The organism is Microbacterium sp. MMO-10 (assembly GCF_037148715.1).
GTDB lineage: Bacteria > Actinomycetota > Actinomycetes > Actinomycetales > Microbacteriaceae > Microbacterium.
Genome location: NZ_JBBCSV010000002.1, coordinates 739,809 through 795,497, shown reverse-complemented (window position 1 = coordinate 795,497; position 55,689 = coordinate 739,809). Strand labels below are relative to the sequence as shown.

The 55,689-nt window shown below is 70.6% G+C and carries 58 protein-coding genes (2 of these 58 running past the window's edge); 5 read left to right on the top strand and 53 right to left on the bottom strand.

The genetic code is table 11. The features are described 5' to 3' along the window. The 36 genes from hisF to WFJ17_RS07970 form a co-directional block, all read right to left on the bottom strand. Window positions 1–176, bottom strand: the beginning of a protein-coding gene (gene hisF / locus WFJ17_RS08145) for an imidazole glycerol phosphate synthase subunit HisF (protein ID WP_251439745.1). It extends 586 nt beyond the left edge of the window; only the first 176 of its 762 coding nucleotides appear in the window; the start codon lies at window positions 174–176; its stop codon lies off the left edge, out of view. Continuing rightward, window positions 176–1,018 (bottom strand): ATP phosphoribosyltransferase, encoded by an 843-nt coding sequence (gene hisG, locus WFJ17_RS08140; protein ID WP_251439744.1) that lies wholly within the window; start codon window positions 1,016–1,018, stop codon window positions 176–178. The genes hisF and hisG overlap by 1 nt, the downstream gene beginning before the upstream one ends. A 40-nt stretch (window positions 1,019–1,058) precedes the next feature. Then, window positions 1,059–1,322, bottom strand: coding sequence for a phosphoribosyl-ATP diphosphatase (locus tag WFJ17_RS08135; protein WP_045252002.1), 264 nt, complete (start codon window positions 1,320–1,322; stop codon window positions 1,059–1,061). Further along, a complete protein-coding gene (gene rpe / locus WFJ17_RS08130; protein ID WP_251439743.1) occupies window positions 1,319–2,014 on the bottom strand; it encodes a ribulose-phosphate 3-epimerase in 696 nt (231 codons plus the stop codon). The genes WFJ17_RS08135 and rpe overlap by 4 nt, the downstream gene beginning before the upstream one ends. A gap of 61 nt (window positions 2,015–2,075) precedes the next feature. Continuing rightward, window positions 2,076–3,431 carry an RsmB/NOP family class I SAM-dependent RNA methyltransferase gene (locus tag WFJ17_RS08125; RefSeq protein WP_336648192.1) on the bottom strand — a complete coding sequence of 452 codons (1,356 nt, stop codon included), beginning with the start codon at window positions 3,429–3,431 and terminating at the stop codon, window positions 2,076–2,078. Between the two features lie 92 nt (window positions 3,432–3,523). Beyond that, window positions 3,524–4,474 carry a methionyl-tRNA formyltransferase gene (fmt, locus tag WFJ17_RS08120; protein WP_292887140.1) on the bottom strand — a complete coding sequence of 317 codons (951 nt, stop codon included), beginning with the start codon at window positions 4,472–4,474 and terminating at the stop codon, window positions 3,524–3,526. 55 nt (window positions 4,475–4,529) lie between these two features. Beyond that, window positions 4,530–6,545, bottom strand: a complete 2,016-nt coding sequence (locus WFJ17_RS08115; protein ID WP_251439739.1) for a primosomal protein N' — start codon at window positions 6,543–6,545, stop codon at window positions 4,530–4,532. 29 nt (window positions 6,546–6,574) lie between these two features. Beyond that, the gene (gene metK / locus WFJ17_RS08110; RefSeq protein ID WP_251439737.1) at window positions 6,575–7,768 is read right to left on the bottom strand and encodes a methionine adenosyltransferase; all 1,194 of its coding nucleotides are present in this window, start codon (window positions 7,766–7,768) and stop codon (window positions 6,575–6,577) included. A gap of 145 nt (window positions 7,769–7,913) precedes the next feature. Beyond that, window positions 7,914–8,168, bottom strand: a complete 255-nt coding sequence (gene rpoZ / locus WFJ17_RS08105; protein ID WP_251439735.1) for a DNA-directed RNA polymerase subunit omega — start codon at window positions 8,166–8,168, stop codon at window positions 7,914–7,916. A gap of 94 nt (window positions 8,169–8,262) precedes the next feature. Continuing rightward, window positions 8,263–9,177, bottom strand: a complete 915-nt coding sequence (gene gmk / locus WFJ17_RS08100) for a guanylate kinase (protein WP_251439733.1) — start codon at window positions 9,175–9,177, stop codon at window positions 8,263–8,265. After that, window positions 9,170–10,012 (bottom strand): orotidine-5'-phosphate decarboxylase, encoded by an 843-nt coding sequence (gene pyrF, locus WFJ17_RS08095; protein ID WP_336648126.1) that lies wholly within the window; start codon window positions 10,010–10,012, stop codon window positions 9,170–9,172. The genes gmk and pyrF overlap by 8 nt, the downstream gene beginning before the upstream one ends. Beyond that, window positions 10,009–13,296: a carbamoyl-phosphate synthase large subunit gene (gene carB, locus WFJ17_RS08090; RefSeq protein WP_336648125.1), complete on the bottom strand. Its 3,288-nt coding sequence runs from the start codon at window positions 13,294–13,296 to the stop codon at window positions 10,009–10,011. The genes pyrF and carB overlap by 4 nt, the downstream gene beginning before the upstream one ends. Continuing rightward, window positions 13,296–14,447: a glutamine-hydrolyzing carbamoyl-phosphate synthase small subunit gene (gene carA / locus WFJ17_RS08085; RefSeq protein ID WP_336648124.1), complete on the bottom strand. Its 1,152-nt coding sequence runs from the start codon at window positions 14,445–14,447 to the stop codon at window positions 13,296–13,298. Before carA ends, carB begins: the two co-directional genes overlap by 1 nt. Next, window positions 14,444–14,983, bottom strand: coding sequence for a PH-like domain-containing protein (locus WFJ17_RS08080; protein ID WP_251439720.1), 540 nt, complete (start codon window positions 14,981–14,983; stop codon window positions 14,444–14,446). Before WFJ17_RS08080 ends, carA begins: the two co-directional genes overlap by 4 nt. Beyond that, a complete protein-coding gene (locus WFJ17_RS08075; protein ID WP_336648123.1) occupies window positions 14,980–16,281 on the bottom strand; it encodes a dihydroorotase in 1,302 nt (433 codons plus the stop codon). Before WFJ17_RS08075 ends, WFJ17_RS08080 begins: the two co-directional genes overlap by 4 nt. Beyond that, the gene (locus WFJ17_RS08070) at window positions 16,278–17,282 is read right to left on the bottom strand and encodes an aspartate carbamoyltransferase catalytic subunit (protein WP_251439716.1); all 1,005 of its coding nucleotides are present in this window, start codon (window positions 17,280–17,282) and stop codon (window positions 16,278–16,280) included. Before WFJ17_RS08070 ends, WFJ17_RS08075 begins: the two co-directional genes overlap by 4 nt. Next, a complete protein-coding gene (gene pyrR / locus WFJ17_RS08065) occupies window positions 17,279–17,818 on the bottom strand; it encodes a bifunctional pyr operon transcriptional regulator/uracil phosphoribosyltransferase PyrR (protein WP_295033009.1) in 540 nt (179 codons plus the stop codon). Before pyrR ends, WFJ17_RS08070 begins: the two co-directional genes overlap by 4 nt. Window positions 17,819–17,896: 78 nt before the next feature. Further along, on the bottom strand, window positions 17,897–18,277 hold the full coding sequence (locus WFJ17_RS08060; RefSeq protein WP_292887197.1) for a type II toxin-antitoxin system VapC family toxin: 381 nt from the start codon (window positions 18,275–18,277) through the stop codon (window positions 17,897–17,899). Next, on the bottom strand, window positions 18,274–18,531 hold the full coding sequence (locus WFJ17_RS08055; RefSeq protein WP_251439708.1) for a hypothetical protein: 258 nt from the start codon (window positions 18,529–18,531) through the stop codon (window positions 18,274–18,276). Before WFJ17_RS08055 ends, WFJ17_RS08060 begins: the two co-directional genes overlap by 4 nt. 48 nt (window positions 18,532–18,579) lie before the next feature. Beyond that, window positions 18,580–20,160, bottom strand: coding sequence for a Rieske 2Fe-2S domain-containing protein (locus tag WFJ17_RS08050; RefSeq protein ID WP_336648122.1), 1,581 nt, complete (start codon window positions 20,158–20,160; stop codon window positions 18,580–18,582). A gap of 99 nt (window positions 20,161–20,259) precedes the next feature. Further along, window positions 20,260–23,217, bottom strand: a complete 2,958-nt coding sequence (locus WFJ17_RS08045) for a DEAD/DEAH box helicase (RefSeq protein ID WP_336648121.1) — start codon at window positions 23,215–23,217, stop codon at window positions 20,260–20,262. A 148-nt stretch (window positions 23,218–23,365) separates the two neighbouring features. After that, the gene (nusB, locus tag WFJ17_RS08040; protein WP_233309511.1) at window positions 23,366–23,776 is read right to left on the bottom strand and encodes a transcription antitermination factor NusB; all 411 of its coding nucleotides are present in this window, start codon (window positions 23,774–23,776) and stop codon (window positions 23,366–23,368) included. Window positions 23,777–23,779: 3 nt separating this feature from the next. Continuing rightward, window positions 23,780–24,343 (bottom strand): elongation factor P, encoded by a 564-nt coding sequence (efp, locus tag WFJ17_RS08035; protein WP_251439705.1) that lies wholly within the window; start codon window positions 24,341–24,343, stop codon window positions 23,780–23,782. A 107-nt stretch (window positions 24,344–24,450) separates the two neighbouring features. Further along, a complete protein-coding gene (gene aroQ / locus WFJ17_RS08030) occupies window positions 24,451–24,909 on the bottom strand; it encodes a type II 3-dehydroquinate dehydratase (protein WP_251439703.1) in 459 nt (152 codons plus the stop codon). A gap of 12 nt (window positions 24,910–24,921) precedes the next feature. Next, window positions 24,922–25,437 (bottom strand): GNAT family N-acetyltransferase, encoded by a 516-nt coding sequence (locus WFJ17_RS08025; RefSeq protein WP_251439701.1) that lies wholly within the window; start codon window positions 25,435–25,437, stop codon window positions 24,922–24,924. Next, window positions 25,434–26,552 carry a 3-dehydroquinate synthase gene (aroB, locus tag WFJ17_RS08020; protein ID WP_336648120.1) on the bottom strand — a complete coding sequence of 373 codons (1,119 nt, stop codon included), beginning with the start codon at window positions 26,550–26,552 and terminating at the stop codon, window positions 25,434–25,436. The genes WFJ17_RS08025 and aroB overlap by 4 nt, the downstream gene beginning before the upstream one ends. Then, complete coding sequence (locus WFJ17_RS08015) at window positions 26,549–27,076, bottom strand: shikimate kinase (RefSeq protein ID WP_336648119.1); 528 nt, start codon at window positions 27,074–27,076, stop codon at window positions 26,549–26,551. Before WFJ17_RS08015 ends, aroB begins: the two co-directional genes overlap by 4 nt. Beyond that, window positions 27,063–28,292, bottom strand: a complete 1,230-nt coding sequence (gene aroC / locus WFJ17_RS08010) for a chorismate synthase (RefSeq protein WP_336648118.1) — start codon at window positions 28,290–28,292, stop codon at window positions 27,063–27,065. Before aroC ends, WFJ17_RS08015 begins: the two co-directional genes overlap by 14 nt. 45 nt (window positions 28,293–28,337) lie before the next feature. Beyond that, a complete protein-coding gene (locus WFJ17_RS08005) occupies window positions 28,338–29,159 on the bottom strand; it encodes a shikimate dehydrogenase (RefSeq protein ID WP_251439694.1) in 822 nt (273 codons plus the stop codon). 1 nt (window position 29,160) lies between these two features. Further along, window positions 29,161–30,516: an endolytic transglycosylase MltG gene (gene mltG, locus WFJ17_RS08000; protein WP_336648117.1), complete on the bottom strand. Its 1,356-nt coding sequence runs from the start codon at window positions 30,514–30,516 to the stop codon at window positions 29,161–29,163. Window position 30,517: 1 nt separating this feature from the next. Then, window positions 30,518–30,991 carry a Holliday junction resolvase RuvX gene (gene ruvX / locus WFJ17_RS07995; RefSeq protein WP_251439691.1) on the bottom strand — a complete coding sequence of 158 codons (474 nt, stop codon included), beginning with the start codon at window positions 30,989–30,991 and terminating at the stop codon, window positions 30,518–30,520. After that, the gene (alaS, locus tag WFJ17_RS07990; protein WP_336648116.1) at window positions 30,988–33,648 is read right to left on the bottom strand and encodes an alanine--tRNA ligase; all 2,661 of its coding nucleotides are present in this window, start codon (window positions 33,646–33,648) and stop codon (window positions 30,988–30,990) included. Before alaS ends, ruvX begins: the two co-directional genes overlap by 4 nt. A gap of 67 nt (window positions 33,649–33,715) precedes the next feature. After that, window positions 33,716–33,907, bottom strand: coding sequence for a hypothetical protein (locus WFJ17_RS07985; RefSeq protein ID WP_091734964.1), 192 nt, complete (start codon window positions 33,905–33,907; stop codon window positions 33,716–33,718). A gap of 140 nt (window positions 33,908–34,047) precedes the next feature. Continuing rightward, window positions 34,048–34,677 (bottom strand): 30S ribosomal protein S4, encoded by a 630-nt coding sequence (gene rpsD / locus WFJ17_RS07980; RefSeq protein ID WP_251439687.1) that lies wholly within the window; start codon window positions 34,675–34,677, stop codon window positions 34,048–34,050. 153 nt (window positions 34,678–34,830) lie between these two features. Beyond that, window positions 34,831–36,174, bottom strand: coding sequence for an acyltransferase family protein (locus tag WFJ17_RS07975; protein WP_336648115.1), 1,344 nt, complete (start codon window positions 36,172–36,174; stop codon window positions 34,831–34,833). Between the two features lie 5 nt (window positions 36,175–36,179). Further along, window positions 36,180–37,517: a replication-associated recombination protein A gene (locus WFJ17_RS07970; RefSeq protein ID WP_295032539.1), complete on the bottom strand. Its 1,338-nt coding sequence runs from the start codon at window positions 37,515–37,517 to the stop codon at window positions 36,180–36,182. 128 nt (window positions 37,518–37,645) lie between these two features. Here WFJ17_RS07970 and WFJ17_RS07965 point away from each other — a divergent pair, with 128 nt between their 5' ends. The 3 genes from WFJ17_RS07965 to WFJ17_RS07955 all read left to right on the top strand — a co-directional run bounded on the left by WFJ17_RS07965 (window position 37,646) and on the right by WFJ17_RS07955 (window position 40,302). Next, window positions 37,646–37,957: a hypothetical protein gene (locus tag WFJ17_RS07965; RefSeq protein WP_292887241.1), complete on the top strand. Its 312-nt coding sequence runs from the start codon at window positions 37,646–37,648 to the stop codon at window positions 37,955–37,957. An 87-nt stretch (window positions 37,958–38,044) separates the two neighbouring features. Next, a complete protein-coding gene (locus tag WFJ17_RS07960) occupies window positions 38,045–39,664 on the top strand; it encodes a DUF349 domain-containing protein (protein ID WP_336648114.1) in 1,620 nt (539 codons plus the stop codon). 83 nt (window positions 39,665–39,747) lie between these two features. Beyond that, window positions 39,748–40,302 (top strand): type IV toxin-antitoxin system AbiEi family antitoxin, encoded by a 555-nt coding sequence (locus WFJ17_RS07955; protein WP_336648113.1) that lies wholly within the window; start codon window positions 39,748–39,750, stop codon window positions 40,300–40,302. 31 nt (window positions 40,303–40,333) lie between these two features. Here the strand turns inward: WFJ17_RS07955 and WFJ17_RS07950 are convergent, their stop codons facing one another. From WFJ17_RS07950 to WFJ17_RS07895, 12 genes are all read right to left on the bottom strand, one after another. Beyond that, window positions 40,334–42,595 carry a RelA/SpoT family protein gene (locus tag WFJ17_RS07950; protein WP_336648112.1) on the bottom strand — a complete coding sequence of 754 codons (2,262 nt, stop codon included), beginning with the start codon at window positions 42,593–42,595 and terminating at the stop codon, window positions 40,334–40,336. Between the two features lie 90 nt (window positions 42,596–42,685). Continuing rightward, window positions 42,686–43,687 carry a protein translocase subunit SecF gene (gene secF / locus WFJ17_RS07945; RefSeq protein WP_251439676.1) on the bottom strand — a complete coding sequence of 334 codons (1,002 nt, stop codon included), beginning with the start codon at window positions 43,685–43,687 and terminating at the stop codon, window positions 42,686–42,688. Then, on the bottom strand, window positions 43,687–45,414 hold the full coding sequence (secD, locus tag WFJ17_RS07940) for a protein translocase subunit SecD (protein WP_251439673.1): 1,728 nt from the start codon (window positions 45,412–45,414) through the stop codon (window positions 43,687–43,689). Before secD ends, secF begins: the two co-directional genes overlap by 1 nt. 69 nt (window positions 45,415–45,483) lie before the next feature. Then, window positions 45,484–45,933 (bottom strand): preprotein translocase subunit YajC, encoded by a 450-nt coding sequence (locus WFJ17_RS07935; protein ID WP_251439671.1) that lies wholly within the window; start codon window positions 45,931–45,933, stop codon window positions 45,484–45,486. 72 nt (window positions 45,934–46,005) lie between these two features. Continuing rightward, a complete protein-coding gene (gene ruvB / locus WFJ17_RS07930) occupies window positions 46,006–47,034 on the bottom strand; it encodes a Holliday junction branch migration DNA helicase RuvB (RefSeq protein WP_336628294.1) in 1,029 nt (342 codons plus the stop codon). Beyond that, a complete protein-coding gene (gene ruvA / locus WFJ17_RS07925; RefSeq protein ID WP_292887254.1) occupies window positions 47,027–47,644 on the bottom strand; it encodes a Holliday junction branch migration protein RuvA in 618 nt (205 codons plus the stop codon). The genes ruvB and ruvA overlap by 8 nt, the downstream gene beginning before the upstream one ends. 9 nt (window positions 47,645–47,653) lie before the next feature. Next, complete coding sequence (gene ruvC / locus WFJ17_RS07920) at window positions 47,654–48,241, bottom strand: crossover junction endodeoxyribonuclease RuvC (RefSeq protein ID WP_336628293.1); 588 nt, start codon at window positions 48,239–48,241, stop codon at window positions 47,654–47,656. Then, window positions 48,238–48,867 (bottom strand): GrpB family protein, encoded by a 630-nt coding sequence (locus tag WFJ17_RS07915; protein ID WP_336648111.1) that lies wholly within the window; start codon window positions 48,865–48,867, stop codon window positions 48,238–48,240. The genes ruvC and WFJ17_RS07915 overlap by 4 nt, the downstream gene beginning before the upstream one ends. Before the next feature lie 16 nt (window positions 48,868–48,883). Next, complete coding sequence (locus tag WFJ17_RS07910) at window positions 48,884–49,642, bottom strand: YebC/PmpR family DNA-binding transcriptional regulator (RefSeq protein WP_336648110.1); 759 nt, start codon at window positions 49,640–49,642, stop codon at window positions 48,884–48,886. A 104-nt stretch (window positions 49,643–49,746) separates the two neighbouring features. Continuing rightward, on the bottom strand, window positions 49,747–50,400 hold the full coding sequence (gene pdxT, locus WFJ17_RS07905) for a pyridoxal 5'-phosphate synthase glutaminase subunit PdxT (RefSeq protein ID WP_336648109.1): 654 nt from the start codon (window positions 50,398–50,400) through the stop codon (window positions 49,747–49,749). 25 nt (window positions 50,401–50,425) lie between these two features. Then, window positions 50,426–50,596: a hypothetical protein gene (locus WFJ17_RS07900; RefSeq protein ID WP_251439658.1), complete on the bottom strand. Its 171-nt coding sequence runs from the start codon at window positions 50,594–50,596 to the stop codon at window positions 50,426–50,428. Window positions 50,597–50,717: 121 nt separating this feature from the next. Further along, entirely contained in the window at window positions 50,718–50,894 is a 177-nt protein-coding gene (locus tag WFJ17_RS07895; protein WP_336648108.1) for a hypothetical protein, read from the bottom strand. A gap of 230 nt (window positions 50,895–51,124) precedes the next feature. Here WFJ17_RS07895 and WFJ17_RS07890 point away from each other — a divergent pair, with 230 nt between their 5' ends. Further along, window positions 51,125–51,610, top strand: coding sequence for a DUF6328 family protein (locus WFJ17_RS07890; RefSeq protein ID WP_251439655.1), 486 nt, complete (start codon window positions 51,125–51,127; stop codon window positions 51,608–51,610). Between the two features lie 38 nt (window positions 51,611–51,648). Here the strand turns inward: WFJ17_RS07890 and WFJ17_RS07885 are convergent, their stop codons facing one another. The 4 genes from WFJ17_RS07885 to WFJ17_RS07870 are packed head-to-tail and all read right to left on the bottom strand — an operon-like array spanning window position 51,649 to window position 54,362. Then, on the bottom strand, window positions 51,649–52,707 hold the full coding sequence (locus WFJ17_RS07885) for a carboxylate-amine ligase (protein WP_336648107.1): 1,059 nt from the start codon (window positions 52,705–52,707) through the stop codon (window positions 51,649–51,651). Next, complete coding sequence (locus WFJ17_RS07880) at window positions 52,708–52,905, bottom strand: CDGSH iron-sulfur domain-containing protein (protein WP_251439651.1); 198 nt, start codon at window positions 52,903–52,905, stop codon at window positions 52,708–52,710. Continuing rightward, window positions 52,902–53,978 (bottom strand): iron-containing redox enzyme family protein, encoded by a 1,077-nt coding sequence (locus tag WFJ17_RS07875; RefSeq protein ID WP_442927973.1) that lies wholly within the window; start codon window positions 53,976–53,978, stop codon window positions 52,902–52,904. Before WFJ17_RS07875 ends, WFJ17_RS07880 begins: the two co-directional genes overlap by 4 nt. 21 nt (window positions 53,979–53,999) lie before the next feature. Then, on the bottom strand, window positions 54,000–54,362 hold the full coding sequence (locus tag WFJ17_RS07870; protein WP_251439649.1) for a hypothetical protein: 363 nt from the start codon (window positions 54,360–54,362) through the stop codon (window positions 54,000–54,002). A gap of 459 nt (window positions 54,363–54,821) precedes the next feature. Between WFJ17_RS07870 and WFJ17_RS07865 the strand changes: the two genes are divergently transcribed. Then, window positions 54,822–54,989, top strand: a complete 168-nt coding sequence (locus WFJ17_RS07865; protein WP_336648106.1) for an SRPBCC family protein — start codon at window positions 54,822–54,824, stop codon at window positions 54,987–54,989. Between the two features lie 328 nt (window positions 54,990–55,317). Here the strand turns inward: WFJ17_RS07865 and WFJ17_RS07860 are convergent, their stop codons facing one another. Beyond that, window positions 55,318–55,689, bottom strand: the 3' portion of a protein-coding gene (locus tag WFJ17_RS07860; RefSeq protein WP_336648105.1) for a dihydrofolate reductase family protein. The gene runs 204 nt beyond the window's last position; only the last 372 of its 576 coding nucleotides appear in the window; its start codon lies off the right edge, out of view; its stop codon occupies window positions 55,318–55,320.

Sequence of the window (55,689 nt, the reverse complement as noted above, 5' to 3'; positions counted from 1 at the left end):
TCGTCGACGGTGGCGGTCACATCGAGGAAGGTGATCTCATCGGCGCCCTGCGCGGCGTAGTGCCGTGCGAGCTCGACCGGATCCCCCATGTCCCGCAGGTTCTCGAAGTTCACGCCCTTGACGACGCGGCCCGCGGCCACGTCGAGACACGGGATGACGCGCGCAGTGAGCGACATCAGAGCCTCGCGGCGTGGATCGCGGTGACCAGGATCGCCCGTGCGCCGAGGGCGTAGAGCTGATCCATCACCTGGTTCATGCCCCGACGCGGGATCATGACGCGCACCGCGACCCAGGCGGGATCGCGCAGCGGCGACACGGTCGGCGATTCGCGGCCGGGGGCGATCGCCGCAGCCTCTTCGACGAGATCGGCGGGCAGGTCGTAGTCGAGCAGGACGAAGCGGTGCGCGACCATGACGCCCCGCAGGCGCCGCAGCAGCTTCTCGGTGCCCTCGGCATCGCCGGGACGACTGATGAGCACCGCCTCGGACTCGATGATCACCGGACCGAAGATCTCCAGCCCGGCCTGGCGCAGCGTGGTGCCGGTCTCCACGACGTCGGCGATCGCGTCGGCGACCCCCAGGCGCACCGCGGACTCCACCGCGCCGTCGAGCGGGACGAGTTCCGCGGTGACGCCGTGCTCGCGCAGGTAGTCGTCGACGAGGCCGGGATAGGCCGATGCGACGCGCACCCCGTTCAGGTCCTCGAGGGTCGAGAACCGGCCGGGAGGCGCGGCGAAGCGGAAGGTCGACCGCGCGAAGCCGAGCTGCTCGATCTCCCGGGCGTCCGGGCGGCGCACGTCGCGCAGCAGGTCGCGGCCGGTGATGCCGACGTCCAGCGCGCCGGAGGCGACGTAGGTGGCGATGTCACGGGGACGGAGGAAGAAGAACTCGACGTCGTTGTCGGCGTCGATCACGTGCAGGGTCTTGGTGTCGCGGCGGCCGGCGTATCCGGCTTCGGCGAGCATCTCGGCGGCGGTCTCGGACAGCGATCCCTTGTTCGGGACGGCAATGCGCAGCATGGAAGGGTCTTTCGTTCGAAGCGATCCTGGTCGGGGCGCTTCACAGATGTCGGTAGACGTTCTCCAGGGTCAGTCCCTTGGCCAGCATGAGCACCTGCAGGTGGTACAGCAGCTGGGAGATCTCCTCGGCCGCGGCCTCGTCGCTCTCGTACTCGGCGGCCATCCAGACCTCGGCCGCCTCCTCCACGATCTTCTTGCCGATCGTGTGCACTCCGGCGTCGAGCTCGCGCACCGTCCCGGATCCCTCCGGGCGCTCGGCCGCCTTGCGGCTCAGCTCGGCGAACAGTTCGTCGAAGGTCTTCACCCTCCCAGGCTACCGGCTCGCGCGAGGCCCCGGAGCCGCGTGACGGCGGCCTCGACGTCGTGGGCGCCGTAGACGGCGGATCCGGCCACGAAGGTGTCGGCACCGGCGGATGCGGCCTGGGCGATCGTCGCGTCCGAGATCCCCCCGTCCACCTGCAGCCATACGTCGGAACCCCGGCGCTTCGCCTCGTCCGCGAGGGCGCGCAGCTTGGGCATCGTCTCCGGCATGAACCCCTGGCCGCCGAAGCCCGGCTCCACGGTCATCACCAGGATCTGATCGAACTCGTCGAGGATGTCGTAGAGCGGCTCCGCGGCCGTGCCCGGCTTGACCGCGACACCCGCCCTCGCCCCGATGTCGCGCAACCTGCGCGCCAGTCCGACGGGGTCGGTCGCGGCCTCCAGGTGGAAGGTGACGCTCGCGGCACCCAGCTCGGCATACCCCGGCGCCCATCGCTCCGGGTCCGTGATCATGAGGTGCACGTCGAGCGGGATCGGACTCGTCGCCTGGATGCGCTCCACCATCTGCGGGCCGAAAGTGAGGTTCGGCACGAAATGGTTGTCCATGACGTCGACATGTGCGAAGTCGGCCGTCGCGATGCGGGCGAGCTCGGCCTGCATGTTGACGAAGTCGGCGGCGAGGATCGACGGGTTGATCCGCGGAGCGGGGGGCAGGGCGGCGGAAGAGGCGGGCATGCGCCCATTATCCCGGTGCCGACCCGGCCCCGGGATGACGTATGGCGTTCGTGTCGGCCGGCTAGGCCCGCTTGCGCAGGAGCGAGAGGAACATCGCATCGGTCCCGTGCCGGTGCGGCCAGAGCTGCGCGTGCCCTGCCCCGCTCGCGGGGGCCGGCAGGTCGATCGGAGCCTCCGAGACCGACCGGACGACCTCGCGGGCGTCGAGCTCTTCGATGTCGTCGCGGTCGCGCAGCACGGTCCGCACGACCGCCGCGGTCTCGGCGAGATGCGGCGAGCAGGTCACGTAGGCGAGCACTCCCCCGGGCCTCAGGGCACCGAGAGCGCTGGCCAGCAGCTCCTCCTGCAGCGCCGCGAGCTCGGGGACGTCGGCGGCGGTCTTGCGCCAGCGCGCCTCCGGACGTCGGCGGAGCGCCCCGAGCCCCGTGCAGGGCGCATCGAGCAGGATGCGGTCATAGGCGCCGGGGCGCTCGGCGGCGAGGATCCTGCCGTCCTCCTCCGCGACGTCGACGTGCAGCGGCACCGGGGCGACCGCCTTGCGGACCAGGCCCGTCCGCGCCGGCACGACCTCGTTCGCATCCAGCGTCGCCCCCGTCCGCAGCGCCTCCGCGGCGAGCAGCGCGGTCTTGCCTCCGGGACCGGCGCAGAGGTCGAGCCAGCGCTCCCCCGGGGCGACGGGACGGGCGCCGACGAGCGCGAGCGCCACGAGCTGGGAGCCCTCGTCCTGGACGCGCACCCGGCCTTTGTTCGCGGACACGACGGCGCCGGGGTCTCCGCCCGCGGAGCCGAACGCGGTCGGCGCATAAGGCCGCCTCGGCTCCTGCGGCTCCGCCAGCCCGGGCAGGGCGACCAGGGTGACCTCGGGTGCGGCGTTGTCGGCCGCGAGGAGCGCCTCGAGCTCGTCCTCGCGTCCCTCGGCGGCGAGGGCTCGGCGCAGGGCGCGGATGATCCACACCGGGTGGGCGAAGCGCAGCCCCAGGCGCTCGTCGTCGGAGCGCGCGGCGGCCGTGACGACGTCGAGCCATTCGTCCTCCGTGCGTGCGGCGACGGCGCGGAGCACGGCGTTCGCGAAGCCCGACGCGCCGCGACCCGCCTCCCGCGCGACGAGATTGACCGACTCGTTGACGGCGGCGTGCGCCGCCACGCGCGTGGCCAGGATCTGATGCACGCCGAGCCGGAGCGCGTCGAGGACGGGCGGGTCGATGCTGGCGGTGGCCCGGCCCGCGGCCTGGGCGATGATCGCGTCATAGGTGCCGATCCGGCGCAGCGTCCCGTACGCGAGCTCGGTGGCGAGAGCCGCATCCGCACCGCTCAACCCGGCTTCCCGGATCGCCCCGGGCAAGAGCAGGTTGGCGTACGCGTCGGACGTGCTGACGGCGCGGATCACGTCGTAGGCGACGCGGCGCGCGGGCTGCACCTCTCGGGCGCGGGCGTCCCGCGGCGAAGGGCGATGCCCGCTGCCGCCGTCCCGCCGCTGCGGTCCCCGGCGGTCCTGCCGCCCCTGCGCACTCACCGCTGCACGCCCTGTGCATCGCCGGCGCCGAGTCGCACCGCGGCGCCCTCGGCGGTGCGCAGCCCCCGGAACCAGTCGGCGGCGGCCATCGCGGCCTTGCCCGCGGGCTGCACGCGCGTGAGCAGCAGCGGGTGGGTGCCCGTGCCGACGAGCACCCCGTCGCGGACACCGCGCAGCTCGCCCGGGGCCAGTGGATCCGTCTCGCCCGTCCTCGCGAGCTCGCGCACCTTGAGCGGCGTGCCCTCGAACGTGGTGTGCGCGCCCGGCTCGCTGGTGACGCCGCGGTAGCGCGCGTACACCGCGTCCGCCGACGCGGCCCAGTCCAGCAGGCCGTCCTCGAGGGTGAGCTTCGCAGCGTGCGTGGGCTCGCCCTGCTGGGCCGTCGGGCGGGCGGTGCCGTCGGCGATGGCCGCGACGGCGTCGGCCATGAGCGCGGCGCCGTCGGCGGCGAGCGAAGCGAGCGCGTCGTCCGCCGTGGCATCGTCGGCGACCGGGTAGACCCGCATCGCGTGCACGTCGCCGGCGTCCAGCGCCGGCACGAGCTGGAACACGGTCGCCCCCAGCTCGGAGTCGCCCGCGATGAGCGCCCGCTGGACGGGCGCTGCCCCCCGCCACGCCGGGAGGAGGGAAAAGTGCAGGTTGATCCAGCCGTGCTCCGGTGCGCTCAGCAGCGGCTCGCGCACGAGTCCGCCGTAGGCGACGATGACGCCGAGCTCCGGTCGCAGCGCGGCGATCCTCCCGGTCGCCTCCTCGTCCAGTCGGGCGGCCCTGATCACCGGGATCCCGAGCGCGTCCGCCTCCTGGGCGACCGGCGACGGCGTGAGGATCCGTTTGCGTCCCAGGGGCGCGTCGGGGCGGGTCACCACCGCGACGATCTCGTGCTCGGCCGCGAGGCGACGGAGGGTGGGCACGGCGGCCGCCGGGGTTCCGGCGAAGACGAGACGCATGGGGGTCCTTCGAAGGTGCTTCGGATGTGCGGGACGACCGGGTCGTCCGGGTGGTTCAGAGGTCGGGTTCGGTGACGTCGAGCCTCACCGAGAGCGTAGTCCGTGCGGTTCTGCCGCGCCCCCGCCGTCGCCCCATCGCCTCCGCGACCACGGCGGCCCGGAGCGCGGCGGCCACACGAGCGCCCTCCGCGTAGGGGAAGCGCACGAGCGCGCGCTCCCTGCCGTCCTCGTCGCCGTCGATGGGCACGGGGCCGAGCACCGCGTCCGGCGGGAGTTGCAGCGCTGCGAGGTCGTCGAGGGCGCGCCGGACGCCCGTGCCGGTCCCCTCGATCTGAGCGACGCGCACCGAGGGCGGCATGCGCAGCGGCGCGCGCTCGGCGAGCTCGGCGCGCGCGTAGGCGGGCTGGGTCCATGTGGCGAGGGCGCGCGCGACTGCGCCGTCGACGCCGACGAGGTGGATCGGCGCGCCGGGCGCGCCGAGAGCGGCCGCGTTGGACCACCAGCGCAGGCAGGACTCGCCGATGCGCAGTTCCGGCGCCTGCAGCATGCGGGATCCGTCGAGCAGCACCACCGCGCGGTATCCCCCGTCGGCGCGCGGCTCGGCCCCGCGCGTGGCGACGACCAGAGCCGGCTTCGCATCGACGCGCTCGACCGGATGGCTGCCGTCCGCCACGATCACCCGGATGCCGGGGAACGCCCGTCCGAGCTCCTCGGCGGTGCGCTCGCTCCCCGAGGCGGCGAGGCGCACGGTGTCGCCTCCGCACGAACCGCAGGCCCAGAGGCGTGCTGCACGTCCGCACCAGCCGCACACCGGGGTCGCCCCGCGGTGCGCGGCGCCCAGCGGTCCCCCGCAGGCTCGGCAGCGCGCGGGCGTGCGGCACGAGGCGCACACGAGCGTCGGCGAGAACCCGGGCCGGGCGACCTGCAGCAGCACGGGCCCCATCGCGGCGGCCTCCCGCGCGGTGAGGAAGGCCCGGGACGGCAAGCGCTGCCCGCGCCGGTCCAGATCCTCGGGGGAATCCAGCACCACGCGCGGAAGCCGCCGTCGGGCGGCCGTGATCGAGCGGATCCAACCCGTCTCCACCAGGCGCTCCACATCCGTGGTGCGGGTGTGACCGGCGAACAGCAGAGCGGAGCCCTCCTGCTCCTGCCGGAGCAGCGCGACATCGCGGGCGTGGACCCCGGGCGCGAGCGGCTCGGCGAGCAGGCTGTCACCGTCGTCCCAGAGCGCCACGAGCCCCGCCCGGACGGGCGCGTAGGCGGCGGAGCGGTTGCCCACGACGATGCAGGGAGTGTCCTCGAGCGTGCGCAGATAGGCCCGGTAGCGGTCGGGATTGGCCTGACGGGAGTCCAGCCGTGCGACCGGAGCGCCGGGCGCGAGCACCTCGAGCGCGGCGAGGAGCTGATCGAGGTCGCGATAGTCGGGTACGACGAGGATCGCGGAGGCACCGCCGGCCAGCGTGCGCGCGGCGGCGGCAGCGAGCAGTCGGGTCCACTCGGGCAAGCCGTCGGAGCCCGGCTGCGGGATCGCCTCGACCGCGAGCCGCGCGGAATCCGCGAGCGCCTCGGCGAGCCCGGAGTACTGCGCGATCACCTCGTCGGCCGCTCCGATTGCGCTCCCCTGCGCGTCCTGTGCGTCGGCCGCGTCGTCGGATCCGGCTTCCGCGGCGCCCGGATCCTCATCGCGTCCCCCCTGCTCCTCCCCGCCGGCCGCGAGCCACGCCTTCTCGACCCGGACCTGACGCTTGGGCACGATCAGCCGGAGCACGTCCGAGGCGCCGCCGGCCGCACGATCCGCGACCCGGCGGGCGAGGGCATGCAGCCGCTCCGGCAGCACCCTGGCGCGTGACACCACCGCGTCGAGCTCGGCGAGGGCTCGGGCGTCGTCGTCCTCCGTGGCGAGTTCGACCAGATAGGCGTCGATGACCCGGCCCGCGGAGCGCAGCGGCACCCGCACGCGGACCCCGGGCAGGGCGTCCGCGAGGAGCTCGTCCGGGATGGCGTAGTCGAACAGCCGGTCGAGCTGCGGGACCGGCGAGTCCAGCAGGACGCGGGCGATCGGCCGGGGCACGGGCGGGCTCTGCGGGAGGACGGGATCGATCAGAGACCGGCGGCGCGGCGCAGATCCTCCGCGCGGGTCGTCTGCTCCCAGGTGAAGTCCGGCAGCTCGCGGCCGAAGTGCCCGTACGCGGCCGTGGCGGCGTAGATCGGACGCAGCAGGTCGAGCTCCTCGATGATGGCCTGCGGGCGCAGGTCGAACACCGAGCGGATCGCGCGGGTGATCGTCTCGTCGTCGACCTTGCCCGTGCCGAACGTCTCGACGTACAGGCCGACGGGCTGCGCGACGCCGATCGCGTACGCGACCTGCACCTCCAGGCGCTCCGCGAGTCCTGCCGCGACGGCGTTCTTCGCGACCCAGCGCATGGCGTACGCACCCGAGCGGTCGACCTTGGACGGGTCCTTCCCGCTGAAGGCCCCACCGCCGTGGCGGGACGCGCCGCCGTAGGTGTCGATGATGATCTTGCGGCCGGTGAGTCCGGCATCGCCCTTCGGGCCGCCCGTGACGAACGGTCCCGCCGGGTTGATGTAGTGCGTGACGCCGTCGAGGTCGAGCCCGGTCGTGGCGAGCACCGGATCGATCACGTGCTCGCGGACGAGCGCCTTGAGCTCCTCCTGCGAGACCTCGGGGTTGTGCTGGGTCGACAGCACCACCGCATCCACCGTCTTCGGCGTGAAGCCGTCGTAGCCGAGGGTGACCTGGGTCTTGCCGTCGGGGCGCAGGAACGGCAGCGTGCCGTCGCGGCGCACCTGGGTGAGACGCTCCGCGAGCCGGTGCGCGGTCCACGCGGCCATCGGCATGAGCTGAGGCGTCTCGGTCGTCGCGAACCCGAACATGATGCCCTGATCGCCGGCGCCGAGCAGGTCGCGCGGATCGCGGGACCCGCCCTCACGGTGCTCCTGCGCCTGGTCCACGCCGCTCGCGATGTCGGCGGACTGCTCGCCCACCGAGACGCTCACGCCGCACGACGAGCCGTCGAAGCCCGTGTCGCTCGACGTGTAGCCGATGCCGTTCACCACGTCGCGCACGATCGTCGGGATGTCGACGTATCCCGAGGTGCGGATCTCCCCCGCGACGTGCACGAGACCCGTGGTGACGAGCGTCTCGACGGCGACGCGCGCTCCGGTGTCCACCGCGAGCAGTCCGTCGAGGATCGAGTCGGAGATCTGGTCGCAGATCTTGTCCGGGTGTCCTTCGGTGACGGACTCGGAGGTGAACAGACGCAGCGCGCTCATCGGTGCTCCCATGGTGTGCAGGGCGGGTGTGCGAGGCGGGTGGGCCCCGGGTGAGGGGCCGGACCCGACCTCAGTATGGACGGAGCCGCCGACATCCACGGACGGGATGACGGCGGCTCCCAGTCTGAAACCGCGCGGGCTCAGCTCACTCCGCGTGGCGGATGCGGAGCTTGTCCTCGTTGATCTCGTGCAGGGCGATCGTCAGCGGCTTGTCCTCGACCGAGGAGTCGACCAGCGGTCCCACGTTGTCGAAGAGGTTGCCCTCGTGCAGGTCGGAGTAGTAGTCGTTGATCTGACGGGCGCGCTTGGACGCGTAGATCACGAGCTCGTACTTCGACTCGACGCGGTCGAGCAGGTTGTCGATCGGCGGGTCGATGATGCCCTGGTTGTTTCCGGCCATGGTGGACCTCCTGAGTCTGGCGACGTGGCGTCGCGGAGAGGATTGCGGGGTGCTGCTCGGCCGGTTGCCGTGCCCTTCGGAGCCCGGCGACCCGTCAGCGCACAGAGTCTGAGGTCAATTCTACGACCTCGCGGGCGGCCGTGGCGACGTCCTCGTTCACGACCCGGTGGTCGAACTCGCTCTGCGAGGCCAGTTCGACCTTCGCCGTGCGCAGCCGGCGGGTCCTCTCCTCGGCATCCTCCGTGCCGCGGCCGACGAGCCGCTGGACCAGTTCGTCCCAGGAGGGCGGCAGCAGGAAGACGAGATTGGCAGAGGGGTCGGCGGCCCGGACCTGACGCGCGCCCTGGAGATCGATCTCGAGCAGCACGGTCTTGCCTTCGGCCAGCGCCGCCTCGATCGGCTTGCGCGGGGTGCCGTAGCGGAATTTGTTGTGGACGGTCGCGTGCTCGAGCAGCTCGCCCTCGGCGATCATCCGGTCGAACTCGGCGTCGTCGACGAAGAAGTAGTGCACGCCTTCCTGCTCCCCCGGGCGCGGCGCACGGGTCGTCGCCGACACGGAGAGGTGGATCTCGGGATGGTTCTCCCGGATGTGCGCCGCCACGGTGCCCTTGCCGACGGCGGTCGGTCCCGCGAGCACGAGCAGTCTGCTGCGGCCCTCGCGCGGGGCGGGGAGCGGGAACCGTCCGTCGACCCAGGTGCGCAGCGCCTGCTGCTGCCGGGTGCCGAGGCCGCCGAGGCGCTTGACCGGCGAGATCTGCAGGTCGGCGAGGATGCGGTCGCGCTTTCCTGCGCCGATCGCCGGCAGGGCGGTGAGGAAGTCCGGAACGCGCAGCGATCCGGCGGTGGAATGCGGATCCGCCGCGGCGGCCGCGATCACGTCCTGCGGGGCGACCACGCGCATGGTCAGGTCGCGCTTCAGCGACGCCCGCGCGCGCCGGCGCTCGACCGCTCGGCGAGCAGCGGCGACGCGATCGACCTCGGGCACGACGCGCCCTGCCGGTTCAACCACCCATGACCTCCTGGTAGCGCGCGGCGCGCTCTTCGATCGTCGCTGCGATCCCGTCCGGACCAGCGGACAGGATGCTCCGGCTTTCGGAAGCCAGGACGTTACCTGCCAGCGTACCGAATCTCGCACGCAGATCCGCGGGTGTCGCGCCCTGCGCGCCGAATCCCGGGGCCAGCAGCGGCACCGTCCGCAGTGTGTCGTCGTCGAGCGCGAACGCCGACCGGTCGATCGTCGCTCCGACGACCAGCCCGACCGATCCGAGCGCCGTCCCCGCCACGTCCAGTGCCGTCACGTCGCGGGTGACGCGCAGCGCCACCGTCTCCCCCGGCACGTCGGTGCGCGCCTGCTGCACCGAGGCGCCGTCAGGGTTGCTGGTCGCGGCCAGGACGAACACGCCCTTGCCGACAGGCAGCGCCTGCGTGATCGCCTCGGCCAGGGAGCCGCCGCCGAGGTACGGGCTGATCGTCAGCGCATCCGCTTCCAGCGGTGCTCCCGGCGCCAGCCACGCCTGCGCATACCCGGCCATCGTGGTGCCGATGTCGCCCCGCTTGGCGTCGGCGATCGTCAGGAGTTCCGCGGAGCGGGCCGCCGCGAGCACGTCCTCCAGCGCGGCGAACCCGGCAGAGCCGAACCTCTCGAAGAAGGCCACCTGCGGCTTGATCGCCGCGACGCGACCGGCGGCGGCGTCGACGACCGCGAGCCCGAAGGCTCGGACGCCCTCGGCGCTCTGCGGCAGCCCCCAGGAGTCCAGGAGCGCCGCGTGCGGGTCGATCCCGACGCAGAGCGGGCCGTGGCGGTCGATCGCGGAGCGCAGCCGGGAACCGAAGCCCTCGTTCACGCGCGGGCCAGACGATCCTGGGCGTACTCCTGGAGGCTACGCACCTCGAAGCCCTTGTCGGCGGCGTCCATCCCGCTCACCGCGGCGCCGAGCGTCGCGATGGTCGTGAACAGGGCCTTGTCCGCGGCGACCGCGGCCGCGCGGATCTCGTACCCGTCGGCGCGCGCCGCGCCGCCGGACGGCGTGTTCACGATGATGTCGATCGCTCCCTGATCGATCAGGTCGACGATGTTCGTCTCCCCGTTCGTCTGGGTCTCGCTGTACTTCTCCACGACCGTCACCGGGATGCCGTTTCGCGAGAGGATCTCCGCGGTGCCCGTGGTCGCCACGATGGTGAAGCCGAGCTGGTGCAGCCTGTGCGCGGGCAGGATGACGGCGCGCTTGTCGGCGTCCGCGACCGAGATGAACACGGTGCCCGACGTCGGCGTGCCGCCGTAGGCCGCCGCCTGGCTCTTCGCGAAGGCGGTCGGGAAGTCGCGGTCGATGCCCATGACCTCCCCGGTGGAGCGCATCTCCGGGCCGAGCACGGAGTCGACGATACGACCGTCGGCGGTGCGGAACCGCTTGAACGGCAGCACGGCCTCCTTGACCGACACGGGCGATCCCAGCGGCACGCGGGATCCGTCGTCCTCCGGCAGCAGGCCCTCGCCCTTGAGCTGGGCGATCGTGGAGCCGGACAGGATGCGGCTCGCCGCCTTCGCGAGCGGGATGCCCAGCGCCTTCGAGACGAAGGGCACCGTGCGGCTCGCCCGCGGGTTGGCCTCGATGACGTAGAGGACTCCGGCGCTGATGGCGAACTGCACGTTCAGCAGTCCCCGCACCCCGACGCCCTCCGCGATCGCGAGAGTGGCCTCGCGCACGCGGTCGATGTCGGTGCGACCGAGCGAGACCGGAGGCAGGGTGCAGCTCGAGTCGCCGGAGTGGATGCCGGCCTCCTCGAGGTGCTCCATGACACCGCCGATGTAGAGCTCGATCCCGTCGTACAGCGCGTCCACGTCGATCTCGATCGCGTCGTCGAGGAAGCGGTCCACGAGCAGCGGCTTGCCCTCCTCGATGATGACCTCGCCCGCGGTGCGCACGAAGTAGTCGCGCAGCGCCGGGGTGTCGTAGACGATCTCCATGCCGCGGCCGCCGAGCACGAAGCTGGGGCGCACGAGCACCGGGTAGCCGATCTCCTCGGCGACCGCGACAGCGCCCTCCACGTCGATCGCGGTGCCGTTGCGCGGGGCCACGAGACCGGCGTCGTCGAGCAGACGGGAGAACAGCTCGCGCTCCTCGGCCAGGTCGATCGCCTCGGGGCTCGTGCCGAGCACGGTGTAGCCCGCGGCCTCGATCCCCTTCGCGAGCCCCAGCGGCGTCTGTCCGCCGAGCTGGCAGACGACCCCGAGGATCTGTCCCGACTGCGCCTCGGCGTGCAGCACCTCGAGCACGTCCTCGAGCGTGAGCGGCTCGAAGTAGAGGCGGTCGGAGGTGTCGTAGTCGGTCGAGACCGTCTCCGGGTTGCAGTTGACCATGACCGTCTCGAACCCGGCCTCGGACAGCGCGAAGGACGCGTGCACGCAGGAGTAGTCGAACTCCACGCCCTGTCCGATGCGGTTCGGACCCGACCCGATGATGACGACCTTGGTGCGGTCGGAGGGCGTGACCTCGGTCTCGCTGTCGTAGCTCGAGTAGTGGTACGGCGTGAGTGCCGGGAACTCGCCCGCGCACGTGTCGACCGTCTTGTAGACCGGGCGGATCCCCAGTCCGTGCCGCACTCCCCGGACCTCGGCCTCGGTGAGGCCGCGGAGCTCGGCGAACTGCGCATCGGAGAAGCCGTGGTCCTTGCCGAGCCGGATCGTGTCGGCGTCGAGCTCGGGTGCGGTGCGGATCTGCTCGGCGACCTCGTTGATGAGCACCATCTGGTCGATGAACCAGGGGTCGATCGCGGTCGCGTCGAAGGCCTGCTCGATCGTGGCGCCCTTGCGCAGCGCCTGCTGCAGCACGACGATCCGTCCGTCGGTCGGCGTCTTCGAGATCTCGAGGAGCTCCTCGACGCTGCGGTCCTCCTGACCCCAGTGGAACGAGGATCCGCGCTTCTCCAGCGACCGGAGCGCCTTCTGCAGCGCGGTCGTGTAGTTGCGCCCGATGGCCATGGCCTCGCCGACCGACTTCATGGTCGTGGTGAGGGTGGCGTCCGCCGCCGGGAACTTCTCGAACGCGAACCGCGGCGCCTTGACCACGACGTAGTCGAGCGTGGGCTCGAAGCTCGCCGGGGTGACACCCGTGATGTCGTTCGGGATCTCGTCGAGACGGTAGCCGAGGGCGAGCTTCGCGGCGAGCTTGGCGATCGGGAAGCCGGTCGCCTTCGAGGCCAGCGCCGAGGAGCGGGACACGCGGGGATTCATCTCGATGACGATGACACGGCCGTTCTCCGGGTTCACGGCGAACTGGATGTTGCAGCCGCCGGTGTCGACGCCGACCGCGCGGATGATGTCGATGCCGATGTCGCGGAGGTTCTGGTACTCGCGGTCGGTGAGCGTGAGCGCCGGGGCGACCGTGATCGAGTCGCCGGTGTGCACGCCGACGGGGTCCACGTTCTCGATCGAGCAGACGACGACCGTGTTGTCGGCGGTGTCCCGCATGAGCTCGAGCTCGTACTCCTTCCAGCCGAGGATCGACTCCTCCAGGAGCACCTCGGTGGTGGGCGAGTCGTGCAGGCCGGCGCCGCCGATGCGGCGCAGATCCTGCTCGTCGTAGGCGAAGCCGGATCCGAGACCGCCCATCGTGAAGGACGGGCGCACGACCAGCGGATAGCCGAGCTTCTCGGCGCCGGCCAGGAGCTCGTCCATCGTGTGGCAGATCACGGACGCGGCGACGTCGGCGCCGGCGTCCAGCACGAGCTGCTTGAAGATCTGGCGGTCCTCGCCCTTCTGGATGGCGTCGACCTTCGCGCCGATGAGCTCGACGTCGTACTTCTCCAGGATCCCCTGCTCGTGCAGCGCCATGGCGGCGTTGAGGGCGGTCTGGCCGCCGAGGGTCGGCAGGATCGCGTCCGGCTTCTCCTTGGCGATGATGGTCTCGATGACCTCGGGGGTGATCGGCTCGATGTAGGTCGCGTCCGCGAAGTCCGGGTCCGTCATGATCGTGGCCGGGTTGGAGTTCACGAGGATGACGCGGACGCCCTCCTCGCGGAGGACGCGGCACGCCTGGGTGCCGGAGTAGTCGAACTCGCAGGCCTGACCGATGACGATCGGGCCGGATCCGATGACGAGGACGGAGTGGATGTCGTCGCGCCTGGGCATTACTTGCTGTCCTTCTTTGCGAGGTGGGCGACGACGACGTCGCGGAAACGGTCGAAGAGGTAGTTGGCGTCGTGCGGGCCGGCCGCGGCCTCCGGGTGGTACTGCACCGAGAAGGCCGGGATGTCCAGGGCGCGGAGCCCTTCGACGACCTGGTCGTTGAGGCCGACGTGGCTGACCTCGACCTTGCCGTAGCCGTGCGGGCTGTCGAAGGATCCCTCGATGGGCGCCTCGACCGCGAAGCCGTGGTTGTGCGCGGTGATCTCGACCCGGCCCGTGGCCTTGTCGAGCACCGGCTGGTTGATGCCGCGGTGGCCGAACGTGAGCTTGTAGGTGCCGAGCCCCAGGGCGCGGCCGAACAGCTGGTTGCCGAAGCAGATCCCGAAGTACGGCAGGCCCGCATCGAGGACCTCTCGGAGCACCGCGACCTGCGCGTCGGATGCGGACGGGTCTCCCGGCCCGTTCGAGTAGAACACCGCGACCGGCTCGATCGCGGCGATGTCGGCGAACGCGGAGGACTGCGGCAGCACGTGCACGTCGAACCCGCGGGCGGCGAGGTTGTCGAGCGTGGACTGCTTGACGCCGAGGTCGAGCACGGCGAGGTTGCCGATCCGCTCCCCCGTCGCGGGGGTCACCTCGGCCACGTCGACGGAGACCTGGGCGGACAGGTTCTGCCCGGCCATCTCCGGCGCCTCGGTCACGCGGCGCAGCTGCTCGTCGGCCTCCAGCGCGGCGTCCGCCCCGGAGAAGATGCCGCCGCGCATGGATCCGGCGGAGCGGATGTGGCGGGTCACCGCGCGGGTGTCGATGCCGCTGATGCCGACGATGCCGTCGCGCACCAGGGTGTCGTCGAGCGAGGCGTTCGCCCGCCAGTTCGACACGACGCGCGAGGGGTCGCGCACGATGTACCCGGCGACCCAGATGCGTCGGGACTCGGGGTCCTCGTCGTTCATGCCGGTGTTGCCGATGTGCGGGGCCGTCTGGAGCACGATCTGGCCGGCGTAGGACGGGTCGGTGAGGGTCTCCTGGTACCCGGACATGCCGGTCGCGAAGACGACCTCGCCCAGGGTGGTGCCGCGGGCGCCGTAGGCGCGCCCGACGTGACGCGTGCCGTCCTCGAGGACGAGCACGGCGGAATCGTGGGAAAGGGTCATGCGGATTCTCCTGTCTCGGAGGCAGCGTCGGGGCGCTGCGAGCTGATGAGTCGCTGGAGGTCGGCGAGGGCGGCGCCGGAGACGTCCGTGTTGCCGATGTCCCCGGTGATGCGGAGGTAGCTGTCGACGACGGTGCCGTCGTCCGTGCGCCAGGCGAGACGGATGAGGCCGCCCGGCTCGACCACGCGATCGATCGTGACCGTCGCCCGGTCCGCGCCGATCATGCGCGCGGAGGCGAGGAACACCGTGGGCGATCCGTCCAGGCTCAGCGCGGCGCCGCGGTCGGTGATCGTGAGCTCGCCGCGGGCGCGGTAGACGAGCGGCCGGACGGCGAGCCGCTCGAGGGACTGGTCGTGCCTGGTCGTCGCCACGTAGAGCGTCTCGTACCGCGCCTGCACCTCGGCGTGCTCGGGAACGCCGAGCGGCGCCGTGAGTCCCGAGTCGCGGCGCAGCCGTGCGCGCCACGCCCAGACCCCGGCGAGGATGAGCAGCACGGCGACACCGAGGACCACCGCGCCGGCGATCTGCTGGTTCACGAGCCGAGCTCCACCAGGACGCCGTCCTCCACCGTCGTGTACCCGCGGTGGACCGTCCAGCGCACCGAGCCCGGCAGCTCGCGGCCCAGATACGGGGAGTTCGTGCTCTGACCGCGCAGATCCGTCTCCGCGAACACGCCCTGCGCGTCCGCGTCGTAGAGCGTGAGCTCCGCCGGCTGCCCGACCTCGATCGGCGTGCCGTGGCCGGCGAGGGATCCGATCCGCGCCGGGGCGGAACTCATGACGCGGGCGACGTCGGACCAGTCCAGCAGTCCGGTCTGGACCATGGCCTGGTGCACGACCCGCAGCGCGGACTCGAGACCGACCATGCCGTTCGCGGCCGCCTGCCACTCGCAGGCCTTCGCCTCGCTCGGGTGCGGCGCATGGTCGGTGGCGACGATGTCGATCGTGCCGTCGGCGAGGCCTTCGCGCACGGCGAGGACGTCCTCCTGGGTGCGCAGCGGCGGATTGACCTTGAACCGCGCGTCGTAGCCGCGGGCGAGCTCATCGGTCAGCAGCAGGTGGTGCGGGGTGACCTCGGCGGTGACCGCGACTCCGCGCTTCTTCGCCCAGCGGATGAGCTCGACCGAGCCCGCGGTCGACAGGTGGCACACGTGCAGCCGGGATCCGACGTGCTCCGCGAGCAGGATGTCGCGGGCGATGATCGACTCCTCGGCGACCGCCGGCCACCCGGCGAGGCCGAGCTCGGCGGAGACGGCGCCCTCGTTGAGCTGCGCCCCCTCGGTGAGCCGCGGATCCTGCGCGTGCTGGGCGATCACTCCGTCGAACGCCTTCACGTACTCGAGTGCGCGGCGCATGATGAGCGGATCCCACACGCAGAAGCCGTCGTCGCTGAAGACGCGCACGTGGGCGCGGGAAGAGGCCATGGCGCCGAGCTCGGCGAGCCGCTCCCCCTTCTGCCCGACGGTGACGGCGCCGATCGGCTGAACCGTGGCGTAGCCCGCGGCCTCGCCGAGGGCGAGCTCCTGCTCGACGACGCCGGCCGAGTCGGCGACCGGGGACGTGTTCGGCATGGCGAACACGGCCGTGAATCCGCCGGCCGCGGCGGCGCGGGTGCCGGAGAGCACGGTCTCGCTGGCCTCGTAGCCGGGTTCGCGCAGGTGCGTGTGCAGGTCGACGAGGCCGGGCAGGGCGACCAGGCCGTCGGCGTCGATGACGCGCGCTCCGGCGGAGGAGACGCGGGAGCCGATCTCGGCGATGCGCCCGTCCCGGACGAGGACGTCCGCGGAATCGGTGCCGAGGATCTTGGCGCCTCGGAACAGCAGGCTCTCGGTCATCGGTCTCCTCGATTCATCTCGTTGTCCTCGGTCCTGGTCCCTGAGCCTGTCGAAGGGCCCGCCGGGGCTCCGGCCAGCAGCATGTACAGTGCGGCCATCCGCACCGAGACTCCGTTGGCGACCTGTTCGAGCACCGTCGAGCGCGCGGAATCGGCGGCCTCGGAGGAGATCTCCAGACCGCGGTTCATCGGGCCGGGGTGCATGACGATCGTATCGTCGGGAAGGAGACGCAGGCGGGCGGCGTCCAGGCCCCAGCGTCGCGTGTACTCGCGCTCGGAGGGGAAGAAGGCGGCATGCATGCGCTCGAGCTGGATCCGCAGCATCATGACCGCGTCCGGCTCCTCGGCCAGCGCCGTGTCGAGGTCGTACAGCACGCGCACGGGCCAGGAGCTCACATCCTGCGGGATGAGCGTGGGCGGCGTCACCAGGGTCACCTCCGCACCGAGCGTCGAGAGCAGCCAGACGTTCGACCGGGCGACGCGCGAATGCAGCACGTCGCCGACGATGACGACCCGGAGGCCGCTGAGGTCGCGTCCGCGGCTGTCCGCGCCGAACCGGCGCTTTCGGATCGTGTAGGCGTCGAGGAGGCCCTGGGTGGGGTGCTCGTGGGTCCCGTCGCCGGCGTTGACGACACCCGCGGAGATCCACCCGCTCGTGGCCAGGGTGCGCGGTGCTCCGGATGCCGGGTGGCGCACGACCACCGCGTCCGCGCCGATCGCCTGCAGGGTCTGCGCGGTGTCCTTGAGGCTCTCGCCCTTGGAGACGCTCGATCCCTTCGCGGCGAAGTTGATGACGTCCGCCGAGAGGCGCTTGGCCGCGGCCTCGAACGAGATGCGGGTGCGGGTCGAGTCCTCGAAGAAGAGGTTGACGACCGTCTTGCCGCGCAAGGTCGGCAGCTTCTTCACCTCGCGCGACTGCGTGTCCGCCATGTCCTCGGCGATGTCGAGGATCCGCAGGGCGTCCTCACGCGCCAGGGTGCGCGTGTCGAGCAGGTGCCTCATTCGTCCCCTCCCTCGATCGAGACGAACTCCTCGCCGTCGTCCTCGCGCAGGCGCACGTTCACCCGCTCGGTGCGGGACGAGGGGATGTTCTTGCCGACGAAGTCGGGACGGATCGGCAGCTCGCGGTGCCCGCGGTCGACCAGGATCGCGAGCCGGACCACGGCCGGGCGCCCGATCGACTGCAGCGCATCGAGCGCGGCGCGGATGCTGCGTCCGGAGAAGAGCACGTCGTCGACGAGCACGACGGTCTTGCCGTCGATCCCGCCGGCGGGGATGTCCGTCCGGTGCGGGGACCGGGTCGGATGCTTCGCGAGATCGTCGCGGAACAGCGTCACGTCGAGCGAGCCGACCGGGACGGCGGTCTGCGCGATCTCGGTGATCAGCAGCGCGAGGCGCTCGGCGAGCGGGACCCCGCGGGTCGGGACGCCCAGGAGGACCAGATCCTCCGCTCCTCGATTGGACTCGAGGATCTCATGGGCGATGCGCGTCAAGGCGCGCCTGATGTCGGCTTCCTGCAGCACGATGCGTGCGCTCATCCACCGGCTCCCTTCTCCGCCTCACGGGACGGTGTTAAAGGTTGCTTCTGAAGTATGAACCGAGTCTACCTGGTTTGCTCAGGCGCCGAGCACGGGCACACCACGCTCACGAGCGACGTCGGCAAGACGCTGGTCGAACGTCGCTAGTGTGGCACCCAGCTCTTCCGTCGTCGCGAGCACAAAGGCATCCGGCAGCTTGAGCCGGGACTCGGCACAGAGCCTCGCCACGCGAACCGGTTCGTCCAGGAGAGGCGCGTGGCGCTCCACGCCCAACCGGGCGATGTCCTGCACCGCTTCGTCCTCGCGCCCCTCTCGCACCGGCCACACCAGCGTTTCCGCCAACGTGACGGGGTGCAGCACCAGATCCTCCTCGGTATCGAGGATCTCCATCGACTCATCGGCGTGCGGGTCGTCGGGCGTCCAGAACGCGATGATGACGTTCGCGTCGACGACGATCATTCGGGCCAGTCCTTGCGGAGCTCTTCGAGGTAGCCCGGCGGATAGGCATACTTGCCGCGGGTCTCTTCCAGGACCTTGCGCCGTTCGGCCCTCCGTGCCGCGCGCTTGGCCGCCAGGGTCTCGCTTCCCGCCTCAGCCAGTCGTGCGACGAGCTCCGACCGGGACGCCCCCGGCCATTCCTTCGCGGCCAGTTCGAGTCCCGCGGCGAGTTCGGGCGTCTGCGTCACCTGGATGCGCGGGAGTGTGGTGGCCATGCGTCCAGTGTACCGCTCGGCGCGTGAGTGGTACAGAACCCCGCGCGTTCAGGGGGCTTCGCTCAGCGCCGCCTCCGTGACGGGATCGAGCTTCGCCGACCGGATCGGGTGACCGCTCGTCGACAGGCATCGGCCGGTCTTCAGATCCCACTTCCAGTCGTGCATGCTGCAGGTGAGCACGCCGTCCTCGTCGACCGAGCCGGTGCGGGTGAGGTCCGCGCGCAGATGCGGGCAGCGCCGCTGCACGACCCAGTCGCCGATCTCGGCGTCCTCGGTCTGGTCGGTCTGCTCCTGATACCAGTTCTCGACGTACTCGATGCGGTCGACCGAGAGGCACTTGAGGAACGTCGTGAGGAACTCGTTGAACTTCCCGCTGCGTCCCACCGAGAACTGCATCGACAGGAAGATCGAGTTGGACCAGTCGATCTCGTGGTCGGCGATGTTCGTCGAGACCAGGTCGGCAGGGATCGTGTACCAGTAGATGCACTCCTCCCCCGCGTACTCGCGCACCTTGGCCCGGGGGAAGTCGACCACCATGTCGAGGTCGCCGATCCGGAAGCGCACGTTGCCGCCGACGCCGAGGCGGATGGTGCGCGACTTCTTGAGCAGCGGCTCCCACCACTCCTTGATCGCCGCGAGCATCTCCTCGGGCGGGAGGACCGGAGCCCGCCGGGCCTCCTCGTCGCGCAGCTCCTGCTGACGGCTCGCCCGCTGCTCCTCGAGGTAGTCCCACTTCTCGTCGAAGATGTGGAGGAGCTCCTCCTCGGAGTACAGGGTCTGCTCGACGGAGGCGACCGTGCGTTCCGCCACGGTCACGACCGTCCCGGGCACGAACAGGTGACCGTCGTACTGCGGCGCGAGCTCGTGCATGTGGGCGAGGAACTGCTTCTGGTCCGTGAAGATCGACTCGCCGTTGCGGCCGGTGCCGTTGAAGTCGAACAGCTCGTCGCGCAGGAACATGGGCGGGCCCGCCATCGGGAACACGTGGGGCGCGTCGACCTTCTCGATGTAGTACATCGCGCGCTTGTTCTGCGCCTCGCGCTTGAGGCGCGCGAAGTTCTGCTTGGCATCCAGCGGCAGGTCGTAGACCATGGGCCACCAGATCGCGCCCGAGACCTGGGTGAAGTACGCGTCCGGCTTGCCGAACTTCAGCAGGCTCTCGAGGTCGAGCGGGTGGGAGTCGTTCTGGTTCAGCACCGAGCCGGAGCCGTCGTCGACGCTCAGCGAGGAGTCCCCGATCGGTCCGTCGCTGGGGGCGCGCAGCGGCGTGATCATGATCTTCAGCTCGCCGCGTTCGATGATCTCCCCCGCCGGCGCGTACGTGATGTTGTCGTACCCGAGCGCGCGGAGATCCCGCTCGAGGTCGTCCGTCGGGTACTCCGGCAGCAGCACCTCGATGTCCTTGCGGATGTAGCGCTCCAGCAGGCGCGGATCGAAGTGGTCGCGGTGCCGGTGCGACACGTAGAGGAAGTCCGCCTCGCGCCCGAGACGCTCCCAGTCGAGACCGCGGTTGTCCGGGAACGGGAACCAGGATCCGTAGAACGACGGACCGAGCACGGGGTCGCAGATGATGTTCCCGCCGGCCGTCTCGATGAACATCCCGGCGTGTCCGAGTCCCGTGATCCGCATGCTTCTCCTCCTGTGTGGACCTGTTGATCCTACCGGGGAGGCTCGCGAGCGACCTGGAGACGGACCGTGCTTAACCGGGATCGCAATGAAGGAGCGGATTCAGTTCAGCAGCTCGCGGATGTCGTCGGCCGTGAGCTGCTGCGCGAACAGGTCCTCGTCGTCGAGGACGGCGGAGAACAGCCGCGCCTTGCGCTGCTGCAGGGCGAGCACCTTCTCCTCGATCGTGTCCGCTGCGATCATCCGGTAGATGAAGACCGGATGGATCTGGCCGATCCGATGCGCGCGATCGGCCGCCTGCGCCTCGGCCGCCGGGTTCCACCAGGGATCCAGCAGGAACACGTAATCGGCCTCGGTGAGGGTGAGCCCGGTGCCCCCGGCCTTGAGGCTGAGCAGGAACGCATCCTGATCGCCGTCGCGGAATTCCTGCACCACGCGGTCGCGGTCGCGCGTGGATCCGTCCAGGTAGGAGACCCGCAGCCCCGCACGGCGCAGGCGCTCGGCGGCGAGCCCCAGGAACGAGGTGAACTGGCTGAAGACGAGGGCGCGATGGCCCTCCGCCCGCAGCTCGATGAGCCGCTCCGCGAGCTCCTCGAGCTTGCGCGAGGCGACCCCGGTGTCGTCCGGATCGATGAGTACCGGCGCGAGGCTCAGCATCCGCAGCATCGTGAGCGAGCGGAAGACGATGAACCGCTGCCGATCGAGATCGGGCAGCAGGCCGAGGATCTTCTGCCGCTCGCGCTGCAGCACGGTGTCGTAGCGGTGACGGTGCGCAGGGCTCAGCTCCACGCGCAGCACCTGCTCCTGGCGCTCGGGCAGTTCGGGCGCCACCAGCTCCTTGGTGCGGCGGATGAGGAACGGCCGGATCCGCCGGCGCAGCAACGCGATGCGTGCGCGGCGGTAGGGCGCACCCTCGGCGTTCTCCGGCACCTTGCCCTGTTCGATCGGCTGGATGAAGTCCTCGCGGAACTTCCGGGCGGAGGGGAACAGCCCCGGCGACGAGAGGCTCAGGATCGCCCAGAGCTCCGCCAGGCCGTTCTCCAGCGGCGTGCCGGTGGCCGCGTACACGGCCCGGGCGTCGAGGGCCGCCACCGCCTGGTGCTGCTTCGTGGCGGGGTTCTTCACATGCTGCGCCTCGTCCAGCACCACCCCGGCCCAGCGCTGCCCCGCGAACTCCTCCGCATCGAGGCGGAGCAGCGTGTACGACGTGATCACGACGTCTGCGCCGGCGACGAGCGGCGCCAGGCCGACGCCCGCGGCATCCCTGGTGCGGTCGGCGACGACGACCTTCAAGCCCGGGGCGAAGCGTTCCGCCTCGCGCCGCCACACCGGCAGCACCGAGGTCGGCGCGACCACCAGCCACGGCGCATCCCGGCCGCCGCCCGTGACGTCCTCCTCGCGGGCGTGCGCGATGAGCGACAGGAGCTGCACCGTCTTGCCGAGCCCCATGTCGTCGGCGAGGATCCCGCCCAGCCGGTGCTGCCAGAGCCGGGCGAGGCGCGTGAAGCCTTCGTGCTGATAGGGCCGGAGCTCTGCGCTGATGCCGGCCGGGAGCGGGACGGGGTCGCTGCCGGGATCGGCGCGCAGCGTCTGCACCGCCGCCCGCCAGCCCTGGGCCGACACCGTCTCGTCCGCGAGATCCTCGAAGTCCTCCCACAGCGCGAGCCGGGTGCGCGGGATCCGCGGCCCCGCCTCCCATTCGGTGAGCTCGGCGGCCTCGTCGAGGAGCTCCTTGAGCCGGTCGAACGCCGGGTGCCGCAGGGAGAACCAGGTGTTGTCGACGAGTTTGAGCTTGCCCTGGCGCAGCGCGAGGGCACGGAACAGCGGCTCGAACGGGATGCTGCGCCCGTCGATGCGCACCACGAAGCCGAGGTCGAGCCAATCGGGGTCGGTGCTCTCCACGACGTTGACGGTGATCGCGGGGTCGCCGGTGAGCTCGGGATAGGCGCGGGGAACGCCCGAGCGCTCGACGACGATCCCGCACTCCTCCAGCGCGGGGGCGAACACCGCGACGAACTCGGCGGCGTCGGCATCGCCGAGTGTGCCGCTGAGCGCGAACGGCAGGCTGGTGATCGCCGTCCAATCCGCGATCACCGCCGGACGGCGCTGCGCCTCCGCGGCGCCGTCGCGGACCGCGGACTCCGCGGCCCTCTCGTCCAGGGGGAAGCGCCGGTAGCCGGGATAGTCCCAGCACAGTTCGTAGGCCACGACATCGGCGGGGCGGAAGTCGAGCATGAGCATCGGCACCGGGCGCGGCGGCTCCGGCAGGCTCACTCCGGCGCCCGCGCGGACGTCCGCACCGCGTCGCAGCAGCGGGTACGCCTCCCGGAAGAACACCGCCCGGTCGACGGGCGCCACGCTCACGCCGTCCGGGGACGCGAGCAGTGCGCGGGTGCTGTCCGTGAGCGCCGTCGGTGCCAGCACGAGATCGATGTCGGCGCCGAGCACCCCGTGGGCGTAGACGCCGCCGGAGCCGATGGGACGGGTCGTCGCTCCTTCGAGCGTTTCGCCGTCGACCACCGTCGACGCGACGACGGTCAGCCCGCCGCCCCGGGAGGCGGCCAGGTCCACCGCGATGCGGACATCGTCCGCCCAGCGCAGCCGGGTGCCGCGCTCGGTGGGCACCATCGGGATGCCGACGTCCGCCGCCGAGCCCAGGTGCGGCCACAGCAGCGGAGAGGCCACCGGATCCAGCAGCAGCCAGTCGCCCGCCGTGCCGGAGAGCAGGGAGTCCCGGGAGATGCTGAGCAGGTCGGCGAACCAGCGCGAGTGCGCGGGGGCGTACCGCGTCCCGGGGCGGCGCACCGCGTCCCAGTCGGCGTCGGATTGCACCCAGGCGTCGTCGGCGTCATTGCGGCGCAGCGGGCGGACGGCGAGGAACAGCTCGCCCGGATCCCTCGCCAGATCGCGCGCGGTCGCCGTCCGCAGCGGGCGCGATCCCCAGTGCCGGGAGTCCGCCCTGTCGCGGCGGCGCAACTCGACGCCGAGCGCCAGAGGAACTCCGCGTGCGGCGGCGGAGGGCAGCAGGACGCGCCAGTCGTCGGCGTCAGCGGAACTCATGATGACCCATCCTGGCGCGGGCTACGGACACCGCAGTCCCGTCCTCGGAACGTCCGGAGACGCTTCGGGGCGCAGGACCGGAATACCCGGTTCCTGCGCCCCGAAGAAGAAAGGACACGCCCGAAGAGGGAGGACGTCGCGCGACCGGTCAGGCGGAACGGGCGACGCGCGCGAGCACGCCGTGCACGAACGCGCCGGACTCGTCGGTGGAGAACTCCTTCGCGAGCTCCACGGCCTCGTCGATCGCGACGGCGGTGGGCACCTCGTCGTTGTGCAGGATCTCCCACACGCCGATGCGCAGCAGCGCACGGTCCACGGCCGGCATCCGCTCGAGCTTCCAGTCGCGGCTGTGCGTGGTGATCTGCTCGTCGATCTCGTCGCGGTGGTCGATGATCCCGTCCACGATCTCGCGGCCGTACAGCCAGGATCCCTCGCGGGCGGGCTCGGCCGCCGCACGCTTGGCCTCGGCCGCCAGGGTCACCGCGAGGTCGTCACCGCGCACGTCCGCGGAGAAGAGGATGTCGAGGGCGCGCTTGCGCGCCTTGGTCCGAGCGCCCACGCGTCAGTCGTTGATGCGGCCGAGGTAGCCGCCCGTGCGAGTGTCGACCTTGACCTTGGTGCCGGTCTCCAGGAACAGCGGCACCTGGATCTCGTAGCCGGTCTCGAGGGTCGCGGGCTTGGTGCCCGCCGAGGAGCGGTCGCCCTGCAGGCCGGGCTCGGTGTAGGTGACCTCGAGGACGACGGAGGCCGGCAGCTCGATGTAGAGCGGGTTGCCGTTGTTCAGTGCGATCTGCACCGACTGGTTCTCCAGCATGAAGTTCTTGGCGTCGCCCACGGTCGCGGCGGCGACGTTGATCTGGTCGTAGTCCTCCTGGTCCATGAAGACGAAGTTGTCCCCATCGGTGTACAGGTAGGTGAAGTCGCGGCGGTCGACGTTCTCGATGTCGATCTTGGCGCCGGCGTTGTAGGTGCGGTCGACCACCTTGCCGCTGACGACGTTCTTCAGCTTGGTGCGCACGAACGCGCCGCCCTTGCCCGGCTTCACGTGCTGGAACTCGATGACGTTCCAGAGCTGGCCGTCGATGGAGAGGACGACGCCGTTCTTGATGTCTGCGGTGGATGCCATGGGTCTGAGAAGTCCGTTCCTGAAGTCTGCGCGGCCGATCGGCCGACGTCCCATCTTACGGGATGCCCACCGAAGGGCCGATGGGAGGCCAGAAGGGCACCGTGGTGTCAGCCGTCGGCCTGGCCCGCGATCAGCAGGATCAGCCGGCGCGTCGCGGTGGCGTAGCCCTGCACGCCCTCCCCCACCACGTGCACCGCGGCGACGTCGGTGAGATAGGAGTGGTGCCGGAACTCCTCGCGCGCGTAGACGTCGGAGATGTGCACCTCGGCGAACGGCAGCGCGACGCCGGTGAGCGCATCGCGCAGCGCGACCGAGGTGTGCGTATAGGCCCCCGCGTTGATGACGATGCCGGCGCAGTCGTCCGCCGCAGCGTGGATCGCATCGAGCAGGACGCCCTCGTGGTTGCTCTGCACCGCCCGGATCTCATAGCCGTACGCGGCCGCCGCGTCCGCGGCGATCCGCTCGACGTCGGCGAGCGTCGCGGATCCGTAGATCCCGGGCTCGCGCCGGCCCAGCAGGTTGAGGTTCGGCCCGTTGACGAGCAGGAGGCGGCGCGGCGTGGTCACAGGGTCACGGTATCAGCGGGAGGAGGGCAGGACCGGGCGCACCATCACGTACTCCTGGCCGTTCTCGAGTTCGGTGATCTCGCCGGTGCGGGTGAAGCCGCAGCGTTCGTAGGCGGCCTGGGCGCGATGATTGTCGACGTGCACCTCGAGGGTGAGGCCGGTGAAGCCGCCCTCCGCCGCCCAGGCGGCGCACTCGTCGAGCAGCGCCTCGATGGCTCCGGCGCCGCGATGTCCGTCCGCGACGTACACCCCGACGACGAGCGCCGACTCCGCGGCGTCCCGGCTGCCGATCACCGTCGCCGAGCCGGACCAGGCGTCGTCCTCGGCGATCGTGACGAACTGGCAGTTCGGCCCGCCCTCGGCGGCCTGCGCGGTGCGATGCTGCCAGAACTCGTCCGGCTGGGCCGAGGCGTTCTCATACGTGTCCAGGAACGCGAGCTCCGCGATCGGATCCCGCAGCGCCCGGAGCCGCAGTTCGCGCACCTGCTGCCATTCGCCCGCCTCGACGCGGCGCACGGTGACGCTCACTCGGCGACCTCCTGATAGGCGGCGAACAGGAGCGATTCATCCGGAGCCTGCAGCACCGTCGGCTTCGCGATGCCGTCGAGCACGATGAAGCGCAGCATGCCGCCGCGGCTCTTCTTGTCGCGCTGCATCGTCGACAGGAGCGTCGGCCAGGCGCCTCCGCGGTAGGAGGTGGGGAGTCCGAGCGACTCGAGCACCGTGCGGTGCCGGTTCGCGTCGTCGTCGGAGAGACGCCCCGCGAGCCGCGACAGCTCGGCGGCGAACAGCATGCCGACCGAGATCGCCGCGCCGTGACGCCAGCGGTACCGCTCCGCGTGCTCGATCGCGTGCCCGAGCGTGTGGCCGTAGTTGAGGATCTCGCGCTGGCCGTCCTCGCGGAAGTCGTCGGAGACGACCGTCGCCTTCATCCCGATCGCGAGCTCGACCGCGCGACGGAACTCCGGCGTGAGCGGGTCCACGGCGCGCGACGGATCCGCCTCGATGATGTCGAGGATCTCAGGCGCCCAGATGAAGCCCGCCTTGACCACCTCGGCGAAGCCCGCCGTGGCCTCGTTCTGACTGAGGCTGGACAACTGGTCGAGATCGCCGATCACGGCGCGGGGGGCCCAGAAGGCGCCGACGAGGTTCTTGCCCTCGTTCGTGTTGATGCCGGTCTTCCCGCCGACCGCCGCGTCGACCAGGCCCAGGACCGTGGTCGGCACCTGCACGACCTGGACCCCGCGCAGCCAGGTGGCGGCGACGAAGCCGGCGAGATCGGTGACCGCGCCCCCGCCGTAGCCGACGACGGCATCCGTGCGGGTGAAGTCGGCCTGGCCCATGATCTGCCAGAGGAACTGGGCGACCTCGATGCGCTTGCCCTGCTCGGCGTCCGGGATCTCGGCGAGCAGCACCTCACGGGGACCGTTCGCGGTGTCCGCGAGGATGCGGTCGCGCAGTTCCGCGGCACGATCCGCGAGCGTCGGCGGGTGCACCACCAGCACCTTGCGCACCGAGGGCGCCAGCTCCGCGGAGACGCGATCGAGGATGTCCCGACCCACCGTGATCTCGTACGGGGTGCTCCCCGTCACCGTGATCGTCGTGGTGCCGTCGTCCGGCGTCTCGTTCTGCTGGGCGCTCATGCCCGTCCTCTCATCCATTCCACGATCTGATCCGCCACCCGCGACATCGGCACCCGTGACGTGTCGAAGCGCGCATCGGCGACTTCCTCGTACAGCGCACGGCGCTCCGCGAAGATCCTCGTCCAGCGCTGCACGGGGTCCTCCTCGCCGTGCAGCAACGGCCGATCCGTACCCGAGATCCGCTCCGCCACGGCCTCCGGGGAGACCGTGAGCATCACGACGGGGACGGTGCGCAGCAGGACGCGCGTGTCCTCGGACAGCACCGCTCCCCCGCCCAGGGAGATCACGCCGCCGCCGGCGATCGCCTCGGCCACCTGTTCCCGCTCCCACTCGCGGAACCGATCCTCGCCGTGCTCGGCGAAGATCGCCGGGATGGATCCGTGCTCGCGGACGATCGCCTTGTCGGTGTCGACGAAGCGCCAGCCCGCCGTCCTCGCGACCCTCCGGCCGACACTGGTCTTGCCCGCGCCCATGGGGCCCACGAGCACGAGCACCTCCGGCGCCGCGGACTCAGCCGAGCTCATCGTGCAGGATCAGCGCCGCCTCGGACGCCGGCGTGGTGCGCAGCTCGTCGGGGATGGCGGCGAGGTACGCCTCGAGGTTGCGCCGGGTCTCGGCCACGTTGTCGCCGCCGAACTTCTCCAGCACGGAGTTCGCGAGCTCGATCGCGACCATGGCCTCGGCGACCACGCCCGCTGCCGGGACGGCGCAGACGTCGGAGCGCTGGTGGTGCGCGGTCGCCTGCTCCCCCGAGGCGACGTCGACGGTGCGCAGCGCGTGCGGGATCGTCGCGATCGGCTTCATGCCCGCGCGCACGCGCAGCACGGTGCCCGTGGACATGCCGCCCTCCGTGCCGCCGGCGCGGTCGGAGCCGCGGCTGATGCCGTCGTCGGTCGCGAAGAGCTCGTCGTGCGCGGCCGAGCCGCGCCGGCGGGTGGTCTCGAAGCCGTCGCCCACCTCGACGCCCTTGATCGCCTGGATCCCCATGAGGGCGTAAGCGAGGCGGGCATCGAGCCTGCGGTCCCAGTGCACGTGTGAGCCGAGCCCCGGCGGCAGGCCGTAGGCGAGCACCTCGACGATGCCGCCGAGGGTGTCGCCGTCCTTGCGGGCGGCGTCGACCTCCGCCACCATCAGCTCGCTCGTCGCGCGATCGAAGCAGCGCAGCGGATCCGCATCCAGTGCATCGACGTCATCGGGGGTCGGCAGGGCGGATCCCTCGGGAACCTGCACAGGGCCGATCGACAGCGTGTGGCTGACCAGGCGGATCCCGAGCTCGCCGAGGAATGCGCGGGCCACCGCGCCGAGGGCCACGCGTGCCGCGGTCTCCCGGGCGCTCGCCCGCTCGAGGATCGGCCGGGCCTCGTCGAAGCCGTACTTCTGCATGCCGACGAGGTCGGCGTGGCCGGGCCGCGGACGGGTCAGTGCGGCGCTGCGCCCACGGGACTTGTCCGTCAGCTCGACGGGATCGGCGCTCATCACCTCGACCCACTTCGGCCACTCGGTGTTGCCGATGCGCATCGCGATCGGGCTGCCGAGCGAGAAGCCGTGACGCACTCCGCCGGAGATCGTCAGCTCGTCCTGCTCGAACTTCATCCGGGATCCACGCCCGTAGCCGAGCTTGCGGCGCTGCAGATCGGCCTGGATCGCCTCGCGGGACAGGGGCACGCCCGCGGGCAGGCCCTCCATGACGGCAATGAGTTCGGGGCCGTGCGATTCGCCGGCCGTGAGCACGCGGAGCATTCCCCTAGTCTCCCATGTCGGAGGAGCCGCACCGCCCGGATGACTTCAGCGCAGAGCCGCCCGCATCGCCTCGAGCACCGCGGGCTCGTCGGGAAGCGCCTCGTCCGGGGTGCCGTGCAGGAAGATCCTGATCTGCGCGACCGCCTGGTGCAGGAGCATCTCCAGCCCGGTCAGCACCGGCGCGGCAGTCCAGGCCTGCGCGAGGGCCGTCGGCCACGGGGCGTACGCGGCGGAGAACAGCGCTCCTCCGTCCGCCGCCAGCGCGGCCGCGGCCGCCGCGGGAAGCGTCACGTCGCCGGGAAGCGTCGACACCGTGAGATCGACCGCGGTGGCGGGACCGTCCAGGGCGCGCACTGCGGCGCGCAGCCCGATCCGCTCGCCGAACGCCGCCAGCTCCTGGGCCTGCTCGGCGCGTCGGGTGCGCACCTCGACCTCGACGACTCCGAGCCGCAGCAGGGAGACCAGGGCCGAGCGTGCCGTCGCGCCGCCCCCGAGCACGCGCGCCGTGCGGCTGCCGCCGAGCCCGCCGGCGCGCAGGGCCTCGGTCAGCCCGCGGACGTCGGTGTTGAACCCGCGGACGCGCTCGCCGAGCAGCAGGGTGTTGACCGCCCCGGTGAGGAGGGCATCATCGTCGCGCTCGTCGGCGCGCGCGAAGGCGCGCTCCTTGAGCGGCATCGTCAGGGAGAGACCCCGCCACGTGCCGTCCAGCCCGTCCAGTGCCGCATCGAACCCGGCGGCGTCGACCCGACGCCTCCCGTAGTCCCAGTTCAGGCCCAGCACGCGATAGGCGGCGCCGTGCAGGTCGGGCGATCGGCTGTGATCGATCGGATCGCCCCACACGGCCAGCCGCGACGGACCGCTGCTCATGTCAGCAGCCGGAATCCGGGTTCGCCTTGCACCAGTCCTGCCATTGCTTCACGGCCGCCTCGTGCTCGGCGTAGGTCGTCGAGAACACGGTCTCGCCGGTGTCGAGGTTCACGGTGACGAAGTACAGCCAGGGGCCGTCGGCGGGATGCATCGCCGCATCGATCGCCTTGTCGCCCGGATTCGCGATGGGCGTCTTCGGGAGGCCGTCGATGACGTACGTGTTCCACGGATTGTCGTCGTTCTGCGCGGCATCGGAGGTGCTCGCCGAGCCGCTGTGCAGCTCGCCGTAGCCGTACTGCGCCGTGGAGTCCATCTGCAGCTTCATGCCCTGATCGAGGCGGTTCTGGATCACCCGGGACACCTTGTAGAAGTCGGCCTCGGCGCGCGCCTCGCGTTGGATGATCGAGGCGATGGTGAGCACGCGCTGCTCATCGGCGGAGGGGACGGAAGCCGCGGCGAGGGAGTCCCTCGTGCGCTTGACCATCGTCGAGACGACGTCCTTCGCGGTCGCACCCGGTGCGAACTCGTACAGGGCGGGGAACAGCCAGCCCTCGAGCGAGGGGGCGTTCACGCCGTAGTCCGCGGGTGTCTGCACCGCGGCCTGGAGATCCGCGAGCGGTACGTCCACGCTCTTGGAGATGCGCTCGATCGTCTCGGCCACCGTGTAGCCCTCCGGGATCACCGCGGAGTTCTGCATCTTGTTCTGCGGGTCGTTGAGCGCCTTGAGAGCGGCGGCCGCGGTCATCTTCAGCTGCAGCTTGTAGACGCCCGGGTAGAACGTGTTGGCGACGTCGTCCTTCACCAGCATGGTGTAGAACACGTCGGAGGTCTTGGTCACGCCCGCCTTGTAGAGCGCCTCGGAGACCTGCTGCCCGCTGTCGCCCTTGTTGATGGTGACGAGCGCGTTCCCCGTCGCCTGCCCCGCCTCGTAGTCCTTGGACGGGCCCCAGCCCATCGTCTCGCTGATCTTGGCCCCGTAGGTGTTCCATACCCACAGGCCGCCGGCGGCTGCGCCGCCGACGAGGACGAAGACGATGATGAGGGCGACCAGGCATCCGCGTCGCCGCTTGTGCTTCGGCACCGCGGGCGGCTCCGCCTCGTGACGGAAGAGGGCTTCCAGCGTCGCGTGCGTCTCGTGGTGCTCGGGCGTCGCGTTCGGCGCAGCCGGCGCCTCAGAGCGCTCCGGTGCCCAGGCGCCGGTGCTGGCCGCCTCGCGCGCGGCGCGCCGGGATCCCGGGACGGCTGGCGGGTCGGCCGGAGCCGGCGTCTGCACCTGGGGATCGGGCAGAGCCCCGAAGAGGTCGTGCAGGGCGGGCTCGTGCTCGGGCGTGGCGGCCGATTCGGATCGGTCGGACATGTCAGCGGTTCTCCTCGTCGAGAATCAGGGCGACGCCGGCGGGCGCGCCCGTGCCCTTCTCCGTGTCGATGGCGTGCTGGAGCAGCACGACGGCGGCGGCCTGATCGACCACGCCGCGGGACGCGCGCTGGCTCCGTCCGGAGGCGCGCAGGGCCTGGTGCGCAGTGACCGTGCTCAGCCGCTCGTCGATCAGCCGCACGGCGCACCCGCTCGCCTGCGCGAGGGCGGCGGCGAAGGCGCGCGCGTCCGCGGTGGACGCCGTGTCCTCGCCGCGGAGGTTGATCGGCAGCCCGACGACGAGCTCGAGCGGCTCGTACTCCGCGGCGAGCCGGGCGATCCGGGTCACGGACGCGTCGTCGCGGGGCACGGTCTCCACCGGCACCGCCAGCAGGCCGTCGGGATCGCTCCGGGCGACCCCGATCCTGGCCCGTCCGACGTCGATCCCGAGCCGCACACCCCGTCGGAAACCGGTCACGCGCGCCGCAGCTCCTGCTCGATCGCCGCGAAGGCGTCGGGGAGCGCGCTCGCATCCGACCCGCCCCCCTGGGCGACGTCGTCGCGGCCGCCTCCGCCGCCGCCGAGCACGCCGGCGGCGAGCTTGGCGAGGACGCCGGCCTTGGCGCCGGCGGAACGCGCGGCGTCGTTGGTCGCGATGACCACCATCGGGCGGCCGTTGGCGACGCCCGAGATCGCTACGACCGCCGCCGTCGACCCGAAGGTGTCGCGGACGCCGAGCGCGATCTCGCGCACATCGTCCGCCCCGGCCACGGAGCCGAGGTCGTGCGCGACGAACTGCAGGGCGCCGAGAGACGTCGCGGTCTGCGCGATCGCGGGCACCCGGCCGGCGCGCTCGGCCGCTTCGAACTGGGAGATGCGCTTCTCGGCCGCCTTGAGCTGTGTCGCGAGGTCGGCGACGCGCTCGGTGAGCTGCTCCCGCGGAGTCTTCAACGCCGTGCTGAGCTGCGAGACGAGGGCGCGCTCGGCCGCGAACTCGCGGAAGGCGTCCTGACCGACCAGCGCTTCGACACGGCGGTTGGACGCACCGACCGACGACTCGCCCACGAGGTTGATGAGACCGATCTCGGCGCTCGAGGAGACGTGCGTGCCGGCGCAGAGCTCCCGCGACCACGGCCCGCCGATGTCGACCATGCGCACGGTGGATCCGTACTTCTCGCCGAAGAGCGCCATGGCGCCCGCCGCCTTCGCGTCGTCGAGCGACATGATCCGCGTTGTGACCTCGAGGCCGTCCTGCACGGCCCGGTTCGCGATCTCCTCGATCTCGGACTTCGTCTCCCCCGACAGCGCCTGGCCCCAGGAGAAGTCGAAACGCAGATAGCCCGCTCTGTTCAGGGATCCGGCCTGCGTGGCGGTCTTGCCCAGGGTGTCGCGCAGCGCCGCGTGCACGAGGTGCGTGGCCGAGTGCGCCTGACGCGCGGCACGGCGGTTGGCCGCGTCGACCGTGGTGGTCGCGGGGGCGTCGACCGACACCACACCGCTGGTGACCTCGACGGTGTGGCTGATCAGCCCCGGCACCGGACGCTGCACGTCCAGCACCTCGAGCGCGTACCCGGGGCCGGTGATGGTGCCCTTGTCCGCGACCTGCCCGCCGGACTCGGCGTACAGCGTGGTCTCGGCCAGGACGATCTCGGCCACCTGGCCCTCGACGGCGCTCGTGACCGATGCGCCGTCGACGAGGATCCCGAGCACGGTCGTCGCGGTCTCCAGCTCGTCGTAGCCGAGGAAGGCGGTCTCGCCCTTGGCGCGCAGGTCGCCGTACACGGAGACGTCGGCGATCTGGCGCTTGCGGCTGCGGGCGTCCGCCTTCGCCCTGGCGCGCTGCTCCTGCATGAGCGTGTCGAAGGCGGCGCGGTCGACGTTCAGTCCCGCTTCCTCGGCGATCTCCAGCGTCAGGTCGATCGGGAAGCCGTAGGTGTCGTGCAGCAGGAACGCCTCGGAGCCGTCGAGCGTCGTCGCCCCGGCCTTCTTGGTGTCGGCCAGAGCCAGGTCGAGGATCGTGGATCCCGCGTCGAGCGTGCGACGGAAGGTCTCCTCCTCCGCGGTCGCGGCTGCCGACAGCTGAGCCCAGTCCTGCTCGAGGATCGGGTAGGCCGACTTCATGGCGTCCTTCGACGTGAGGAACAGCTCGCCGAAGACCGGCTCGTCCACGCCCAGCAGGCGCATCGAGCGCACCGTGCGGCGCATGAGACGGCGCAGGATGTACCCGCGGCCCTCGTTGGAGGGGCGCACGCCGTCGGAGAGCAGCATCAGCGAGGAGCGCACGTGGTCGGCCACGACGCGGAAGCGCACGTCGTCGGCGTGCTCGGCACCATAGGTGCGTCCGGACAGCTCGACGGCGCGGTCGAGGACCGGGCGGACCTGGTCCGTCTCGTACATGTTCTCGACGCCCTGCTTGAGGAAGGCGACGCGCTCGAGCCCCATGCCGGTGTCGATGTTCTTCATCGGGAGCTCGCCCACGATGTCGAACTCGGTCTTGCCCTGGATGTTCTCGATGAAGTCCTGCATGAACACGAGGTTCCAGATCTCCAGGAACCGGGTGTCGTCGGCCGCAGGACCCCCGTCCTTGCCGTAGGCCGGGCCGCGGTCGAAGAAGATCTCGCTGTCCGGCCCGCCGGGGCCCGGCTGGCCGGTGTTCCAGTAGTTGTCCGCGCGGCCCAGCCGCTGGATGCGCTCCGGCTTGAGGCCGATGATGTCGCGCCAGATGGCCTCCGCCTCGTCATCGGTCTCGAAGACCGTGACCCAGAGGTCCTTCTCGTCGAAGCCGAGCCCGCCGTCGCTCTCGGAGCTGGTCAGCAGCTCCCAGGCGTAGCGGATCGCGCCTTCCTTGAAGTAGTCCCCGAACGACCAGTTCCCGAGCATCTGGAAGAAGGTGCCGTGGCGGGCGGTGCGGCCGACCTCTTCGATGTCGTTGGTGCGGATGCACTTCTGCAGATCGGCGATGCGGGGGTGCGGCGCCGGGACCACTCCGGTGAGGTACGGGATCATCGGGACCATCCCCGCCACCGTGAACAGGAGCGAGGGGTCGTCGCTGACGAGAGAGGCCGAGGGCACGATGAGGTGGTCGTTCTTCTCGAAGTAGCTCAGGTAGCGCTGCGCGATCTCCGCGGTCTTCATGCTCGTCGAGGGGTCCTTGCTGTCAGGGCGCGCCGGAGCGCGGTTTCGGGAGAGGGAGGGATCCGCGTCAGTCCGCGGTGCTGTCCTGGGTGAGGCGCGCCTCCTGCGCGTGGAACGCGTCGGCGAGGATCCCCGTGAACTCGTTGATCCTGTCGTCGACCGCCGCCAGCACGTCGTGTCCGCGGGGGTCCTTGTTCAGGAAGTGCGCGGCGACGAAGCCGCCGATCACGCCGATGAGGAACCACAGCAGGCTCTTCATGTCACCACCTCCGGGTCGGGCCGCTTGTCACAACGGTCTCCATCGTATGCGCAAACGACGAGGAGGCGCCGGGGACTCCCCCGACGCCTCCTCGGCGTGTGTGCAGAGTTCGCTGAACTCCGACAGCGGTGTCGCTGGACTCAGCGCGCGGCGTAGTACTCGACGACCAGCTGCACGTCGCAGGTCACGGGGACCTCGGCGCGCTTCGGGCGACGGACCAGACGGGCCTCCAGCTTGTCGAGCTCGACCTCGAGGTAGCCCGGAACCGGGGGCAGCACGTCGGCGTGACCGCCGGCAGCCGCCACCTGGAAGGGCTCGAGGCCCTCGCTCTTGGGCTTGACGTGGATGAGCTGACCCGGCTTCACGCGGAAGGACGGGCGGTCGACGAGCTGGCCGTCGACGAGGATGTGACGGTGCACGACGAGCTGACGCGCCTGCGCGGTGGTACGCGCGAAACCGGCGCGCACGACGAGCGCGTCCAGACGCATCTCGAGCTGCTCGACGAGGTTCTCACCGGTCAGGCCGTCCTTGCGGCGGGCCTCGTTGAACTGGATGACCAGCTGCTTCTCGCGGATGCCGTACTGCTCGCGAAGACGCTGCTTCTCGCGCAGACGGACCGCGTAGTCGCTGTCCTGCTTGCGCTTGGTGCGGCCGTGCTCACCGGGAGCGTAGGGACGCTTCTCGAGGTACTTGGCAGCCTTCGGGGTCAGCGGGATGCCGAGTGCACGGGAAAGACGGACCTTGCGGCGGTCCTGGGACTTCGTAACCACGAAGTGTTCCTTTCGATACGCGGCCGTGTCGGTCACGGCTCGCGGACGTATCGTCTCGATTCCGCCCCTCACGAGCGCACGCCGGGGCGGACGAGAGGGTGGTGCAGGAGTGGAGAGATGCCCGAAAACACGGTTTCGAGCCGATCCATGCTATCAGATCAGGTCTCGTCGGCCGTTCGCCGCGGGCTGCGCGCGAGGAGCGCCCTCGCCCGCCGCCGCGGGCGCGCCGGGGGCCGGCGCCGATCCCGGGCCGGGGCCGGGGCCGGGGCCGCCCAGCGTCAGCCAGGCGATCGCCGCGGCCAGCAGCCCGACGGCGACGCCCGTCCCGGGAGTCAGGTACCCCTGCGTCAGCACCCAACCGACGCTCACGACCAGCGCCGCGGTGCAGGCCAGAGCCGCGGTCAGCGGCATGCGGCGGCCGCGCTCCTGCGGCCACAGGACCTCGATACGCGGCACGATCAGGCACAGCACCGCGATCACGGCGACGATCGCCAGCACCCAGGGGATCCGGGTGACCCACCAGGTCGGGGTGAGCACGGGAGGGAACGGCAGACCGAGGGCGAGCTGCACGCCGACGACCACCGCCATCGCCACGGTGTGCCAGAGGTAGATCACCATCCCGAAGGTGCCGAGGGCGCCGATCGTCAGCAGCACGCCGCGGTTCCGCATGGCGGCGCGGATCGCGGGCTGCAGCAGCGTGAACAGGTACACCTGGGCCAGGCCGAGCAGGAGCAGCAGCACGGTCGGCGGGTTCAGGTTCGCGATCATGTCGGGGTCGTAGTCCATACCGAAGACGGCGACGGCCATGAGGGCGTACGCCGTCACCGCGAGGAGGAGGAGCAGCCAACGCGGGCGCCGGGAGTACCACTGGTCCCGCACGCCGAAACCGAGCTGCTGCACGAACAGCCAGACGAAGAGCCAGTTCAGCGCTCCGATCGGCACGTGCAGATAGCGATCGACGAGATCGACGGCCACGGCGGCCGCGGCCAGGCCGAAGTACGTCGCCCAGGCGGCCCGACGGTGCAGGACCGCCATGAGCGGCACGAACGAGGTGCAGATCGCGTACACCGCGATGAACCACAGCGGCTCCGCGAGCCGGAAGGCGAACGTCCGGAGGAATCCCGGATCCGCCCCGCACATCGCGAGGATCCCGATCGCCGCCAGGACGCCGAGCATCGCGAGCAGCACCGGGCGGGCGAGGCGCAGCATCCTGCCGCGGATGTACTCGGCCGCCGTGCCACCCGCGCCGTGCACGCGCCGCCAGGTCGTGATCCCCGCGAAGCCGCCCGCGATGAAGAAGGTCGGCATGATCATCCCGACCCAGGTGATCGCCGTCAGCGGCTTCCATTCCGCCAGGGCGTTGAACGCCCGCAGCGGGTCGCCGGCGATGCCCATCTGCAGCGCGTGCAGGAGCACGACGACGGGAAGGCAGATCGCCCGGACGAAATCGATCGAGAGGTCGCGGTCCGGCGGGATCCGCGCAACGACACGCGCCATGCGGCCTACTCCTCCCCCAGGATGCGGCGGATCCGCTCCAGCCGCGCCTGCACCTCGCGTTCCGCGCCGAGCGCCTTGGGCTGATAGTAGCGGCGCCCGCGCAGCTCGTCGGGAAGGTATTGCTGCGGCACGATGCCGGCGTCGTTGTCATGCGGATACCGGTAGCCCTTGCCGTGGCCGAGGCGCTTGGCTCCGGGATAGTGGGCGTCGCGGAGGTGCAGGGGCACCCGCCCGAACCCGCCGGCGCGGACGTCGGCGATGGCCGCGTCGATCGCCAGATACGCGGCGTTGGACTTGGCCGTGGTCGCGAGATAGACGGTCGCCTCGGCGAGCGGGATGCGCCCCTCGGGCATGCCGATGAAGGCGACGGCGTCGGCCGCGGCCGTGGCGATCACGAGCGCCTGCGGATCGGCGATGCCGATGTCCTCCGCCGCCGAGATCACGAGGCGCCGTGCGATGAACCGCGGGTCCTCCCCCGCCTCGATCATGCGTGCGAGGTAATGCACCGCGGCATCGACGTCGGACCCGCGGATCGACTTGATGAAGGCGCTGATCACGTCGTAGTGCTCGTCACCTTGCCGGTCGTAGCGCAGCAGCGCACGGTCCACGGCCTGCGCGACGTCGTCGTCGGTCACGACGGGCGTCTCGTCCTCGGTGAGGCGATCCGGCGAGGCGGCGACCGCGGCCGCCGCCTCCAGGCCCGTGAGCGCCCGGCGTGCGTCGCCCGAGGCGAGACGCACGAGGGCGGCGCGCGCGGTGTCGTCGACCGAGACCCCGCCGTTCAGCCCACGCGGATCCGCGACGGCCCGGTCGATCAGGACTCCGATGTCGTCGTCGGTGAGCGGCTGCAGGGTGAGCAGGAGCGAGCGGGACAGCAGCGGCGAGATCACCGAGAACGACGGGTTCTCCGTGGTCGCCGCGATGAGGATCACCCAGCCGTTCTCCACGCCGGGCAGCAGCGCGTCCTGCTGAGCCTTGGTGAAGCGGTGGATCTCGTCCAGGAAGAGGATCGTCGACTGTCCGTACAGGTCACGCTGGTTCAGGGCCTCCTGCATCACCTCTCGTACGTCCTTCACCCCGGCGGTGATCGCGGAGAGCTCGACGAAGCGCCGGCCGGAGGACCGGGCGATCGCCTGGGCGAGCGTGGTCTTGCCGGTCCCGGGCGGCCCCCAGAGGATCATCGACACGCTGGACGCGGTCTTCGCCGAGGGGTCTGCGAGCGTCACGATGGGCGATCCGGGACGCAGCAGATGCTGCTGACCCGCCACCTCGTCGAGGGAGATCGGGCGCATCCGCACGGCGAGCGGCGTCTGGCCGCTCATCAGCGGGGCTGCAGGAGTCATGCGCTCCAGGCTATCCGCGCCGTGGGACACTCCGCGTCTTGGCCGGCCTCCGCCGATCAGGACCCGCAGCGCACGGCTCGGCAGAGCCGCGCGCGATAGGCTCGGTCCTCGACATCCCGGGAGGATCCATGGCCGCTCGCCGCTCGACGAACGCCCGTGCGCAGCAGGCGCGCGTACAGCAGGAGCGTGCCCGCCTCCATGCGGCGCGGCAGGACCTGCATGAGGGCAGCGTGCGCCGCCGCGTGCGCGACAACACGATCGCCGTCGTCATCGGCGCTCTCGTGGTCGTCGGCGCGGTCGTGAGCCAGGTGGTGCACGCCGAGGCGACCGCCCCCGCGCCGAAGCCGTCCCCGTCGGCCGCCCCGACGTCCACGCCCGCGCCGAGTGTCTCGCCCGTGCCGAGTGTCACGCCGGCGCCCACGGAGACCCCCGCCGGCTGATCGCGCTCCCTCTCGCGGAGACCTCCGGCGTACTAGGCTGAGGCTGTCCTTTCCGCCTCCCGCGGTCCGCCGCGCAAGGAGTTCACCGTGTCCACCGAAGAGCACATCCCCGAAGACCCCGCCGCCGTCGAGCAGGCCGAGCCGAATGCCGTCGAAAGCTCGGCTGCCGCAGGCGAGGCGCCGGCCGAAGGCCCGGCCGAGACCGCAGCGGCCGATGCCGCCGAGACGCCCGAGGGCGACAGCCCCGAAGCGCCCGCCGGCGACTCCGCAGCCGACGGCGCAGAAGCCCCCGCCGCGGGTCCCGCAGCCGATGCCGCCGAGGCTCCTGCGACCGATGCCGTCGAGACCCCCGCCGCTGCGGCCCCCGCGCCTCGCCCGACGGCGCTGCCCCGGCCTCCGGCCATGCCGCGGCCGCCCGCATCGTCGATCCGTCCCGCGGCTCCCGCGGCTCCCGCCGTGGCCGTGCCGCGCGGGGCGGCCGACGCCGCGGAGTGGGGCCGGGTCACCGAGGACGGCACCGTCTCGGTCCGCGAGGACGACGCCTGGCGCGAGGTCGGGCAGTACCCCGACGGCACTCCCGCCGAGGCGCTGGCCTATTTCGTGCGCAAGTTCGAGGATCTGGCGTTCAAGGTGAACACGCTCGAGCAGCGCGTCCAGGCCGGCGGCTCCGGCGCCGGCGATCTCGCCAAGCAGGCCCAGCACCTCGTCGTCGAGGTGACGGATGCCGCGGCGGTCGGCGATCTCGCCGCGCTCCGCGCGCGCCTCGACGCGCTCACCGGCTCCCTCGCCGACGCCTCGGCCGCCGAGGCGCAGGAGGCGAAGGCCGCCGTCGACGCCGCGATCGCCGAGCGCACCGCGCTCGTGGAGCGCTCCGAGGCCATCGCTGCGCAGGACCTGTCCTCCGTGCAGTGGAAGAAGGTCACGGAGGAGATGGGCGCGCTCTTCGACGCGTGGCAGAGCCACCAGCAGAACGGCCCGCGGCTGCCGAAGGGCACCGCGAACCAGCTCTGGAAGCGGTTCCGCGACGCGCGCGCGACCGTCGACCGCCAGCGCCGCGCCTTCTACGCCGAGCTCGACGAGACCCACAAGGCCGCACGCGACCGCAAGTCGCGCCTGGTGGAGCGTGCCGAGGCCCTCGCCCCGAAGGGCGTCGACGGCATCCCCGCCTATCGCGGCCTGCTCGACGAGTGGAAGGCGGCCGGGCGTGCCGGCCGCAAGGCGGACGACGCGCTCTGGGCCCGTTTCAAGGCCGCCGGGGACGCGCTGTACTCCGCGCGCGCCGAGCAGGCGGCCGCGACCGAGGCGGAGTCCGCGCCCCGTATCGAGGCGCGGACCGCGCTGCTCGAGGAGGCCAAGGCCGTGCGCGACGAGGCGAACCTCGCGAAGGCACGCGCCCTGCTCACCCGGATCCAGCGCGACTGGGACGAGGTCGGGCGGATCTTCCCCCGGGAGAAGGAACGTGCTCTGGACGACCGCCTCCGCGTGATCGAGCAGGAGCTCAAGTCGCGCGAGGACGTCGACTGGAAGCGCAACAACCCCGAGACGAAGGCGCGTGCCGGCGCGATGAGCGAGCAGCTCCTGCAGGCCATCGCCAAGCTCGAGGCCGAGCGCGACGCGGCCGAGAAGTCGGGGAACGCGCGGGCGCTCAAGGAGGCGACCGAGGCGCTCGAGGCGCGTCGCGCCTGGCTCAGCGCGCTCGACGGCTGACCGCGACCGGCACGAGTCCGCATTGTCCACAGGGCGGGGATCCTCGGATCCCCGCCCTGTGTCGTCTGGCGCACACTGGAGGCATGCTCGGCGCTCTCCTGCACCGCCCCGGCCGGCGGCTCTCCCTGACGGAGCTGTCCGCCGCACGCCTCGACGGTGACGTCGTGGAGCTCGGCGAGGTGTACGCCCCTGCCGATCTCGTGGAGACCCCGGCCCTGCGGGCCGCCTCCCTCGCTCCCCTGATCGAGACGATCCGCGGAGCCGCCTTCGCCGGGATGAGTGCGGCCTGGATCCACGGCGCCGGGAATGCGCCGCCCGAGGTGCACGAGGTGCAGAGCGCCACGGGTCGCCGCCTCCGCGCCCCGGCGAACCGCAGGCTCATCGTGCACGATCCGGTGCTGGAGCCTGTCGACCTGCAGGACCTCGGCGGTGTCGCCGTGACGACGCCGGAGCGCACCCTCATCGACCTGCTGCGCTGGCCGGCGACGCAGCCGGGACGACGGGCGTGGGCACGGCTGCTCGCCGAGGCCGAGCCGTCGGTCCTGCAGCGCACGGCACGCCGTCTGGCCGCGACCGATCAGGGTCCCGGACACCAGCGCGTCGCCCGGTTCCTCGCCGCGCACGGCGTCGACGCATGACGCCACGGCACGCGCGGTCTGAGGGCCGGAGTCAGGACGAGGTGACCCGGTACACGTCGTAGACGGCGTCGATCCGGCGCACCGCGTTGAGGACCCGGTCGAGGTGCACCGTGTCCCCCATCTCGAACACGAAGCGACTCAGCGCGAGCCGGTCGTTGGTGGTCTGCACCGTGGCGGAGAGGATGTTGACGTGATGCTCGCTGAGCACCCGCGTGACATCGGACAGCAGGCCCGACCGGTCGAGCGCTTCGACCTGGATCTGCACGAGGAACACGCTGCGGGTGGTCGGCGCCCACTCCACGTCGACCATCCGGTCCTTCTCCACCGACAGCGCCTTCACGTTCACGCAGTCCGAGCGGTGCACCGAGACGCCGCTCCCCCGGGTCACGAATCCGACGATGTCGTCGCCGGGGACCGGGGTGCAGCACTTCGCGAGCTTGACGAGGATGTCGGCGGCGCCGCGCACCAGCACGCCGGAATCGCCTTCGCGCGGGATCCGGCTGCGTCCCTGGGCGGGAATGTCGATCGCCCCGGTCGAGGTGTCCTCGGTCGTGGAGATCAGTGCGGTGACCTTCTCCAGCACCGACTGGGTGGAGACGTGCCCTTCGCCGACCGCGGCGTAGAGCGCCGAGACGTCCTCGTAGCGCAGCTGGTGCGCGACCTCGGTGAACGACTCCTGGCTCATCAGACGCTGCAGGGGCAGGTTCTGGCGGCGCATCGCACGGGCGATGGCCTCCTTGCCCTGCTCGATCGCCTCCTCGCGGCGCTCCTTCGTGAACCACCCGCGGATCTTGTTCCGCGCGCGGGTGCTCTTCACGAACGTCAGCCAGTCCTGGCTGGGGCCCGCGTCGGGGTTCTTCGACGTGAACACCTCGACCACGTCGCCGCTGTTGAGCGCGGTCTCCAGGGGCACGAGGCGCCCGTTGACCTTGGCGCCCATCGTGCGATGGCCGATCTCCGTGTGCACGGCGTAGGCGAAGTCGACCGGCGTGGCGCCCGAGGGCAGTCCGATCACGCGTCCCTTCGGCGTGAAGACGTAGACCTCCTTCGCGCCGATCTCGAAGCGCAGCGAGTCGAGGAACTCGCTCGGATCCGCCGTCTCCGCCTGCCAGTCCGAGATGTGCGCGAGCCAGGTCATGTCGGCGTCGGCCGTGGAGCCCTTGCCGCCGCCGTTCATCCGCTCCTTGTACATCCAGTGCGCGGCGACGCCGAACTCCGCCTGCTGGTGCATCTCGTGCGTGCGGATCTGGATCTCCACCGTGCGTCCGCCAGGGCCGATCACCGTGGTGTGCAGCGACTGGTAGAGGTTGAACTTCGGAGTCGCGATGTAGTCCTTGAACCGGCCGGGCAGCGGAGTCCAGCGGGCGTGGATCGCACCGAGCACCGCGTAGCAGTCCCGCACCGTGCCGACGAGCACGCGGATGCCGATGAGGTCGTAGATGTCGTCGAACTCGCGTCCGCGGACGACCATCTTCTGGTAGACGGAGTAGAGCTGCTTCGGCCGCCCGGCGACCTTGCCGCGGACCCGCAGGTCGCGCAGATCGCTCTCGACCGCGTCGACGACCTCGCGGATGTACTTCTCCCGCTGGGGGGTGCGCTGCTTGATGAGGCTGTCGATCTCGGCGTAGATCTTCGGATGCAGCACGGCGAAGGAGAGATCCTCGAGCTCCGACTTGATCGCCTGGATGCCGAGGCGATGCGCGAGCGGAGCATAGATCTCGAGGGTCTCGGTGGCCTTCTTCGCCGCCTTCTCGGGCGGCACGAAGCCCCACGTGCGCGCGTTGTGCAGGCGATCGGCGAGCTTGATGATCAGGACCCGGATGTCCTTCGACATCGCGACGATCATCTTGCGGACGGTTTCGGCCTGCGCGCTGTCCCCGTACTTGACCTTGTCGAGCTTGGTGACGCCGTCGACCAGCATCGCGACCTCGTCGCCGAACGTCGCGGTGAGGTCGGTCAGGGCGTAGCCGGTGTCCTCGACGGTGTCGTGCAACAGGGCGGCGGCGATCGCCCGCGGGCCGAGGCCGAGATCGGCGAGGATCTGCGCGACCGCGAGCGGATGCGTGATGTACGGCTCACCGCTCTGACGCTTCTGCCCCTGGTGCTTCTCGGCCGCCACGGCGTAGGCGCGCTCGATGATCGCGAGATCTCCGCGCGGGTGGTTCTGCCGCACCGTGCGGATGAGGTTGTCGAGGTCGTTGATCCGGGGCGCGCGCGAGAAGATGCGGGGCACGAGCCTGCGCAGACTCGATCCCTGTGCCGGTGCCCCCGGCGTCGTCCCGACCTCGCTCATCCGACCTCCAGGCAGATCATCCTACAAGCGCCCAGGAGCGCGGGATCCCGGGCAGGGGCGACGACTGCCCGTCGCCGACCCTGCGGGGCATCAGACCTCGACCGCGCTGACCGTCGCGCGCTCGCGGGCCGCGAGCACGCGCTTGTCGTGCTCGCGGATGGCCGGCTCGTTCTCGCGGAACAGGGAGTACAGCGGAGCCGCGACGAACAGCGTCGAGTACGCGGCCACGATGATGCCCACGAAGATCGACAGCGAGATGTCCGTCAGAGTCTGCGCACCCAGCCAGAACGCGCCGATGAAGAGGATCGCACCGACCGGGAGCGCCGCGATGACCGCGGTGTTGATCGAGCGGACCAGCGTCTGGTTCACGGCGAGGTTCACGGCTTCGCCGAACGTGCGCGACGACTTCGTGCCCTCCTCGCTCGTGTTCTCGCGGATCTTGTCGAACACGACCGTGGTGTCGTAGAGCGAGTAGGCGAGGATCGTCAGGAAGCCGATCACCGCCGCCGGCGAGATCTCGAACCCGGCCAGGGCGTACACGCCGACCGTGATGACGAGCACGTCAAGCAGGCCGAGGATGGACGCCGCCGACATCTTCCAGGTGCGGAAGTAGATCGCCAGGATCAGGAACGTCAGCGCGAGGAAGATCGCGAGGCCCCACAGCGACTGACGGGTCACCCCCTCGCCCCAGCTCGGGCCGATGAACGAGGTGTTCACCTTGTCCACGGAGACCCCGTAGGCCTTCGCGAGGGCGGCCGCGACGTCGTGGCTCTGCTGCTCGCTCTTGAGCTGAGCCGTCTGCACGCGGATGTCGCGGTTGTTGACCGTGGTCACCTTCGTGGTGACGTTCGGCAGCACCGAGCGCACCGCCGTCGTCGCGATGTCCTGGTTGCGGTTCGCCGGAGCCTCGACGGTGAACTGGGATCCGCCGGTGAACTCGATCGAGAACTGCACCGGGCGGAACAGCGGCACGAGCGCCGAGCCCACGACGAGCAGGATCGCGATGATGAACCAGAGCCGCCGTCTCCCGACGAACGGGAAGGAGGTCTTGCCGGAGTAGAGATCGTTGCCGAGCTCGTTCATGGAGCGCATCAGTCGTTCTCCCCGTTCCGGCTCGCGCCCTGGTCCGCGGTGGCCTGGGCCTCCGCGCGCTTTCTTTCGGCGATCGTCTGGCGGCGCTCCGCCTCACCGCGCGAGCGGCCGGCACGGGCTGCCTTGCCCTGGGAGGCCGTGGCCACCGCACGGTACTCGGTGCGTCCACGGTAGACCGCTCCCAGCGCCTCCGGATCCATCCCGGAGAGCGGGTGACCGTTGCCGAAGAACCGGGTACGGGCCAGGAGCTGCATGACCGGGTGCGTGAAGACCACGAAGATCAGCACGTCGATGAGGGTCGTGAGACCGAGCGTGAAGGCGAAGCCCTTGACCGTCGCGTCGGCGAGGATGTACAGCACCACGGCCGCGAGGATGTTGATCGACTTGGAGATGTAGATCGTGCGCTTGGCGCGGCTCCAGCCGTCCTCCACCGCACCGGTGATGGACTTCCCGTCGCGCAGCTCATCCCTTATTCGCTCGAAGTAGACGATGAACGAGTCCGCCGTGAATCCGATCGACACGATCAGACCGGCCACACCGGCCAGCGACAGCCGGAAGCCCATGCGCCAGCCCAGGATGCAGATGAGCACGTAGGTGATGACCGCCATCACGGCGATCGAGGCGATGATGACGAAGCCGAGAGCGCGATAGCTGAGCAGCGAGTAGATCGCGACGAGCCCGAGGCCGATGAGTCCGGCGATGAGGCCGATCTGCAGCTGCTGGGAGCCGAGGGTCGCGGAGATGGTGTCGGAGCTCTGCACGGTGAAGCTGAGCGGCAGTGCACCGAACTTGAGCTGGTCGGCCAGGCTCTTCGCGGTCTCCTGGGTGAAGGAGCCGCTGATCGACGGGCGTCCGTCGAGGATGACGCCGTTCATGGTCGGTGCGGAGATGACCGACCCGTCGAGCACGAAGGCGAACTGGTTGCGCGGCGTCTGGTTCTGCTGCGTGAAGGCGTAGAGGCGCTGGCTGACCTTGCCGAAGGCGTCGGTGCCCTTGCCGTCGAAGGTCAGGTTGACCTCCCACTGACCGTTCTGCTGGTTCAGGCCGGCCGTCGCATCCTTGATCGACGTGCCGTCGAGCTCCACAGGCCCGAGCAGGTACTTGGCCTGCCCGCTGCTGTCGCAGGCGATGAGCGGCTGATCCGTCGGCTGCTTCGCGGCGTCGCGCTTCGTCTTGCAGTCGAAGGCGAGGAACTCGGCCTGCAGTTTCGGCGTCACCCACGACATGTCACTGCCGTCAGTGGGCGACGGCGACGGCGTGGAGGCGAGGCCCGGGGCCGGAGTCGGGTACGGCGTCGACTTGCCGTCATCGCCCACGAAGGAGGTGGACGGACTGGTCGCCGCCAGCACCGCGCGCAGCTCCATCTTGGCGCTCGCCTGGATCCGGTTGCGCGTCGCCTCGTCCGCCTTGCCGGCGATCTGGACGACGATGTTGCGCCCGCCCTCGGTCGTGATGTCGGACTCGCCGACTCCCGAGGCGTCGACGCGCTGACGGATGATCTGCGCGGCCTGCGTGAGCTGGTCGGCGTTCGGATCCTTGCCGTCGGCGGTCTGGGCGCTGAGGATGATCTGCGTGCCGCCCTGCAGGTCCAGGGCCAGCTGAGGCGTCCACGAGCTCTTGCCGAAGCCGTACACGCCGAGGGCGTTCAGTCCGAACAGGACGCCGATGGCGATGAGCAGGCCGAGCAGGACCCGCCAGGCGTGCTTGACGGGAGAAGACGATGCCACGAAGGTTCTTCGCTTTCTGAGGGGGACGGTCTGTCCGGAGGGACGGTCGTGCGCCGGGCGGGGCGCGCGTCAGTTCTTGTCGTCGGCTTCGCGCTCCAGGCGCGCGCGGGTCTCCTCGGCCGACTCGATGCGGATGTCCCCGGCACGCTCGTCCAGCGGAGTGTGCTCGTCCAGCGGCGTCTGCTCGTCGAGCGGCGTGTGCGCGCTCTCCTCGACCGGGGCGGGCTGCTCCTCGTCGACGATGCGCAGGATCGCCTGCGAGTGCACCTCGATGACCACTCCGGGTGCGATCTCGACCTTCGCCGGGCGGTCCAGGTTCTCCGGGTCGAACTCGACGATCGTGCCGTACAGGCCGCCCTGGAGCAGCACCCGGGCGCCGGGCACCGTCTCCTGGGCCTTCTTCTCCTGCTCCTCCTTCATCCGCTTGTTGCGGCGGCGCGTGGAGAACACCATGAAGACGAGCAGGATGGCCAGAACGAAGAACAGGCCGTACTGCGAGAAGAAGGTCGCGATATTCATGCGAGCGGTGCACCTTTCGGGCATGCGCCATCGATGGCGCACAGAAATGGGGACGGTGGAAGTCTTCAGCGATTATAGGTCATCGAACAACGCGGCCCCCTCGGGGTGCGCCGCTCCGAGATGCGCATAGGCCTCGGGCATCGCGATGCGACCCCGGGGCGTGCGACCGAGGAAGCCGATCCGCACGAGGTACGGCTCGACCACGCTCTCGATAGTGTCGGCCTCCTCCCCGACCGAGACGGCGAGGGTGCTGAGCCCCACCGGCCCTCCGCGGAATCGGCGCACGATGGCGTCCAGGACGGCGCGGTCGAGTCGGTCGAGTCCGATGCGGTCGACGTCGTAGAGCTCGAGCGCGGCGCGCACGTCGTCGACGGACGCGGACGCTCCCTCGCCGTGCACGAGGGCGTAGTCGCGGACGCGGCGCAGAAGCCGGTTGGCGATGCGCGGAGTGCCGCGGGAGCGCCGGGCGATCTCGGCGCGGGCCACCGCCGGCACGCCCACTCCCAGGACGATCGCCGAGCGCTCCACGACGCGCTCGAGCTCATCCGGCTCGTAGTACTCGAGGTGCGCGGTGAAGCCGAACCGGTCGCGCAGCGGATTGGGCAGCAGGCCCGATCGTGTCGTCGCCCCGACGAGCGTGAACGGCGCGAGCTCGAGCGGGATGCTCGTCGCCCCGGCCCCCTTGCCCACCATGATGTCGATGCGGAAGTCCTCCATCGCGAGGTACAGCATCTCCTCGGCGGAGCGCGCCATGCGATGGATCTCGTCGATGAACAGCACCTCGCCCGGCGTCAGGCTGCTGAGCAGCGCCGCGAGGTCGCCCGCGTGCTGGATCGCCGGGCCGCTGGACATCCGCAGCGGGCGGCCGCTCTCGTGCGCCACGATCATCGCGAGCGTGGTCTTGCCCAGCCCCGGAGGGCCGGAGAGCAGGATGTGATCGGCCGGCCGATCCTGGATCCGCGCGGCCTCGAGCAGGAGCTTCATCTGCCCGCGGACCTTGTGCTGCCCGACGAACTCGTCCAGGCTCGACGGGCGCAGCGCGCCCTCGATGGCGAGCTCGGCCTCGTCGACGGCCTGGCCGGAATCCTGGAACTCAACCACGGCCGGCCCCGCCCTGCGCGGGGCCGAGCGACGCGAGCGTGCGCCGCAGGAGCAGCGCCACGGATCCGCGTTCGGTCTCGCTCGCCTCGGTCGTGCTCCGTTCGGCGGCTTCGGCGGCGACGCGCTCGGACCAGCCGAGGCCGATGAGGGCCGCGATCAGCTGCGTGCCGATCTCGTCGGGGATCGAGGCCGTCGCGGGTGCCGCGACGGGGGCCTGCAGCTTGCCGGTGAGCTGCACCACGATGAGCTTCGCGGTCTTCGGGCCGATCCCGGAGACCCGGCGGAAGGGCGCATCGTCGTCCGCGGCGACGGCGGTCGCGATCTGGTCGACCGAGAGATGCGAGAGCACCCCGAGGGCGGACTTCGGCCCCACCCCCGTGACGGAGAGCAGGTGGCCGAAGACCTCGAGCTCTGCGGAGTCCGCGAAGCCGTAGAGGGAAAGTGCATCCTCGCGCACGATCAGCGAGGTGTGCAGGCGCAGTTCGTGCCCCACTCGGGCGGTGTGTGCGACATCGCCCGGAACCGCGACCGAGAAGCCGACTCCCCCGACCTCGATGATGACGGAGTCCGTGGTCGCGGACAGCACGGTGCCACGCAGGGAGGAGATCATGTGAGCAGTCTACGCACGTGCTCGTAGGTATGTTCGAGCGACACGCTCCGCATCGGCCCAGGCCTTCTGGGCCGGCGTCTGCGCGCCACCCTCGCCCGCCGCGCCGATCAGACCGGGCCCGCGCCACGCGTGGCACAGAGCGATCGCGAGGGCATCCGCCGCATCGGCGGGCTGCGGCGGCGCATCGAGCCGCAGGATGCGCGCGATCATCGCCTGCACCTGCTTCTTGTCGGCGGAGCCGTATCCGGTCACGGCCGCCTTCACCTCGCTCGGCGTGTGGGTGGCGGCGGGGAGACCGTGTTCGGCGGCGACGAGCAGCGCGACGCCGCTGGCCTGGGCCGTGCCCATGACGGTGTGCGTGTTCTGCTGGGCGAAGACCCGTTCCACGGCCACCGCATCCGGTGCATGCTCGGCGATCACCGCGCGGATCCCCGCGGCGACCGCGGCGAGCCGCTCTCCGATCGGCGCGTCCACCGGGGTGCGGATCACGCCCACGTGCACGAGCGTGCCGCGGCGCATCGGATCGACGTCGACCACGCCGACGCCGCAGCGCGTGAGGCCGGGGTCGATGCCCAGCACCCGTCGTACTCCGCTCATCCCTCCAGGCTAGGCGCGGATCCGCCACTCGCCGCCGAGGCGCGCGGCCAGCCCATCGCCGCCTGCGCGCGGTCCATGAACACGCTCTTCGCCCTCGTGTAGTCGTCGTGGTCGGCAGCGGCGGCGTTGTCCTCCGCGAGCCTTCGCTTCAGTCGTTCGTACTCGGATCGGGCCGCGGGATCCGCGCGCAGCCAGTCGCGGAAGGCGACGACGAAGTCGGCGAACGGCGAGTCGGCGCGCCGCACGTGCAGGATCAGCCCCTGCGCCGGTCCCGTCGGATCCAGTTCCCGGAAGTAGAGCAGCTTCTCATGATGACGGGCGTCGGATCCGGGTCGAGGCGTGTCGACATCGACCCCTGGGGAGTCGGGCCGGGATCCGCGCGCCCTCTCGATCAGGAGCGACCCGAGCGCCGCGCTGACCGCGGCTTCATCGGGGATCACCGGGACGAGGAGCTGGAGGTCCAGGTACGACTTGGCGGCGAGGCCCGGCACTGCGGTGGAGCCGATGTGCTGGAACCCCGCGACGGGGATTCCGGCCTGCGCGAGCGCCTCCCGGATCCACCGGATCCAGCGCGAAGCGACCGAGGGCCACGCCGGATCGTACGGGACGATCTCCGGCGCGGCCATCGAAGGGTCTCGCGGCTTACTCGTCGTTCTCGAGCTCGGCCTGCACCTCGGGCGTGAGGTCGAAGTTCGCGTAGACGTTCTGCACGTCGTCGCTGTCCTCGAGCGCGTCGATGAGACGGAAGATCTTGCGCGCCGCCTCGGCGTCGATCTCCACCTTGAGGTTGGGGACGAACTCGACGTCGGCGGACTCGTACTCGATGCCCGCCTCCTGGAGGGCGGTGCGCACCGCGACCAGGTCGGAGGCGTCGGTGATGATCTCAAAGCCCTGGGCGTGCGGCTCGATCTCCTCGGCGCCGGCCTCGAGCGCCGCCATCATGACGTCGTCCTCGGTGGTGTTCTCGCCCTCGACGACGATCACGCCCTTGCGGGTGAAGTTGTAGGCCACGCTTCCCGGGTCGGCGAGGGTTCCGCCGTTGCGGCCCAGCGCGGTGCGGACCTCGGCCGCCGCGCGGTTCTTGTTGTCGGTCAGACACTCGATCATGAGCGCGACGCCGTGGGCGCCGTAGCCCTCGTACATGATCGAGGAGTACTCGACCGACTCGCCGCCGATGCCGGCGCCGCGCTTGATGGCGCGGTCGATGTTGTCCTTCGGGACGGAGGTCTTCTTCGCCTTGAGCACGGCGTCGAACAGCGTCGGGTTGCCGGCCTGGTCGGGTCCGCCGAGCTTGGCGGCGACCTCGATGTTCTTGATGAGCTTGGCCCAGGACTTGGCACGGCGCGCGTCGATGACGGCCTTCTTGTGCTTGGTCGTGGCCCACTTGGAATGCCCGGACATATGTCTCCCGCTCGTATCCGCCCTGTGGTTCATCCCGCCAGGGCATCGTCCATTCTAGAAGATCCGCGCTCCGGGCACCGACGGTCGGCGCGATACCGCCGGGATCAGGCCGCCGCGACGGCGCGGCGCGCCTCGACCAGCTCCAGGAACCGCGCATGCAGACGCGTCTCGCCGTTCATCTCGGGGTGGAAGCTCGTGCCGAGCAGGTTCCCCTGCTGCACCGCCACCACACCCCCGTCGGGCAGGGCGGCGATCGCCGAGGCGCCCGGCCCCACCCGCGTGATGAGGGGGGCCCGGATGAAGGTGGCGTCCACCGGCTCGTCGATGCCGTCGACGTCCAGGGTCGTCTCGAAGGACTCGACCTGGCCGCCGAACGCGTTGCGCGCGACGGTGACGTCGAGCCCGCCGAAGGTGAGCTGCCCGTCGATCGCCCCCTCGATCTCGTCGGCGAGGAGGATCAGCCCGGCGCACGTGCCGTAGACCGGCAGGCCGTCGGCGATGAGCGCACGCAGTGGATCCCGCACCCCGAAGATCCGGGACAGCTTGTCGATCACACTCGACTCGCCGCCCGGGATCACCAGGCCGTCGAGCCCGTCCAGCTGCTCGGGGCGGCGGACGGGAACCGCCTCCGCCCCGAGCGCGGTGAGGATCGCGGCGTGCTCGCGCACATCACCCTGCAGCGCGAGCACGCCGATCCGCACGGTATATGTCACCGAGGTGGATGTCGAGGAGATGTCGACGAGGCGCCGGATTGTCATAGGCCAAAGCCTAGTCGAAGGGCACTCAGCCGCCGGACGGGTTCTCGACCGGCTTGCCGTTCTCGTCAGTGGTCTCCTCATCCAGGAGATCTTGATCGGGCCGTTCCGGGGCTCCGCCGGATGCGGTGTCGGCTTCCTCGTTCGGGCCGGGCGTGCCCTGCGTGTTCTGCGGACCGCCGTTCTGGGGATCACTCATGGTGGTTCTCCTTTCGTGTGTCATCGACTGTATGAAAAGGCACCGGCTCCGGACAGGGTGTTGACTTCCGGACTGAAGGTCGTGGACTTTCCGGCGTCGTGGATGATCACACCGGGGGCGGTCAACCGCCGGCGATCGTGAACCAGATGCCGTAGATGCCGGCGATGCGCAGAAACCGCACGACGGGATTGTGCTTGCGTTCCGGCTTGTCCGTGTCGGCGCGCGTGTCGCCGCCTTCGCGCTCCGACGGATGTCGGCCGGAGTCCTCTCCGGCGATTCGGTGCCTGCGATCGACCACTGGTGCTCTCCTCTGACCGGCCTCCGACCTTCACGCTGGCATGAACCGTCCCGGGTCGTGAAGGGGCATGTGCCCGACGGGGGTTCCGGGCAAGGGCTGCCACGGGCGAACTCGGCGAGTCAAGACGCTCGCTTCCGACCGGGCACGTGGCGAGAATGTCTGCGTGACGAACCACCGATCCCAGGAACCCTGCTCCCCGCCCGGGCTGACCGGAGCCGGGAGGTGACGACATGAGCGGCAAGTCCGGACTGTCAACCGCAGGCGATGTGCGACGCGACCTCGCGGGGCGGTGGGAGCGGATCCTTCAAGAGCTGCGGGTCACGCAGACCGGCACGCAGATCATCTCGGGTTTCCTGCTGTCCGTCGCCTTCCAACCCACGTTCGCCAAGCTTCCCGCGCATGCGCACGTGATCTACCTGGTTCTCGTGGTGCTGGCGTGCAGCACGACCCTGCTCGGTCTCCTGCCGGTCGTTCAGCACCGCAGACGCATGGACAAGCGACCCAGCGAGCGGCTCGTGACCATGGGGTCACGCGTGCTCGTGGTGCTGCTCGTCCTCGTGACGATCCTCGCCATCGGGGTCGCGGTGTTCATCTTCGACGCAGCTGTCGGGGTCACCGCCGCCATCATCACGGCAGGATGCGGCCTGGCGGCAGGCCTCATGATCTGGATGCTGCCGATCCACCGCGGGAGACGAGAGCATCGGCTCCGTCCCTGAGCTGCCCGATGGCCAGGGGCCGCCGAGCGATGGTGGACCTACGGTCTCTGATCGAGTCGTTTCCGATACAGCTCCGCGAGCGCGGCCGTCCCGTGGTCGCGGGCCGCGCGTTGCCGCGCTGCACCGCTGCGTCGGCGATCGAGCATCGCCGTCACGGCGCGGGTCTCGCTGCCGTTCAGGTGCGGGGCGACGCGGTCGAGGAGCGCCCGGAGCACGTCTGAAGCCGGGGCCGGACGTCCGGTCCGTGGGTCGACCAGTGTGCCGCGGACCCCGTGCCGTGCGGCGTGCCAGAGCGCCGCGTCCCAGGGAGCGTGGTCGGTACGCGACATGCCTTCGTCATCTGCGGCGTCGACGAGCGCTCGGATGATGACGGCCAGGGCGACGGACGATGCGGCGTCGAGCTGAGCATCGCACACTCTCACTTCGACGGTCGGGTACACGGTGGACAGGCGCACGTTCCAGTTCAGAGCGCGCGCGTCCGTGGTGGCGCCGATTCCGACCAGAGCCGCGACGGTGCGGACGTAGTCGTCGTCATCGCGGAAGGCCGGCGGAATCCCGTAGGTCGTCCACCGTCGCGAGTGGATCGCCCGCCAGCTGTCGTAGCCGGTGTCGCGCCCGTTCCAGAAGGGCGAGTTGGCGGACAGCGCGAGCAGGACGGGAAGCCAGCCGCGCAAGGCGTTGGACGCCCGGACGCGAAGGTCGCGGTCGACGCCGACGTGCACGTGCAGCCCACCGATCTGATGGTCGTCCGTCAAGGAGGTGACCTCGGCGGAGATCTCCGCGTACCGCTCGCCCTCGCTGATCACAGCGAGTGTCTGCCCTGCCGGCGGCGTTCCTGTTCCCGCGGCGACGACACCGGCGTCGGCGGCCCAGCGGCCGAGCAGACGACGAAAGCCGAGCAGCGCATCGATGGCCTCGGGCATCGTGGTGCACACCGGAGTCGCGTACTCGACCTGGGACCGCAGGAACTCCGCGGCCACGGTGCCGTCATGCCTGCCGTCGAGCTCTGCGATCGCCTGCATCGCGTCGTCGACTGGGGCGAGCGTCCGTGCATCGAGGAGCAGGAACTCCTCTTCGATTCCGAAAGTGGTCGCCATTCACTCGGCCCTGAACCCCGCCGGCTTGTGCGTCCCGTCGCAGAAGGGCTTGATCGCGGACAACCCGCAACGGCACAGCGCCACGGTGCGCCGGTGTGCCGCGATCGGCGTGCCATCGGCGGCGACGAGTTCCACATCGCCGCGCACGATCAGCGGCCCGTCCTGGTACGGGCTGATCGTGACCCGTGGGGGCCTCATACGCCTGCCGCCGTAGTGCGCAAGGACGACCGCCCCTGCTCCCAGGCCTCCAGGATATGAGCGCCGACAAGGCCGTCGACGGTCAGGCATGCGCGCGCACCGAACATGATCTCGGGGAGCGTTTCGGGCTGATCCTCCGCGAGGGCACCGGCCAGATCGCGCCCGGCGATCTGTTCGTGCACGGCGTCGGCCTCGACATGCTCGTCGAAGTAGTCGGTCACGTCATCACCGAACCCGAGTCGACGCAGCCCGTCGCCGTAGAACCGATTGGGAATCGACGACGTCATCTCGAACGCCGCGAGATGGCCGACGATCGCGCCCAGCAGGCGTCGGTTGAGGCCGAACATCGACATCATGTTCAGGGAGCAGAGGGTGATCGCCGGCACGGCGTCCACATAGCCTCCGTAGCGGTCGTCGAGGCCGGCGCCGCGCATCGCCTTCGCGAAGATCTCGGCGTGCATCCGCTCAGGCCGACCTCCTCCGTACTCGTCGGCCTGGATCTCCACGAGCGCTGCCTTGGCTCGACCGTTCAACCGCGGGATCGCCCACGAATGCGGATCCGCCTCATGCAGCGTGTAGATCGAACGCTGGATCAGGAACTCCAGCGCCTGCTCCCGGGTGGCCTTCTTCGCCACGTGGCGCGACAGACTCGGTCCGGAGTCGGAGGAGGTCAACGCGAACAGCGCCGACGCGACCGCCACCGGAGAGCGCTCCGGAAGGGCGTCGACGACCACGAGATCGCGGAGCGCGGCCTCGAATGCGTCCTCCAGGACGCGCCGCGCAGCCAGGAGCCTCACATCCCATTCGAGGCGCGGATCACACGCCGGGATGGATCCATACGCGGACGCATACAGCAGGAACAAGGAGAGCTGAACATCGTCGTCGCGGAGGACATCGCCGGCTTCCGCGACAGCCTGTCCGGCACCATCGACGACATCGTCCACGCCATCGGATCCGGATCCCGTGAGCGCCTCCATCAGGGCGCGGCTCAGCGGTCCGCGGGCCGCGAACGCCCACGGCTCCCTGGGGAAGGTCGTCGTGCCCCGGTCCGCCTGATCGATGAGCTGCTGCATGTTCGCCTCCCTGTGCGCCCGTCAGCGCTTCTCCTGCTCGTCCTCGTCGATGAGAGCGAGGAGGTGCTTGAGAGCGTCCTCGACGCTCTTGTGGTGGTACTGCCCGGCCCTGCTCTCCCCGGAGATCACCGCACAACGATGCAGATCCGTGAAGTCGCCATAGGGGAAGAGGTGTCGTCCCTTCGTACCCTCGCTCTCCCCCGTGTCCTCGCCCAGGAACCAGAGCGCATACGCGTCCATCCCGTGCGCATCGATGTAGTCGTTGCCGTCCGACGCGCTGGGGGCGTGCTCACTCCAGTCGTCGCGCCGGTCGTGCACCACGTGCCTCTCGCGCACCAGCGACTGAGCGTGGCGCAGGGCCTTCTCGTTGAGCTTCACGGTCATGCGCGTCTCCTCTCCGTGTTCTTGATCGCGTAACGAGCGACCGAGGGCTCCACCGTATGCGCAGCCCGAAACCGCGCCGAGGGGCTTGACGGGGACGCCTTGCGGATGGCACAGGACCAGGCGCTCCCCCGCGGGAAAGCCGCATCCTCCATCCGCATCCTCGGCGGCCGTCGACGTCGAACCAGATCCGAGCGTCGCCCTGCATGGGTGTTCTTGTGCTGCCAGCGTTGAGACCCGGCTGAACAGCGGGACCATCGTCAACGACCAGACACCCCGATGTTGGGCCTGAGGCAGTACTGTGCACCTCAACGAGACGGGTTGGGGAGCGGCTGCGGCTGCGGCTGCGGCTGCGGCTGCGGCTGCGGCTGCGGCTGCGCGATAGTACGTTCTCCTGGTGTCGATCGGAACCCTCGCGCAGCATGATCGACCTACGCCTACCGGCGCGGCATGAGGGGCATCATGATCAGCACCATGAACGCGGTGGACGAGATCGCCCGGCCGGTTGAGGAGGTCCACTCTCGCTGGAATGATCTCGATGATCTGCCTGATCTGCTTCCCCGCGTCGAACGCGTCGAACGTATCGACGAGGACATGACCCACTGGGACACCCGTGTCGCCGGGTTGTAGCGCTCGTTCTACGCAACGACTGTCGAGCAGATAGAGGACCACCAGATCAGCTGGACCGGCGATGCGGGAAAACAGCACAGCGGCGTCGTCATGATCACGCCCCTCAACGCTGGCCGCACCCGGCTCGGCCTTCTGCTCTAGGAACCTGTTGCGACGATCAAGTCGACTCACCGTCTCGTGGAAGGACGCCAGCACGCGCAGGGTCGTCGGTTTGCCGTTCCAGGGACCACTCATCTTCGCGCGTCATGGCCGCCTGCAGCGCGCACTGAACGCATCCCAGCCCGAGGCCGGCTAGCCCCCGCTCGCCAGCATCGCAGCGCGCGGGGCGTCAGATGCGGCCGCTGCGTCGATAGTGGAGCATCATGCATCCTCCCGACCTCTGATCGCTCACAAGCTCGAACCGCTGCAGATCACCGTCATCGCTGAACAACCTCGTGCCGTTACCGGCAATGGTCGGTGCGATGACGAGCCGAATATCGTCCACGAGGTGCGCAGCGAGCAGAGCCCGAGCAACGGAGAGGCTGCCGTGGATGCCGATATCGCCTCCCGACCGCTGTTTGAGGTCTGCAACGAACGCGGCCGCCGGATCCGCGACGGCCGTCGACTCGCGCCACTCCCCTGCGATCGGAGAACTCGTGAAGACATACTTCGTCGTCGTGTTGATGAAGTCCGCGAACGGCTGCACGTCCGCCGTCGGCCA

Bases quoted from the DNA above. Each gene is read 5' to 3' on its own strand.
- hisG (WP_251439744.1), bottom strand. From the start codon at position 1,018: ATGCTGCGCATTGCCGTCCCGAACAAGGGATCGCTGTCCGAGACCGCC.
- rpe (WP_251439743.1), bottom strand. From the start codon at position 2,014: ATGCCCGCCTCTTCCGCCGCCCTGCCCCCCGCTCCGCGGATCAACCCG.
- fmt (WP_292887140.1), bottom strand. From the start codon at position 4,474: ATGCGTCTCGTCTTCGCCGGAACCCCGGCGGCCGCCGTGCCCACCCTC.
- metK (WP_251439737.1), bottom strand. From the start codon at position 7,768: ATGAGCGCGCTGCGTCTGTTCACCTCCGAGTCCGTCACCGAAGGACAC.
- rpoZ (WP_251439735.1), bottom strand. From the start codon at position 8,168: ATGGCCGGAAACAACCAGGGCATCATCGACCCGCCGATCGACAACCTG.
- carB (WP_336648125.1), bottom strand. From the start codon at position 13,296: ATGCCCAGGCGCGACGACATCCACTCCGTCCTCGTCATCGGATCCGGC.
- carA (WP_336648124.1), bottom strand. From the start codon at position 14,447: ATGACCCTTTCCCACGATTCCGCCGTGCTCGTCCTCGAGGACGGCACG.
- WFJ17_RS08075 (WP_336648123.1), bottom strand. From the start codon at position 16,281: ATGACCGAGAGCCTGCTGTTCCGAGGCGCCAAGATCCTCGGCACCGAT.
- WFJ17_RS08070 (WP_251439716.1), bottom strand. From the start codon at position 17,282: ATGAGGCACCTGCTCGACACGCGCACCCTGGCGCGTGAGGACGCCCTG.
- pyrR (WP_295033009.1), bottom strand. From the start codon at position 17,818: ATGAGCGCACGCATCGTGCTGCAGGAAGCCGACATCAGGCGCGCCTTG.
- WFJ17_RS08060 (WP_292887197.1), bottom strand. From the start codon at position 18,277: ATGATCGTCGTCGACGCGAACGTCATCATCGCGTTCTGGACGCCCGAC.
- WFJ17_RS08055 (WP_251439708.1), bottom strand. From the start codon at position 18,531: ATGGCCACCACACTCCCGCGCATCCAGGTGACGCAGACGCCCGAACTC.
- WFJ17_RS08050 (WP_336648122.1), bottom strand. From the start codon at position 20,160: ATGCGGATCACGGGACTCGGACACGCCGGGATGTTCATCGAGACGGCC.
- WFJ17_RS08045 (WP_336648121.1), bottom strand. From the start codon at position 23,217: ATGAGTTCCGCTGACGCCGACGACTGGCGCGTCCTGCTGCCCTCCGCC.
- efp (WP_251439705.1), bottom strand. From the start codon at position 24,343: ATGGCATCCACCGCAGACATCAAGAACGGCGTCGTCCTCTCCATCGAC.
- aroB (WP_336648120.1), bottom strand. From the start codon at position 26,552: ATGAGCGCCCAGCAGAACGAGACGCCGGACGACGGCACCACGACGATC.
- WFJ17_RS08015 (WP_336648119.1), bottom strand. From the start codon at position 27,076: ATGAGCTCGGCTGAGTCCGCGGCGCCGGAGGTGCTCGTGCTCGTGGGC.
- aroC (WP_336648118.1), bottom strand. From the start codon at position 28,292: ATGCTCCGCGTGCTCACGGCCGGCGAATCGCACGGCCCCGAACTCATT.
- WFJ17_RS08005 (WP_251439694.1), bottom strand. From the start codon at position 29,159: ATGAGCAGCGGTCCGTCGCGGCTGGCCGTGTGGGGCGATCCGATCGAT.
- mltG (WP_336648117.1), bottom strand. From the start codon at position 30,516: ATGTCCGACCGATCCGAATCGGCCGCCACGCCCGAGCACGAGCCCGCC.
- alaS (WP_336648116.1), bottom strand. From the start codon at position 33,648: ATGAAGACCGCGGAGATCGCGCAGCGCTACCTGAGCTACTTCGAGAAG.
- WFJ17_RS07985 (WP_091734964.1), bottom strand. From the start codon at position 33,907: ATGAAGAGCCTGCTGTGGTTCCTCATCGGCGTGATCGGCGGCTTCGTC.
- WFJ17_RS07975 (WP_336648115.1), bottom strand. From the start codon at position 36,174: ATGGCGCGTGTCGTTGCGCGGATCCCGCCGGACCGCGACCTCTCGATC.
- WFJ17_RS07970 (WP_295032539.1), bottom strand. From the start codon at position 37,517: ATGACTCCTGCAGCCCCGCTGATGAGCGGCCAGACGCCGCTCGCCGTG.
- WFJ17_RS07965 (WP_292887241.1), top strand. From the start codon at position 37,646: ATGGCCGCTCGCCGCTCGACGAACGCCCGTGCGCAGCAGGCGCGCGTA.
- WFJ17_RS07955 (WP_336648113.1), top strand. From the start codon at position 39,748: ATGCTCGGCGCTCTCCTGCACCGCCCCGGCCGGCGGCTCTCCCTGACG.
- WFJ17_RS07950 (WP_336648112.1), bottom strand. From the start codon at position 42,595: ATGAGCGAGGTCGGGACGACGCCGGGGGCACCGGCACAGGGATCGAGT.
- secF (WP_251439676.1), bottom strand. From the start codon at position 43,687: ATGCGCTCCATGAACGAGCTCGGCAACGATCTCTACTCCGGCAAGACC.
- WFJ17_RS07935 (WP_251439671.1), bottom strand. From the start codon at position 45,933: ATGAATATCGCGACCTTCTTCTCGCAGTACGGCCTGTTCTTCGTTCTG.
- ruvA (WP_292887254.1), bottom strand. From the start codon at position 47,644: ATGATCTCCTCCCTGCGTGGCACCGTGCTGTCCGCGACCACGGACTCC.
- ruvC (WP_336628293.1), bottom strand. From the start codon at position 48,241: ATGAGCGGAGTACGACGGGTGCTGGGCATCGACCCCGGCCTCACGCGC.
- WFJ17_RS07915 (WP_336648111.1), bottom strand. From the start codon at position 48,867: ATGGCCGCGCCGGAGATCGTCCCGTACGATCCGGCGTGGCCCTCGGTC.
- WFJ17_RS07910 (WP_336648110.1), bottom strand. From the start codon at position 49,642: ATGTCCGGGCATTCCAAGTGGGCCACGACCAAGCACAAGAAGGCCGTC.
- pdxT (WP_336648109.1), bottom strand. From the start codon at position 50,400: ATGACAATCCGGCGCCTCGTCGACATCTCCTCGACATCCACCTCGGTG.
- WFJ17_RS07900 (WP_251439658.1), bottom strand. From the start codon at position 50,596: ATGAGTGATCCCCAGAACGGCGGTCCGCAGAACACGCAGGGCACGCCC.
- WFJ17_RS07890 (WP_251439655.1), top strand. From the start codon at position 51,125: ATGAGCGGCAAGTCCGGACTGTCAACCGCAGGCGATGTGCGACGCGAC.
- WFJ17_RS07885 (WP_336648107.1), bottom strand. From the start codon at position 52,707: ATGGCGACCACTTTCGGAATCGAAGAGGAGTTCCTGCTCCTCGATGCA.
- WFJ17_RS07880 (WP_251439651.1), bottom strand. From the start codon at position 52,905: ATGAGGCCCCCACGGGTCACGATCAGCCCGTACCAGGACGGGCCGCTG.
- WFJ17_RS07875 (WP_442927973.1), bottom strand. From the start codon at position 53,978: ATGCAGCAGCTCATCGATCAGGCGGACCGGGGCACGACGACCTTCCCC.
- WFJ17_RS07870 (WP_251439649.1), bottom strand. From the start codon at position 54,362: ATGACCGTGAAGCTCAACGAGAAGGCCCTGCGCCACGCTCAGTCGCTG.
- WFJ17_RS07865 (WP_336648106.1), top strand. From the start codon at position 54,822: ATGATCAGCACCATGAACGCGGTGGACGAGATCGCCCGGCCGGTTGAG.